54 protein-coding genes (2 of these 54 running past the window's edge) are annotated in these 54,572 nt (G+C 71.3%); 28 read left to right on the top strand and 26 right to left on the bottom strand.

Features of this window, described 5'->3' with window-relative positions:
- Positions 1-649, top strand: partial view of a 2-hydroxyacid dehydrogenase gene (locus ACIRB1_RS01005; RefSeq protein ID WP_403464058.1) — the 3' portion only. Its footprint begins 329 nt before the window's first position; 649 of the gene's 978 nt are visible here — the last part of the coding sequence; its start codon lies off the left edge, out of view; its stop codon occupies positions 647-649.
- Positions 650-663: 14 nt separating this feature from the next.
- On the opposite strand, the gene ACIRB1_RS01010 is transcribed toward ACIRB1_RS01005, so the two are convergent.
- Together ACIRB1_RS01010 and ACIRB1_RS01015 are read right to left on the bottom strand one after the other, a co-directional pair.
- Positions 664-2,289 carry an RICIN domain-containing protein gene (locus ACIRB1_RS01010; protein ID WP_403464059.1) on the bottom strand — a complete coding sequence of 542 codons (1,626 nt, stop codon included), beginning with the start codon at positions 2,287-2,289 and terminating at the stop codon, positions 664-666.
- Between the two features lie 378 nt (positions 2,290-2,667).
- A complete protein-coding gene (locus ACIRB1_RS01015) occupies positions 2,668-3,546 on the bottom strand; it encodes an oxidoreductase (RefSeq protein ID WP_403464061.1) in 879 nt (292 codons plus the stop codon).
- 163 nt (positions 3,547-3,709) lie between these two features.
- Between ACIRB1_RS01015 and ACIRB1_RS01020 the strand changes: the two genes are divergently transcribed.
- A complete protein-coding gene (locus tag ACIRB1_RS01020) occupies positions 3,710-4,594 on the top strand; it encodes a helix-turn-helix transcriptional regulator (RefSeq protein WP_403464062.1) in 885 nt (294 codons plus the stop codon).
- 34 nt (positions 4,595-4,628) lie between these two features.
- Here the strand turns inward: ACIRB1_RS01020 and ACIRB1_RS01025 are convergent, their stop codons facing one another.
- Positions 4,629-5,006 (bottom strand): toxin Doc, encoded by a 378-nt coding sequence (locus ACIRB1_RS01025; RefSeq protein ID WP_352184756.1) that lies wholly within the window; start codon positions 5,004-5,006, stop codon positions 4,629-4,631.
- Between the two features lie 3 nt (positions 5,007-5,009).
- The gene (locus ACIRB1_RS01030) at positions 5,010-5,255 is read right to left on the bottom strand and encodes a hypothetical protein (protein WP_352184755.1); all 246 of its coding nucleotides are present in this window, start codon (positions 5,253-5,255) and stop codon (positions 5,010-5,012) included.
- A gap of 137 nt (positions 5,256-5,392) precedes the next feature.
- Here ACIRB1_RS01030 and ACIRB1_RS01035 point away from each other — a divergent pair, with 137 nt between their 5' ends.
- Both ACIRB1_RS01035 and ACIRB1_RS01040 read left to right on the top strand, forming a co-directional pair.
- Positions 5,393-5,890 (top strand): methylated-DNA--[protein]-cysteine S-methyltransferase, encoded by a 498-nt coding sequence (locus ACIRB1_RS01035; protein ID WP_403464063.1) that lies wholly within the window; start codon positions 5,393-5,395, stop codon positions 5,888-5,890.
- Between the two features lie 29 nt (positions 5,891-5,919).
- Positions 5,920-6,609, top strand: coding sequence for a 2OG-Fe(II) oxygenase (locus tag ACIRB1_RS01040; RefSeq protein WP_403464064.1), 690 nt, complete (start codon positions 5,920-5,922; stop codon positions 6,607-6,609).
- 97 nt (positions 6,610-6,706) lie between these two features.
- Here the strand turns inward: ACIRB1_RS01040 and ACIRB1_RS01045 are convergent, their stop codons facing one another.
- Both ACIRB1_RS01045 and ACIRB1_RS01050 read right to left on the bottom strand, forming a co-directional pair.
- Positions 6,707-7,315 (bottom strand): hemerythrin domain-containing protein, encoded by a 609-nt coding sequence (locus ACIRB1_RS01045; protein ID WP_403464065.1) that lies wholly within the window; start codon positions 7,313-7,315, stop codon positions 6,707-6,709.
- Positions 7,312-8,925 (bottom strand): DHA2 family efflux MFS transporter permease subunit, encoded by a 1,614-nt coding sequence (locus ACIRB1_RS01050; protein ID WP_403464066.1) that lies wholly within the window; start codon positions 8,923-8,925, stop codon positions 7,312-7,314. The genes ACIRB1_RS01045 and ACIRB1_RS01050 overlap by 4 nt, the downstream gene beginning before the upstream one ends.
- A gap of 191 nt (positions 8,926-9,116) precedes the next feature.
- Here ACIRB1_RS01050 and sigJ point away from each other — a divergent pair, with 191 nt between their 5' ends.
- Positions 9,117-10,055, top strand: a complete 939-nt coding sequence (gene sigJ / locus ACIRB1_RS01055; protein ID WP_352184750.1) for an RNA polymerase sigma factor SigJ — start codon at positions 9,117-9,119, stop codon at positions 10,053-10,055.
- A 122-nt stretch (positions 10,056-10,177) separates the two neighbouring features.
- Positions 10,178-11,578 (top strand): cytochrome bc complex cytochrome b subunit, encoded by a 1,401-nt coding sequence (locus tag ACIRB1_RS01060; protein ID WP_403464874.1) that lies wholly within the window; start codon positions 10,178-10,180, stop codon positions 11,576-11,578.
- Between the two features lie 61 nt (positions 11,579-11,639).
- On the opposite strand, the gene ACIRB1_RS01065 is transcribed toward ACIRB1_RS01060, so the two are convergent.
- Positions 11,640-14,732, bottom strand: coding sequence for a glycoside hydrolase family 2 TIM barrel-domain containing protein (locus tag ACIRB1_RS01065; protein ID WP_403464067.1), 3,093 nt, complete (start codon positions 14,730-14,732; stop codon positions 11,640-11,642).
- A 256-nt stretch (positions 14,733-14,988) separates the two neighbouring features.
- Between ACIRB1_RS01065 and ACIRB1_RS01070 the strand changes: the two genes are divergently transcribed.
- Positions 14,989-17,364, top strand: coding sequence for a SpoIIE family protein phosphatase (locus ACIRB1_RS01070; protein WP_403464068.1), 2,376 nt, complete (start codon positions 14,989-14,991; stop codon positions 17,362-17,364).
- 21 nt (positions 17,365-17,385) lie between these two features.
- On the opposite strand, the gene ACIRB1_RS01075 is transcribed toward ACIRB1_RS01070, so the two are convergent.
- Positions 17,386-17,928 carry a sigma-70 family RNA polymerase sigma factor gene (locus ACIRB1_RS01075; RefSeq protein WP_352184748.1) on the bottom strand — a complete coding sequence of 181 codons (543 nt, stop codon included), beginning with the start codon at positions 17,926-17,928 and terminating at the stop codon, positions 17,386-17,388.
- A gap of 46 nt (positions 17,929-17,974) precedes the next feature.
- On the opposite strand from ACIRB1_RS01075, the gene ACIRB1_RS01080 reads away from it, so the two are divergent.
- The 4 genes from ACIRB1_RS01080 (at position 17,975) to ACIRB1_RS01095 (ending at position 22,018) form a co-directional block, all read left to right on the top strand.
- Positions 17,975-19,348 (top strand): serine/threonine-protein kinase, encoded by a 1,374-nt coding sequence (locus tag ACIRB1_RS01080; RefSeq protein WP_403464069.1) that lies wholly within the window; start codon positions 17,975-17,977, stop codon positions 19,346-19,348.
- A gap of 113 nt (positions 19,349-19,461) precedes the next feature.
- Complete coding sequence (locus ACIRB1_RS01085) at positions 19,462-20,190, top strand: DUF4232 domain-containing protein (RefSeq protein ID WP_403464071.1); 729 nt, start codon at positions 19,462-19,464, stop codon at positions 20,188-20,190.
- A gap of 69 nt (positions 20,191-20,259) precedes the next feature.
- A complete protein-coding gene (locus ACIRB1_RS01090; protein ID WP_352184802.1) occupies positions 20,260-21,510 on the top strand; it encodes an arsenic transporter in 1,251 nt (416 codons plus the stop codon).
- Positions 21,511-21,526: 16 nt separating this feature from the next.
- Entirely contained in the window at positions 21,527-22,018 is a 492-nt protein-coding gene (locus tag ACIRB1_RS01095) for a universal stress protein (RefSeq protein ID WP_352184745.1), read from the top strand.
- Between the two features lie 3 nt (positions 22,019-22,021).
- Here the strand turns inward: ACIRB1_RS01095 and ACIRB1_RS01100 are convergent, their stop codons facing one another.
- Entirely contained in the window at positions 22,022-23,848 is a 1,827-nt protein-coding gene (locus ACIRB1_RS01100) for a ricin-type beta-trefoil lectin domain protein (RefSeq protein ID WP_403464072.1), read from the bottom strand.
- A gap of 575 nt (positions 23,849-24,423) precedes the next feature.
- Between ACIRB1_RS01100 and ACIRB1_RS01105 the strand changes: the two genes are divergently transcribed.
- Positions 24,424-25,203 (top strand): phytanoyl-CoA dioxygenase family protein, encoded by a 780-nt coding sequence (locus ACIRB1_RS01105; protein ID WP_352184743.1) that lies wholly within the window; start codon positions 24,424-24,426, stop codon positions 25,201-25,203.
- 91 nt (positions 25,204-25,294) lie between these two features.
- Here ACIRB1_RS01105 and ACIRB1_RS01110 read toward each other — a convergent pair whose 3' ends face one another.
- Entirely contained in the window at positions 25,295-26,266 is a 972-nt protein-coding gene (locus tag ACIRB1_RS01110) for an aldo/keto reductase (RefSeq protein ID WP_352184742.1), read from the bottom strand.
- Positions 26,267-26,524: 258 nt separating this feature from the next.
- On the opposite strand from ACIRB1_RS01110, the gene ACIRB1_RS01115 reads away from it, so the two are divergent.
- The 5 genes from ACIRB1_RS01115 to ACIRB1_RS01135 are packed head-to-tail and all read left to right on the top strand — an operon-like array spanning position 26,525 to position 31,329.
- Positions 26,525-26,854 carry a hypothetical protein gene (locus ACIRB1_RS01115; protein ID WP_403464074.1) on the top strand — a complete coding sequence of 110 codons (330 nt, stop codon included), beginning with the start codon at positions 26,525-26,527 and terminating at the stop codon, positions 26,852-26,854.
- A gap of 10 nt (positions 26,855-26,864) precedes the next feature.
- The gene (locus tag ACIRB1_RS01120; RefSeq protein WP_403464075.1) at positions 26,865-28,160 is read left to right on the top strand and encodes an ABC transporter substrate-binding protein; all 1,296 of its coding nucleotides are present in this window, start codon (positions 26,865-26,867) and stop codon (positions 28,158-28,160) included.
- Between the two features lie 23 nt (positions 28,161-28,183).
- Positions 28,184-29,146, top strand: coding sequence for a carbohydrate ABC transporter permease (locus ACIRB1_RS01125; RefSeq protein ID WP_403464077.1), 963 nt, complete (start codon positions 28,184-28,186; stop codon positions 29,144-29,146).
- Positions 29,143-29,970: a carbohydrate ABC transporter permease gene (locus ACIRB1_RS01130; RefSeq protein ID WP_403464078.1), complete on the top strand. Its 828-nt coding sequence runs from the start codon at positions 29,143-29,145 to the stop codon at positions 29,968-29,970. Before ACIRB1_RS01125 ends, ACIRB1_RS01130 begins: the two co-directional genes overlap by 4 nt.
- A 39-nt stretch (positions 29,971-30,009) precedes the next feature.
- The gene (locus ACIRB1_RS01135) at positions 30,010-31,329 is read left to right on the top strand and encodes an alpha-glucosidase/alpha-galactosidase (protein ID WP_403464079.1); all 1,320 of its coding nucleotides are present in this window, start codon (positions 30,010-30,012) and stop codon (positions 31,327-31,329) included.
- A gap of 9 nt (positions 31,330-31,338) precedes the next feature.
- Here ACIRB1_RS01135 and ACIRB1_RS01140 read toward each other — a convergent pair whose 3' ends face one another.
- The gene (locus ACIRB1_RS01140; RefSeq protein WP_403464080.1) at positions 31,339-31,872 is read right to left on the bottom strand and encodes a flavoprotein; all 534 of its coding nucleotides are present in this window, start codon (positions 31,870-31,872) and stop codon (positions 31,339-31,341) included.
- A 9-nt stretch (positions 31,873-31,881) separates the two neighbouring features.
- Positions 31,882-32,340, bottom strand: coding sequence for a nuclear transport factor 2 family protein (locus ACIRB1_RS01145; protein ID WP_403464081.1), 459 nt, complete (start codon positions 32,338-32,340; stop codon positions 31,882-31,884).
- A 122-nt stretch (positions 32,341-32,462) separates the two neighbouring features.
- Between ACIRB1_RS01145 and ACIRB1_RS01150 the strand changes: the two genes are divergently transcribed.
- Positions 32,463-33,026, top strand: coding sequence for a TetR/AcrR family transcriptional regulator (locus tag ACIRB1_RS01150; RefSeq protein ID WP_403464082.1), 564 nt, complete (start codon positions 32,463-32,465; stop codon positions 33,024-33,026).
- Between the two features lie 211 nt (positions 33,027-33,237).
- On the opposite strand, the gene ACIRB1_RS01155 is transcribed toward ACIRB1_RS01150, so the two are convergent.
- The gene (locus tag ACIRB1_RS01155; RefSeq protein WP_352184734.1) at positions 33,238-33,423 is read right to left on the bottom strand and encodes a ferredoxin; all 186 of its coding nucleotides are present in this window, start codon (positions 33,421-33,423) and stop codon (positions 33,238-33,240) included.
- A 13-nt stretch (positions 33,424-33,436) separates the two neighbouring features.
- A complete protein-coding gene (locus tag ACIRB1_RS01160) occupies positions 33,437-34,660 on the bottom strand; it encodes a cytochrome P450 (RefSeq protein WP_403464083.1) in 1,224 nt (407 codons plus the stop codon).
- 502 nt (positions 34,661-35,162) lie between these two features.
- On the opposite strand from ACIRB1_RS01160, the gene ACIRB1_RS01165 reads away from it, so the two are divergent.
- The gene (locus tag ACIRB1_RS01165; RefSeq protein WP_352184732.1) at positions 35,163-35,612 is read left to right on the top strand and encodes a nitroreductase family deazaflavin-dependent oxidoreductase; all 450 of its coding nucleotides are present in this window, start codon (positions 35,163-35,165) and stop codon (positions 35,610-35,612) included.
- Positions 35,613-35,690: 78 nt separating this feature from the next.
- Here ACIRB1_RS01165 and ACIRB1_RS01170 read toward each other — a convergent pair whose 3' ends face one another.
- Positions 35,691-36,761, bottom strand: coding sequence for a cation diffusion facilitator family transporter (locus tag ACIRB1_RS01170; RefSeq protein ID WP_352184731.1), 1,071 nt, complete (start codon positions 36,759-36,761; stop codon positions 35,691-35,693).
- A 189-nt stretch (positions 36,762-36,950) separates the two neighbouring features.
- Here ACIRB1_RS01170 and ACIRB1_RS01175 point away from each other — a divergent pair, with 189 nt between their 5' ends.
- Positions 36,951-37,253: a DUF4235 domain-containing protein gene (locus tag ACIRB1_RS01175; protein ID WP_352184730.1), complete on the top strand. Its 303-nt coding sequence runs from the start codon at positions 36,951-36,953 to the stop codon at positions 37,251-37,253.
- 25 nt (positions 37,254-37,278) lie between these two features.
- On the opposite strand, the gene ACIRB1_RS01180 is transcribed toward ACIRB1_RS01175, so the two are convergent.
- From ACIRB1_RS01180 to ACIRB1_RS01190, 3 genes are all read right to left on the bottom strand, one after another.
- On the bottom strand, positions 37,279-37,671 hold the full coding sequence (locus tag ACIRB1_RS01180; protein ID WP_352184729.1) for a VOC family protein: 393 nt from the start codon (positions 37,669-37,671) through the stop codon (positions 37,279-37,281).
- 101 nt (positions 37,672-37,772) lie between these two features.
- Positions 37,773-38,246 carry a pyridoxamine 5'-phosphate oxidase family protein gene (locus ACIRB1_RS01185; protein WP_403464084.1) on the bottom strand — a complete coding sequence of 158 codons (474 nt, stop codon included), beginning with the start codon at positions 38,244-38,246 and terminating at the stop codon, positions 37,773-37,775.
- A 4-nt stretch (positions 38,247-38,250) separates the two neighbouring features.
- Entirely contained in the window at positions 38,251-38,982 is a 732-nt protein-coding gene (locus tag ACIRB1_RS01190) for a TetR/AcrR family transcriptional regulator (RefSeq protein WP_403464085.1), read from the bottom strand.
- 133 nt (positions 38,983-39,115) lie between these two features.
- Between ACIRB1_RS01190 and ACIRB1_RS01195 the strand changes: the two genes are divergently transcribed.
- From ACIRB1_RS01195 to ACIRB1_RS01205, 3 genes are all read left to right on the top strand, one after another.
- Positions 39,116-40,606 carry an APC family permease gene (locus tag ACIRB1_RS01195; RefSeq protein ID WP_403464086.1) on the top strand — a complete coding sequence of 497 codons (1,491 nt, stop codon included), beginning with the start codon at positions 39,116-39,118 and terminating at the stop codon, positions 40,604-40,606.
- Positions 40,607-40,625: 19 nt separating this feature from the next.
- A complete protein-coding gene (locus ACIRB1_RS01200) occupies positions 40,626-42,257 on the top strand; it encodes an amidohydrolase (RefSeq protein ID WP_403464087.1) in 1,632 nt (543 codons plus the stop codon).
- Positions 42,258-42,433: 176 nt separating this feature from the next.
- A complete protein-coding gene (locus tag ACIRB1_RS01205; protein WP_403464088.1) occupies positions 42,434-43,465 on the top strand; it encodes a 7-epi-alpha-eudesmol synthase in 1,032 nt (343 codons plus the stop codon).
- Positions 43,466-43,531: 66 nt separating this feature from the next.
- On the opposite strand, the gene ACIRB1_RS01210 is transcribed toward ACIRB1_RS01205, so the two are convergent.
- Genes ACIRB1_RS01210 through ACIRB1_RS01230 form a run of 5 tightly spaced genes read right to left on the bottom strand, consistent with a single transcriptional unit; the run spans position 43,532 to position 47,840 of the window.
- Entirely contained in the window at positions 43,532-44,785 is a 1,254-nt protein-coding gene (locus ACIRB1_RS01210) for a cytochrome P450 (protein WP_403464090.1), read from the bottom strand.
- A complete protein-coding gene (locus tag ACIRB1_RS01215) occupies positions 44,782-45,390 on the bottom strand; it encodes an ATP/GTP-binding protein (protein WP_352184722.1) in 609 nt (202 codons plus the stop codon). Before ACIRB1_RS01215 ends, ACIRB1_RS01210 begins: the two co-directional genes overlap by 4 nt.
- Positions 45,371-45,742 (bottom strand): DUF742 domain-containing protein, encoded by a 372-nt coding sequence (locus ACIRB1_RS01220; protein ID WP_403464091.1) that lies wholly within the window; start codon positions 45,740-45,742, stop codon positions 45,371-45,373. Before ACIRB1_RS01220 ends, ACIRB1_RS01215 begins: the two co-directional genes overlap by 20 nt.
- The gene (locus tag ACIRB1_RS01225; RefSeq protein ID WP_352184720.1) at positions 45,739-46,149 is read right to left on the bottom strand and encodes a roadblock/LC7 domain-containing protein; all 411 of its coding nucleotides are present in this window, start codon (positions 46,147-46,149) and stop codon (positions 45,739-45,741) included. The genes ACIRB1_RS01220 and ACIRB1_RS01225 overlap by 4 nt, the downstream gene beginning before the upstream one ends.
- On the bottom strand, positions 46,146-47,840 hold the full coding sequence (locus ACIRB1_RS01230; RefSeq protein WP_403464093.1) for an ATP-binding protein: 1,695 nt from the start codon (positions 47,838-47,840) through the stop codon (positions 46,146-46,148). The genes ACIRB1_RS01225 and ACIRB1_RS01230 overlap by 4 nt, the downstream gene beginning before the upstream one ends.
- A gap of 256 nt (positions 47,841-48,096) precedes the next feature.
- On the opposite strand from ACIRB1_RS01230, the gene ACIRB1_RS01235 reads away from it, so the two are divergent.
- Positions 48,097-48,459 carry a DUF1304 domain-containing protein gene (locus tag ACIRB1_RS01235; RefSeq protein ID WP_352184718.1) on the top strand — a complete coding sequence of 121 codons (363 nt, stop codon included), beginning with the start codon at positions 48,097-48,099 and terminating at the stop codon, positions 48,457-48,459.
- On the top strand, positions 48,456-49,019 hold the full coding sequence (locus ACIRB1_RS01240) for a TetR/AcrR family transcriptional regulator (protein WP_403464094.1): 564 nt from the start codon (positions 48,456-48,458) through the stop codon (positions 49,017-49,019). Before ACIRB1_RS01235 ends, ACIRB1_RS01240 begins: the two co-directional genes overlap by 4 nt.
- 14 nt (positions 49,020-49,033) lie before the next feature.
- Here ACIRB1_RS01240 and ACIRB1_RS01245 read toward each other — a convergent pair whose 3' ends face one another.
- Positions 49,034-49,981: a GlxA family transcriptional regulator gene (locus tag ACIRB1_RS01245; protein WP_403464095.1), complete on the bottom strand. Its 948-nt coding sequence runs from the start codon at positions 49,979-49,981 to the stop codon at positions 49,034-49,036.
- A gap of 71 nt (positions 49,982-50,052) precedes the next feature.
- Between ACIRB1_RS01245 and ACIRB1_RS01250 the strand changes: the two genes are divergently transcribed.
- Positions 50,053-51,003: an NADP-dependent oxidoreductase gene (locus ACIRB1_RS01250; RefSeq protein ID WP_352184715.1), complete on the top strand. Its 951-nt coding sequence runs from the start codon at positions 50,053-50,055 to the stop codon at positions 51,001-51,003.
- A gap of 27 nt (positions 51,004-51,030) precedes the next feature.
- Here the strand turns inward: ACIRB1_RS01250 and ACIRB1_RS01255 are convergent, their stop codons facing one another.
- Both ACIRB1_RS01255 and ACIRB1_RS01260 read right to left on the bottom strand, forming a co-directional pair.
- On the bottom strand, positions 51,031-52,137 hold the full coding sequence (locus tag ACIRB1_RS01255; RefSeq protein ID WP_403464097.1) for an NAD(P)-dependent alcohol dehydrogenase: 1,107 nt from the start codon (positions 52,135-52,137) through the stop codon (positions 51,031-51,033).
- A gap of 75 nt (positions 52,138-52,212) precedes the next feature.
- Complete coding sequence (locus ACIRB1_RS01260; RefSeq protein ID WP_403464098.1) at positions 52,213-53,667, bottom strand: aldehyde dehydrogenase family protein; 1,455 nt, start codon at positions 53,665-53,667, stop codon at positions 52,213-52,215.
- A 130-nt stretch (positions 53,668-53,797) separates the two neighbouring features.
- Between ACIRB1_RS01260 and ACIRB1_RS01265 the strand changes: the two genes are divergently transcribed.
- Positions 53,798-54,259, top strand: a complete 462-nt coding sequence (locus ACIRB1_RS01265; RefSeq protein ID WP_403464100.1) for a MarR family winged helix-turn-helix transcriptional regulator — start codon at positions 53,798-53,800, stop codon at positions 54,257-54,259.
- A 178-nt stretch (positions 54,260-54,437) separates the two neighbouring features.
- On the top strand, positions 54,438-54,572 hold the 5' end (the start) of the coding sequence (locus ACIRB1_RS01270; protein WP_403464101.1) for an anti-sigma factor antagonist. The gene runs 246 nt beyond the window's last position; 135 of the gene's 381 nt are visible here — the first part of the coding sequence; it begins with the start codon at positions 54,438-54,440; its stop codon lies off the right edge, out of view.

Genomic DNA, 54,572 nt, shown 5'->3' on the forward strand with positions numbered 1-54,572 from the left:
GGAGCAGACCTTCGCCTTGCTGCTGGCGCTGGCCAAGCAGATCGTCCCCGCGCACACGGCGCTCGTGCGGGGCGACTGGGCGCTCCCGCGACTCCAGCGCTCCCTGACCGAGCTGTCCGGCAAGACCGTAGGCATCGTGGGCCTGGGCGCGATCGGGCAGCAAGTCGCCCGCAGGGCAGCCGCGTTCGACATGACCGTCGTCTACGCCGGCCGACGCCCCGTCCCCGAGGAGACGACCGCGCGGCTGGGCGGCGCCCGCCATGTCCCCCTCGACGAACTGCTCCGCATGTCCGACTACGTCACCCTGCACACCCCGCTCACCGACGAGACCCGGCATCTTCTGGACGCCGAGCGGCTCGCGCTGCTCAAGCCGACCGCGTTCGTCGTCAACACCGCCCGGGGCGCCCTGATCGACCAGGACGCGCTCGCGGACGCCCTGGAAGCGGGCACCCTCGCGGGTGCGGGCCTGGACGTCTTCGACCCCGAACCGCCCACCCCCGCCCTGCGGTTGCTCAAGGCGCCGAACGTGGTCCTCTCGCCGCACGTCGGCGGCGTGACCCGGGAGACGGTGCTCCGGATCGCGCTCGCCGCCGTACGGAACGCCGCCGGCCATCTGACCGGCCAAGCCCCGGCCGACGTCGTCGGCTGAGCGGGTCACACTCGTCAGCCGAGCCGGTCCACGGCCCTCGCGGGGCGCGCCGACGGCCCTCCCGTCCCGGCGATCGACAGTGAACCGGGGCTGGCCGTCACCCCGCTGGTCAGCCAGCGCTGCGCCGTGGTGCGGTCGCGGACCTTGAGGACGATCACCGCCCCCGGGTCCTTGCTCGTGGAGGTGAGCGCCAGCGCCGGGTTCCAGCGGGGCAGCAACTCGCCCCGCGTGGTGAGGTCATAGCGGACGTCGTCGCCGCGCACGGCCTTCGCGTCGGCGCAGGTACCGAGGACGACGACACCGGCGTCGGCGTGCGAGTCCAGGCACAGCGCGGGGTTCGCCGCAGTGCGCAACAGCCCGTCGGTGTCGTAGGACCACTCCTGGGTCACGCCCGAGGAGCACACCGCGAGGCTGGTGCCGGCGCCGGCCTTCACGGTGCCCTGGATGTCGAGGCACAGGTCGGCGGCGGCGTTGCGCAGCCGCGTGCGCTGGGGTGCGGCGGGGAGGCGGGCGGTGCCGGGTGCGGAGGACGTCCCGTGTCCGGAGCCGCTGTTCGTGGTGCTGGAGGCGACGGGACCGGCGGTGCCGCCGCCGTGGCCGGGCCACAGGCCGACGGCGAGCACCAGGGTGACGACCCCGGCACCGACCAGGCCGACACCGGCGAACAGGGCCCGGGACGAGCGGACCGCGTCCACGATCCGGCGGCCGGGCGCAGGGAGGCGGGAGAGCAGCCGGTGGCGTCCGGTGCCGCCGCCGGTGTGCCCGCCGTGCCGGGGGGCGGTCTTGGCCTGGGGGTCGTGCCCGGCGCGGCCCGGCCGGGACGCGAGGTAGGGGCGGGCTCCCCAGCCGAGTACCGCCTCGGCGAGGAGGACGCCCAGTCCGCCTTCGAAATAGCCGAGTTGTTCGGCGGCGAAACGGCAGTAGCGGCACTGCGTCAGATGCTGCTGGACATCGGGCAGCAGGGTGCCGCCGCGGCGCATCGGGGCGTCGAGGAGGCGGTTGTAGTAACGGCAATCCTGGGTCGGCGCGAGTTCCTGGTGGGCGCGTACACAGCCCTGGCGGAATTTTTCGTGCGCCTCCTGGAGAGCGGCCGACGCGTTGTCGGTGTCCATGCCGAGCAGGGCCGCCGGCACGGTTATCGACTCGGCCTCGACCTCGGTGTGCCACAGCAGACACTGGGCGAGCGGCGGAAGTGTCTGGAAAGAGCGCTCCGCGAGCTTCCGATTTTCCGCCGTCATGGACTTCGCGGCCCGCATGGCGCGGCCCCCGGAGGGTTTCTCCAGATCGGGAAGAACACTCGATATTCGCTCTTCCGTGGACCAATCCCGGAGCGTGTCGCGCACGGTCAGCAGCAGTCGGGGCCGCAGCGCCACCCCGTGTTCACCGAACGTCAGCCGGTCGAACACCTGGTGGAAGGCCGCCGCCGCTGCCATCGCGGGAATGGCCCCCTCGGCGTCGAGGCAGATGCCCGCGTAATCCTGGACCGGCCGCCAGTGCCGTGTCATGAGCAGGGCGACGGAATGGGCGGCCTCCCCTTCCGGACGGCCCCGCAGCCGGGCGGCCAGGGTCTCGTCGGATTCCTCGGGGGCCCCGCCGTCCGGCGGCGGGTAAGGAGGACGAGGGGGGTGAGGGTTGGACACGGAGTGGATTCCTCGGATTCGGTTCATCAACACGTCAATGAGCCCCGGGCATTGCCCCCGCGCGGGTGTTTCACCCTTGCACAACCCACCGAACCCAACAAGGCACTTGGGTAACTTCCATACCATTGAAAGAAAGTCAGATGCGGTGCCAACTCGCTTCACCTGCACGGGCTTTCGACTTTCCAAGCGCCCCGTGTGAACCACGCGCACACACCGGTGCGGCACGCACGCTCCCGGCCCACCGCTCACCGCGGTCCACTGGGATCGGCCCTTCTCGGCCGGACGGCGGCTCTCCCGCGCCAAACGGCCGCCGACCCTGCTCCTCCCGCCCTCGGTCGGCGGCCCCGAGGGCGGGGGCGGCCCACCCCCGCCCTCCCGTCATGCCGCCACGGCCCGGCCGATGGCGTCGAGTTCGGCGATCGCGTCGTCGGGCAGCACCAGGTCCGCCGCGGCGATGTTGTCCCGCAGATGCGCGCGGGAGGAGGTCCCGGGGATCAGCACGGTGGTCGCCGACCGCTGCAACAGCCAGGCCAGCGCGACCTGTTGGGCCGAGGTCTCCAGCCGGGCGGCGACGTCGGAGAGGGCCTGCGACTGCAACGGGGTGAAGCCGCCGAGCGGGAAGTAGGCGGCGAACGCGATGTTATCCGCGGCGCACCGCTCGACGAGGGCGTCGTCCTGCCGGTTCGCCAGGTTGTACAGGTTCTGCACGGTGACGACCGGTGCGATGCCCTGGGCCTCGGTCAGCTGGGCGGAGGAGACCGTGCTCAGCCCGAGGTGCCGGATCAGCCCGGCCTCCCGCAGCTCGGCGAGGGCACCGAACTTCTCCGCGACCGACTCCTCGTCGGCGGTGTCCTGGGTGCCGAGCCGGAGATTCACCACGTCGAGGACGTCGAGCCCGAGGTTGCGGAGGTTGTCGTACACCTGCGCCTTGAGGTCCTCGGGGTGCCGGGACATGATCCAGCCGCCGTCGGCGCCGCGCCGGGCGCCGACCTTGGTCACGATGTGCAGGTCGTCCGGGTAGGGGTGGAGGGCCTCCCTGATGATCTCGTTGACGACGACGGGGCCGTAGAAGTCGCTGGTGTCGATGTGGGTGATGCCCCGCTCCACGGCCTCACGGAGGACGGCCACCGCTTCGGCGCGGTCCTTCGGCGGGCCGAAGACGTGGGGGCCGGCGAGTTGCATGGCGCCGTATCCCATGCGGGTGAGGGTGAGGCCCTCGGCGAGGGTGAGGGTGCCGCCGGAGACGGTGTCGGCCATGATCGTGCGCCTTTCGATGAGGAAGGGACTCGTGGGACCCGCGGTGTGCGGTCCGTGTCCTGCCCTCGACTCTGCGCCCGTCGCGGCCGGGCAGGCAGTACCCGGATGTTCCTGGTAGTGACAGGGACACGCACCGCCGAGGAATCGGACCTACGGTGGTGACGTGGACAGCAAGAACGCGCTCGGCGAGTTTCTGCGGGCCCGCCGTGAGCGGGTCCGGCCCGAGGACGTGGGCCTGAGCGGCGGCGGACTGCGTCGGGTGCCGGGGCTGCGCCGGGAGGAGGTCGCCCTGCTGGCCGGGATCAGCTCCGACTACTACCTGCGGCTGGAGCAGGGCCGGGACCGCAACCCGTCGGCGCAGGTGCTGGAGGCACTGGCCCGGGTGCTGCGCCTGGACGCCTCCGCGACCGCCCATCTGCTGAGCCTGGCCCAGCCGGAGCGGCCCGCCGCGTCCCGCAGACGGGCGAGACGGCCCGAGACGGTACCGGCGAGCGTCCGCGAGCTGCTGGACACCTGGTCCGGGCACCCGGCGTACGTGCAGAACCGGTTCACGGACTGCCTCGCCGCCAACGCGCTGTGCACGGCGCTGTCCCCGAACTACGCCCCGGGTGTGAACCTGCTGCGGGCGGTGTTCCTCGACCCGGCCGAACACGAACTCCGGCGCGACTGGGACGAGTTGACCGCCGAGGGCGTGGCGACCCTGCGCGGCCACATCGGGCCCGACGTCGACGATCCCCGGCTGGTGGAGCTGGTGGGCGAGCTGTCGGTACGCAGTGACCGCTTCCGGTACCTGTGGAGCCGCCACGAGGTACGGCCCATGCTCGGCCGGACCAGTCTGCTCAGCCACCCCCTGGTCGGCGACTTCGAGCTCCGGTCGAACAAGTTCGAGATCCCGGGCACGGACGCCCTCAGCATGGTGGTCTTCCACGCCGAGCCGGGCAGCCGCAGCGCGGAACTGCTGGGCCTGCTCGGCAGCCTCGCCGCACCCGACGGCGTACCGCGCGAGGCCCCGCACGAGGACACCGCCCGCCTCGACGACGAGCGGTGACGGACACCCCAGGACAGCCGCTCGGCGCGGCCGCTCAGATCTGCCAGGACCGCAGCCGGTCGGCCGCGCCATAGATGTCGGTCTTGCCGGAGATCAGATCGCGGGTCAGGTCGACGAGCGCGCCGTAGGGCGGATCGATGCCGACGCCGCTGACGAACATGTAGGCGACCGCCGTCGCGCAGGCGAAGCGGGCGTTGGCCGAGGGCAGGGGCTTGAGGAGGGCGAGGGTGTGCAGGAGGGCGGTGGCACGCCAGGCCGGGTCGGAGTCGACGCCGAGGCGGGGCGGGTCGACGCGGTGCCGGGCGACGGCCGCGACCAGCGCCGAGAAGTCGTTGATGGTGGGCTGGTCCGGCAGGACTTCCTCATGCCGCTGGAGCAGCCAGGGCACGTCGATATGGATGGCGTCCGGCATGCGTCAGGCAACCCGCCCCTCGCCCTTGGTCGCCGGTTCGTCGTCGGGGAACGCGGCGGCGAACTCCTCGGCGTGCGTGGCGAAGAACCGGCGGAAGGCCTCGGCGCCCTCCTGGAGCGCCCGGTGCCGGGCTATGTCGGCGGCGGCGGCCTCACGCACCAGAGCCTTCATCGACGTACCGCGCTCCTTGGCGATCTGCCGCAGGTCCTCTAGCTCGCGGTCGCTGAACTCCACGTTGAGAGCTGGCATGCCAACACGGTACCTCTCGGGTACTCAACCGTAAATACCACCAGGTCAAGAGGGTCACCCGGCGGTACCGAACCGACCCCAACACCATGTCCGAATCCCGCCGGTGAGCGCCGCCTCCGCGGAGCAGACTCGTCTCCATGAACACGGTCTGCACACTCATCGACAGCCCCGTGGGCGAGCTGCTCCTGACCGGCGAGAAGTCGGCCGACGGCACCACCCTCACCTCCCTGACCATGCCGGACCGGCCGGCCCTCCCGGCCGACCTGCGACGCGACGACGCGGCCTTCACCGAGGCCGCCCGTCAGCTGTCCGCGTACTTCGCCGGAGACCTCACCCGCTTCGAACTCCCGCTGGCCCCCGAGGGAACGGAGTTCCAGCAGCGGGTCTGGCGGGCCCTGGACGAGATCCCGTACGGCACCACGACGACCTACGGCGCCCTCGCCGAGAGCCTGGGCGTACCGCGCGCCGAGGTCCGGGCACTGGGCGCGGCACTCGGCGCCAACCCGCTGCTGCTGGTACGCGCGTGCCACCGGGTGATCGGCGCGGACGGCTCGATGCGGGGGTACGCGGCCGGGGTCGATCGCAAGGTCCAACTCCTCATCCACGAGGGCGCGTTGCAGCCGATGCTCGGCTGACGCGGACCCGCGACCCAGAAGGAGGAGCAATGGACCGCACCGACTGGTCGGCGCTGGCAGCCGAGTTGGACGTGCACGGCAGCGCGCCGACCGCCGAACTGCTGACCCCCGCGGAGTGCCGCGACCTGACAGCCCTGTACGAGAAGCCCGAACTGTTCCGCACCACCGTCGACATGGCCCGCCACCGCTTCGGCTCCGGCGAGTACCGCTACTTCACCCACGACCTGCCCGCACCGGTGGCCGCCCTGCGCGCCGCGCTCTACCCGCGCCTGTTGCCGATCGCCCGGGACTGGGCGGCCCGTCTCGACCGCCCGTCCCCCTGGCCGGACGACCTGGACGAGTGGCTCGCCCAGTGCCACGCGGCAGGCCAGGACCGTTCGGCACAGATCCTCCTCCGCTACGGCGAGGGCGACTGGAACGCCCTGCACCGCGATGTCTTCGGCGAGTTGGTCTTCCCGCTCCAGGTGGTGATCGGCCTGGACGAGTACGGCACCGATTACACCGGCGGCGAGTTCCTGATGGTCGAGCAACGCCCCCGCGCCCAGTCCCGAGCCACCGCGACCCCACTCCGTCAGGGCCACGGCCTGGTCTTCACCACCCGGGACCGCCCGGTACGGACACGGCGCGGCTGGTCGTCGGGCCCCATGCGCCACGGGGTGAGCACCGTACGCTCGGGCCGACGGCACGCATTGGGGCTGGTGTTCCACGACGCGACGTGAGGACAGCGCCCACCCCGAGAGCGGACGGGCGACGCCGGTCCGGCTGTCGCGGGGGCGCGGGGAACGGCGCGGCCGGCCCCCACGCACCCGCACCCGGCTACCCGCCCCACAGCTCCCGCCGCCGATAACTCCCCTCCCAGAACACCCGGTTGAGCACCCGCACCGGCGCCGGAAAAGCCCCGAGCACCTTCTTCCGCTCCTCCCCCGACACCCCGTCAAGCAGCCACGGCACAAACACCGCGGCCCCCCGCACCCCCTGTTCCTCGCGCATCCGCCCGGTGAACGCGGCCCAGTCCTGACCGGTCAGCGCCTCCTGCATCAAGGGCAGCGCACTGTCCTCCTCATGCTTCAGATGATCGTCAAGCGTGGCGAGCAACGCCCGTACGAGATCAGGCAGTTCGGGCGCCCGCTCGGCGAGAGCGGCGTCGACGGCGTCCAGCAACGGATCGATACGACCGTGCTCCGCCTCCATGTCGTCGAGCAGCGCGAGATCCCGTCCCCGCCCCGCCACCCGCCCCCGGACCCGGGGCCACAGGTCACTGTCCTCGGCGGTGTGATGGACGTGCAGCTGGTGCTTGAAGTTCTCCCACCCCGCACGGACCGGCACGGTGTGCGCCCGCCCCTCGGAGACCGCCGCGGCAAGCCGCTCCAGGTCGCGCCGGAACGCGTCGTGCGAGGCGTACATGGCCGTGAAGTCGATACTCATCGTGCCGCTTCCTCCAACTCGGGCTCGGACATGGGCAGGGCATGGGGGTTGGCGGACGGCCCGTTGTGCCGCCGTACGGCGAGACAGGCGAGCGCGCCGGTCAGCAGGACGGCGACGGCGACGTACACGGCGGGCCCCATCGCATGGACGAACCCGTGGCCGAACACCTGGCCCCCGAGGGCACGCATCCGCTCGGCGACACCCCCCGGGACCCCGGCCGGCGCACCGCCCTGCTGCCCCGCGCCGACGTCGGACTCGGCCTTCGAGAACGCGGCGACGAACGACTCCCGGTAGGCGGCCGGGAGTTGACCGGCGCGGGCTCGTGCCTGCTCGGTCAGGGACGAGGCCAGCTGCGCCTGGAGCACCGCCCCGATCACCGCGCCGGCGAGCACCGAACCGACCTGCCGGAGCGCGTTGGTGACACCGGACGCGGCGCCCGCGAGCCGGGGCGGGACATTGCGCATGACCTCCGTGGCCATGGGCGCGAAGGTGCAGCCGACGCCCAGCCCGGTGAGGAACAGCGGGAACGCGACGGTCAGCCAGCCCGTGCCGACGTCCGCGACCCCGATGAACCAGACCAGTCCGCCCGCCCAGGCGAGCAGCCCGCCCATCAGGATGAACTTGCCGCCGACCCGGTCCGCGAGCGCCCCGGCGGGCCCGGCCATGACGAACGAGCCGAGCGCGACGGGCAGCAGCACGAGCCCTGCCTTCTGCGCGCTGAAGCCGAGCACGGACTGAAGGTAGATCGTCAGCGGCAGGAACATTCCGACCACGCCGAACGACACGGTGACGCCGACGAAGTTGATGAGGCTGAAGTCGCGGTCCCTGAACAGCGAGAAGGGGACGAGGGGTTCGCCGTCCTGCTGGCCGCGCTCGTGCAGCAGGAACGCGGCGAAGAGGAGACCGGCCGCGCCCAACAGGCTCCAGATCCAGGCGTTCCAGTCGTAGCGCTGCCCCTCGGTCAGCCCAAAGGCCAGGCAGAACAGGGCGGTTGAGGCGAGGGTGACGCCGCGGGTGTCGAAGCGGCGCCGTACCGTGCGCCGGGAGCCGGGGATGACCGCCATGGTGAGGACGAGCACCAGCGCGCCGATCGGCAGGTTGACGAAGAAGATCCAGCGCCAGGACAGATGGGTGATCAGCACCCCGCCGAGGATCGGGCCGAGCGCGCCCGAGACGCCCGCCACGGCACCCCAGATGCCCATCGCGACACCGCGCCGGTCGGCCGGGAACACCTCGGCGATGATCGACAGGGTCTGCGGCATGAGCAGCGCCGCGCCCAGGCCCTGCACCGCGCGGAACCCGATGAGCTGGGCGGGGTCCTGCGCGAGCCCGCAGGCGAGGCTGGCCAGGGTGAAGACGGTGACTCCGGCGGCGAACAGGTTGCGTTTGCCGCGCAGGTCGCCGAGGCGTCCGCCGGTGATCAGCAGGACGGCCAGCGCCAGGGTGTAGGCGTTGACGACCCACAGGATCTCGTCCAGGGACGCGTCGAGGTCCTCGCCGAGCTGCGGGATCGCGATGTTCACGATCGTCAGGTCGAGGAGGGTCATGAAGAACCCGAGCGAGAGCGTGATGAGGATCGCCCAGGGGTTGCCGTGCCACTTCTTGAACACGAGGTCGACTCCTTACGTCCGACTGCGCGTCCGGCTGTGCACCGGACTCGCGTTCAAGAGGGCCGGGCCGTCGACGGGTGTGACACGGCCCCGTTTTCCCGAGACGTACGTCACATTCAGGCCGTGGCACGTCACATTCCGCGCCCCTCCACCCCTCGCATTGGTGAGCACGCCACTGGGGAGGCGCACACATGTCCGAGACTTCCGGGATCGCTGTCGACGATGAGGCGACCACTGTCTTCATGGGCCACCGCGAGCTGCTGTTCGGCCTCGTCTACAACATGCTGGGCAGCGTCGCCGACACCGACGACGTCCTCCAGGAGACCTGGCTGTCCTGGACGGCCCGCGCCCGGCGCGCCCCGCTGGGCACCATCACCAATCCGCGCGCCTATCTCGTCCGCATCGCCGTCAACCACGCGCTCCAGCGCCGTGCCACGATCAGCCGCCGCCGCGAGACGTACGTGGGCCCCTGGCTGCCGGAGCCGCTGGTCGACCAGGGTGCCGACGGCGACCCCGAGGACCCCGCCCTGCGCGCCGAGTCGGTGTCGATGGCCATGCTGGTCGTCCTGGAGTCACTGACCCCGCTGGAGCGCGCGGTCTTCGTCCTCAACGAGGTGTTCGGGTACGCCCACACCGAGATCGCGGACATCATCGACCGCACCCCGGCCGCCGTACGGCAGCTCGCGCACCGGGCGCGGGGCCATGTGCACGCGCGCCGGCCGCTGTACGAGGCGCATCCCCGGGTGCGCAGGGAGGCGACCGAGCGGTTCGTGCGGGCCGCCGTCGGCGGGGACATCGCCGCGCTGATGGAGATCCTCGCGCCGGACGTCACGGTGTGGACCGACAGCGGCGGCAACCGCAAACCGGCGGGGCTGCGCCCGGTGCACGGGCGGGACAAGGCCGTCCGTCTCATCAACTCGTTCGCGAACCGGCGGCGCGGTCCGCAGGAACTGGAGCTGACCTACCGGCGGGTCAACGGCGACGACGCCGCCGTGCTGTTCGAGGGCGACGCGCCGTACGCGGTGATGGTCATGGACCTCACGCCCGAGGGCGACCAGGTGTCCGGGGTCTACATCGTGACCAACCCCGAGAAGCTCACGCACGTGCACAAGGACGAGGAGGACCAGTGACCACGACGCCCGAGTCCTCCCTTCCCGAGTCCGCGACTTCCGGGTCCTCGACTTCCCGCTCCTCGACTTCCGGCTCCTCGCGGGGCGAACGCGTCGCCGACTGGTTCGACGGCCGCCTCGGCATCCACACCCTCGGCAAGCGGTATCTGCGGAAGGTGTTCCCGGACCACTGGTCGTTCCTGCTCGGCGAGATCTGCCTGTACAGCTTCGTGGTGCTGATCCTGACGGGCATCTACCTCACCCTGTTCTTCCATCCGTCGATGAACGAGGTGACGTACCACGGGAGTTATGTCCCCCTCAACGGCATCCGCATGTCCGACGCCTACGCCTCCACACTCCACCTCAGCTTCGACGTGCGGGGCGGCCTGTTGGTCCGGCAGCTGCACCACTGGGCGGCGCTGGTGTTCATCGCCGCGATGCTGACGCACATGATGCGGCACTTCTTCACGGGTTCGTTCCGCAAGCCGCGCGAGCTGAACTGGGTGTTCGGCTGGACCCTGTTGTTCCTGGGCCTGTTCGAAGGCCTCTTCGGCTACTCGCTCCCGGACGACCTGCTGTCGGGCACGGGGATGCGTTTCGTCGACGGCGCGCTTTTGTCGGTCCCGATCGTCGGGACGTACCTCTCGATGTTCCTGTTCGGCGGCGAGTACCCGGGCCACGACATCGTGTCCCGCTTCTACTCGCTCCACGTGCTGCTGATCCCGGGCATCATGGCGGCCCTGGTGGTCGTGCACATCCTTTTGGTCGTCTACCACAAGCACACCCAGTTCGCGGGCCCCGGCCGCACCGAACGCAATGTCGTGGGCGCCCCGTTCATGCCGGTCTACCTGGCCAAGGCGGGCGGCTTCTTCTTCCTGGTCTTCGGCGCCCTGACCGTCCTCGCCGCCGTGGCGTCGATCAACCCGGTCTGGTCCTACGGCCCCTACCGTGCCGACCAGGTCTCGACGGGCGCCCAGCCGGACTGGTACCTGGGCTTCGCGGAGGGTCTGGTCCGGGTGATGCCGGGCTGGGAAGTCACCTTCTGGGGCCACACGTTGGTGCTCGGCGTGCTCGTGCCCATCGTCGTCTTCCCGCTCCTGCTGGTCCTCATCGGCGGCTACCCGTTCCTGGAGTCCTGGCGGACCGGCGACACACGCGAACACCACCTCCTGGACCGCCCCCGCAACCGCCCCACGCGCACCGGCATCGGTGTGACCTGGATCAGCCTCTATCTGATCCTCCTGGCCGGCGGCGGCAACGACATCGTGGCGACGCGGCTGCACCTGTCGATCAACACGGTGACGTGGGCGGTGCGGGTGGCGGTGTTCGTCGTACCGGCGGCCGCCTTCGTCGTGACCCGCCGGGTCTGCCTGGGGCTGCAACTCAGGGACGCGGAACTGGTGTCGCACGGCCGCGAGACCGGCGTCATCAAGCGTCTGCCGCACGGCGAGTATGTGGAACTGCACCGGCCGCTCGACCAGGCCGAACTGCACACCCTGACGGCGCACAGACGCCCGAGGGAACTCGTGGACCGCGAACCGTAGTCGAGCGGCTTCCGACGACGGCCCGGACAGGCCACCTGCCCGTCCGGGCCCGACGAGTCGCCTACCCGGCCGGTGCCTCCAACTTGCTGATCCGCAGGGCCCCTTGAGCCGTCCCGGGACGGCTGCTCGTCAGTGTCAGCCGCAGCCGCGATCCGCGCACGGCGCGGAAGGTGACGACGGTCGGTGTGTCCGAAGCCGTGGCCCAGTCCACGGCGGCCCCCTCGACGGCCACCCACGCGCGCCCGTCCCACACCGCGACCGCCACCGCCGAGGGCAGGGCGTGCGTCGCGTCCACCGTGAACGACACCTCCACCCGGTCGAAGGACCGGCTCCTCCCCCAGTCCACCGACACCCAGTCCGCACCCCGGGCACCGCTGAAGGCGGGCAGCAGTGCCGTGGCCGACTTGGCGAAGGCGTTGGACCAGCCGGTGGCCGCGTCGCCGTCGAGCATGGCGGCCGGGAAGGTGTCGGGGCGGCCCGAGTAACTCGCGTCGGCGTAGGGGTAGTTGGGCGGAGCCGGCTGGTCGGCCTCGAAGCGCGGGGCCGGGGTGAGCGCCACGTCCCGGGCAGCTGTCGTTCGGACGGTCACCGTGCCGGTGCGCAGCCCCTCCGCGCGGGCCGTCACCTTCAGCGCGCCCGCCGCCGTACCGGACCGGACGATCGCAAGTGCCTTGCCGTGGAAGGCTGTTCGGGTGCTCGCCTGGTAGCGCTCCGCGCTCTCCTCGCGTCCGTTGTCGAGACCGGCGAGGGAGCCGCCGCGCACGTCGAAGGCGATCAGGTCCTCGGCGTCGGGTAGCACCACACCGTGGGCGTCGACGACCTCGGCGGTGACGAAGACCAGTGAACGGCCGTCTGCCGCGAGGGACGTACGGTCGGCGGTGAGGCGTACGGCGTGTGCGGGCCCGGCGGTACGCAGGACGTCCGTCGCCACCCTCTTGCCGGCCCGGCTCGCGACCGCCTTCAACTCGCCGGGCTCGTACGGGACTTTCCAGATCAGGTGGAGTCTGCCCGCGCTGCCGTTCGGGCTGGTGTAGCTGCCGGGGTAGGGGCCGGTGGTGACGGTCTTGTCGTCGCCGGTCGCCTCGGTGGTCTCCAGGTAGGTGCGGCCGTCGGTGGTCGTCTTGGTGTCGAACTCCCTTGTCCCGAGGGACTTTCCGTTGAGGAACAGCTCGACGGTGTCGACGTTGGCGTAGGCCCAGACCTCGACGGTGTCACCCGGCTCGTGGTTCCAGCTCATCGGCACCAGGTGGACCATGGGCTCGCTGGTCCACTGGCTGCGGAAGAGGTGGTACATGTCCTTCGGGAAGCCGGCCGTGTCGACGGCGCCGAAGAAGGACGCCTTGACCGGGAACACGTTGTAGGGCGTGGGTTCCCCGATGTAGTCGATGCCGGACCACAGGAACTGGCCGGCGAACCACTTCCGGTCCCGGTCCTTCTTGTGGCCGTACTCGCCGCTCATCGTCCAGGAGGAGAGGTTGTTGTCGTAGGACGAGGTCGCGCGTCGGCCCGGGGTGTGGTTCTCGCCGGTGTTGAGGTGCTCCGGCTCCTGGTAGGTGGACCGGGTCGAGGTCTCGGACGAGGACTCCGACTCGAAGAGGAACAGGTGGGGATAGGCGGCGTGCAGGCCGTCGACCGACTTGGCGGTGTTGTAGTTGAGGCCGAGCCCGTCCAGCTTGGCGAGCATGAGGTCGGCGGCGGAGCCCTTGGCCGGTACGGAGTGGTACTTGTCGGAGCCGATGACGAGGGGCCTGGTGTCGTCGGCCGCCCTGATCGCGCCGATGATGCGGTCGGCCATCGCGAGACCGGCGGTGGAGGTGGAGTCGGGGATCTCGTTGCCGATGGACCACAGCACCACGGCGGGCGAGTTGCGGGCGGCGAGGACCATCTCGGTGGCGTCCTTCTCGCACCAGTCGTCGAAGAACCGGTGGTAGTCGTAGGCCGTCTTGCCGGTGTGCCAGCAGTCGAAGGCCTCGACCATCATCACGATGCCCAGTTCCTCGCAGGCCTGGACGATCTGCGGCGAGGGCGGGTTGTGGGAGGTGCGGAAGGCGTTGACGCCCATCGACTTCATGATGGCCAGCTGGCGGCGCACGGCGTCGACGCTGATCGCGGAGCCGAGCGCGCCCTGGTCGTGGTGGAGGTCGACGCCCTTGATCTTGGTGTCGGTGCCGTTGAGGGAGAAGCCCTGGTCCGGGTCGAAGCGGTAGGTGCGGATGCCGAAGGGGGTGCTGTACGTGTCGACCGTCTTGCCGGCCACCCGTAGCTCGGTCTCCAGGGTGTAGCGGTGGTGCGGGGTCTCGATGTCCCACAACTTGGGCCTGGGGACGGTGAGTTCATGGGCTTCGGTGTCTCGGCCGGTGACGGTGGCCGTGGAGGCGGCGCGGGCCACCGTCCGGCCGCCGGGGTCGACGACCCGCGACCTGACCTCGACCTCGCTCGGGGTGCCCGACTCGTTCAGCACGGCGGTCCGCACCTGTACGACGGCCCGCTCGGCGGTGATGTCCGGGGTCGTGACATACGTGCCCCAGCGTTCGACGTGCACCGGGTCGGTGAGGACGAGGCGGGCCTCGCGGTAGATGCCGCTGCCCGAGTACCAGCGGCTGCTGGGGAGCTGGTTCTGCACCTTGACCGCGAGGACGTTCTCCGTGGTGCCGTCGGTGTGCACCAGGTCGGTCAGGTCGAGGGCGAAGCCGGTGTAGCCGTAGGGGTGGCGGCCCGCCTCGGTGCCGTTGCAGTAGACGTACGAGTCCATGTAGACGCCGTCGAACTCGACCGAGATCCGCCGGCCCGCGACGGCGGGCGGCAGGGTGAAGGCGATGCGGTACCAGCCGAGACCGCCGGGGAAGAAGCCGGTGCCGCTGGTGGTGCCGTTCGCCGTGGTGGGGGTCTGCTCGATGCTCCAGTCGTGCGGGACGGCGACCCGGCGCCAGGCCGAGTCGTCGTAGTCCGGTGCGGCGGCCTCGGCGTAGGCGCCGGTCGGGTCGGTGATCCCGCCGGGGTTGACCAGCGCGAAGCGCCAGCCGTCCCGCAGGGGGACCGTGCGGCGGCCGACGGCGCCCGTCGGGGCGGCGTGCGCGGCCGGGGAGGACAGGAGTGAAGCGGCCGTCGGCGCGGCCGTGGAAGCGATCAAAACCGATCTGCGAGTGACCGTCATGGCGGCTCTCCCTCATCAGGGCCCAGAAGTACTCACAACTGATCGTGACCGAACAGATTCTGACGGGCTGCCACTCCGGGCCGTCAAGGGTGCGGGGACGGACAGGTGCCTCGTCGGTCACTTCGGCCGGATTTCCCCCTTGCCGACCGCGCTCCCCGGCCCTGAGGGTTCTCGTCCGCGCGGCACCATGACGCACTAGGCTGGAACACAAGTGACGGGTCTGTTCACTGTGAGTGCGCGCGATGGAGTGGCGACGATGAGTCCGGTCTACCCGTTCGACGATGCCGCGACGGCGCGGGTTGTCATCGACGATGCCGGAACTCTGACGCAGTGGAACGAGGGAGCCAGGCGGCTCCTCGGCCACACCGCCGACGAGGTCGTGGGGCGCCCGGCCGCGCGGCTGCTGGCCGGTGGCGCCGAGGCGCTGCCCGCGATCACGGGCGCCCGCTGGGACGGCACGGTCACCTTGCGGCACCGCGACGGCCACACACTGCCCGTGTGGCTGCTGGCCCACCGCCGGCTCCCCCCGGACGGCGGCCCGGGCGACTGGCTGATCGTGACCCCGCTGGAGCGCGGCGGCCCCCGCACCGCCGAGGACCCGCTCGCGACGGCCGCACTGACCCAGTCGCCGTGCGCCATCGCGGTCTACGACGAGCGGCTGCGGCTGAGCCGGGTCAACGACGCGATGGCCGACGTGATCGGGCTGCCCGAGGAGCGCGTCCGGGGGCTGCGGATCACCGAGATCGGCGGGAAGACGCAGAGCGCGGAGCTGGAGCAGTACATGCTGCGCGTGCTCACCTCGGGCACCGCCCAGGACTTCCAGATCTTCATGCGCACCGGCGGCGAGGACGCGGCGCACGCCTGGCTGGCCCGGATGGCGCCGATCACCGACGCCGAGGGCCGGGTGCGGGGCGTCTGTCTGGCCGCGCACGACTTCACCGAGAACTACCTCGCGCGGGAGCGGCTGCAACTCGTCAACGAGGCGAGCGTCCGCATCGGCACCACCCTCGACGTCACCCGTACGGCCCAGGAGCTGGCGGATGTCTGCGCGCCGGCCCTCGCCGACTTCGTCAGCATCGACCTGCTGGACCCGCAGGAGCACGGCGGCGAGCCACCGGCGACGCTCGCCACACCCGTCAGACTCCGCCGGGCCGCCCACCGGTCGGTGCAGGAGGGCAGCCCCGAGGCCGTCGCGAAACCCGGCCAGTTCGACCTGTACCCGGAGCACTCCCCGCAGGCCGACGCCCTGCTCGCGGGCCGCACCCTCGTCGCCTCCGGCCCGGCCCTCGAAAGCTGGCTCGCCTGGGACAGGACCCGCGCGAAGCGCGTCCAGGAGTACGGCATCCACTCCTCGATGGCCGTACCGATCCAGGCCCGCGGCGTCACCCTCGGCGTCGCGGTCCTCACGCGGTACCGGCGCCTGGACCCCTTCACCGCCGACGACGTCCTGCTCGCCGAGGAGGTCACGGCCCGCGCCGCCGTCTGCATCGACAACGCCCGCCGCTTCTCCCGCGAACGTGAGACCGCGCTCGCCCTCCAGCGCAGTCTGCTCCCCCGCAAACTCCCGCCCACCGCCGCCCTGGAGGCCGCCTCGCGCTATCTGCCGGCGGCGCGCGCCGGGGTCGGCGGCGACTGGTTCGACGTGATCCCGCTGTCCGGGATGCGGGTCGCCATGGTCGTCGGGGACGTCGTGGGCCACGGCATCCAGGCCTCCGCGACGATGGGCCGGCTGCGCACGGCGGTCCGCACCCTCGCCGACATCGACCTCGCCCCGGACGAACTGCTGACCCACCTCGACGACCTCGTCGTACGGCTGTCCGCGGAGGCCGGCGGCGAGGGCAGTCCGGGCGAGGTCGGCGCGACCTGTCTGTACGCGGTGTACGACCCGGTCTCGCGCCGCTGCACCCTGGCCCGCGCCGGACATCCGCCGCCCATCATGATCCGGCCCGGCGGACCGCCCGAGCATGTGGACCTGCCCGCGGGGCCGCCGCTCGGCCTGGGCGGACTCCCCTTCGAGTCGGCCGAGGTGGAGCTGCCCGAGGGCACCGTCCTCGCGCTGTACACCGACGGCCTGATCGAGAACCGCGACCGGGACCTCGACGACAGTCAACGGCTGCTGTTCGACGCCCTGTACGCGCCCTCGGACTCCCTGGACGAGACCTGCGACCGCATCCTGCACGCCGTGCTCCCGCCGGGCGGTGCCGCCGACGACGTGGCGCTGCTGGTGGCCCGCACGCGGGGGCTGCCCGCCGAGCAGGTCGCGACCTGGGACATCCCGGCCGACCCCTCGCTCGTCGCCCCGATCCGCAAACAGGTCGTCGAGCAGCTCGACGCCTGGAACCTGAGCGAGGCCGGGTTCACGGCCGAACTGGTGGTGAGCGAGCTGGTCACCAACGCCATCCGCTACGGCGCGCACCCCATCCGGCTCCGGCTGATCCATGACGCGGCCACGCTGATCTGCGAGGTCTCCGACACCAACCACACGGCCCCGCACCTGCGCCGCGCCAAGACCTGGGACGAGGGCGGGCGCGGCCTGCTGCTGGTCGCCCAGCTCACCCAGCGCTGGGGCAGCCGGCACACCACCGAGGGAAAGACCATCTGGGCGGAGCTGTCCCTCATCGACGAGCTGTGAGCCGTATCAGGACAGGTCGGATCAGGTCAGCCAGGGCCTGACCTGGCGGCGGGCCTCGTGCAGCCGGGACTTGAGGGTGCCGAGCGGGATGCCGAGGCGCTCGGCGATGTCGGTGTACTCCAGGTTGCAGATGTCCCGGTACACCAGCGGCGCGACCAGGTTCGGCTGCTCGCGCTCCAGGCGCTCCAGCGCCTCCAGGAGATCGATCTTCGACCCGGCGATCACGCTCGTGGTGCGCGGGTCGACGTGCTGGCTCACGTCGATCACGGCGGGCTGCTCGGCGGCCCGGCGCTTCAGCTCGCGGTACTTCTGCCGGGCGCCGTTGGCGACCACCGTGTAGAGCCAGGTGCTGAAGAGGCTGCGGCCCTCGAACGTGCCGATCTTCCGGGCGACCTGGAGCAGTACGTCCTGGGCCGCCTCCTCGGCGTCCTCGCGGCACGGCAGGAAGCGCCCGCAGCGCCGTACGACCTCCGGCTGGATGGTGCGCAGCAGCTCGTCCAGTGCCACCGGGTCACCGGCCGCGGCACGCCTGGCCAGGTCTTCGGTCGGCGCCGTTTCGCGCACTGGATCCACTCCTCCGCCTCGATCTCCGAGCAGGCATGATAGTCCTATGCACTCCGTCGAACAGATCGGCCGCTACCGCCTTGAACGCCGCCTGGGCACCGGCGCGTTCGGCACGGTCTGGCTCGCGCACGACGACGTCCTGGAGGCCCCGGTCGCCGTGAAGGTGCTCGCGGACAACTGGGCGCACCGCCTCGACATCGTCGAACGCTTCCTCTCGGAGGCCCGGCTGCTGCGCAGGGCCGACTCGAACAGGGTCGTACAGGTCTACGACATCGGAGAGCTGCCCGACGGACGGCCGTACTTCGTGATGGAGTACGCCGACGCCGGCACCTTCGCCGATCTGCTCGCCGCGGGTCCGCTGCCCGTGGCCGAGGCGCTGCGGCTGACCGCGCTGGCCGCCCGGGGCGCCGCCGCGCTGCACAAGGCGGGGATCGTGCACCGGGACATCAAGCCGACCAACGTGCTGCTGCGCACCACCCCGGACGGCAGCGGCCGGGTCCTGCTCGCCGACCTGGGCCTGGCCAAGAGCCTGGCGCACGCGTCGGGCCTCACACTGGCCGCCGGTTCGGCGGGCTACCAGCCGCCGGAGCAGGCCCGGCCCGGCTCGGGCATCGACGAGCGCGCCGACGTGTACAGCCTGGGCGCGGTCGCCTACGAGTTGCTCACCGGCACGGTTCCGGGCGCGCCGGGTCAGGTCGTACGGCCGGACCGGCTGCGGCCCGATGTGTCCCCGGAGGTGCAGCGGGCGGTGCTGCGCGCGCTGGAGCCGGACCGGGAGCGGCGCTGGCCGACGGCGCGGGCGTTCGCGGAGGAGCTGGAGCGGCTGGCCGGGGAGATCCCGGCGTCCAGGCCGCGCGGCCGGCACCGGGGGGTCGCGCTGATGGCGGGGCTGTTCGTCGTGGTGGCGGCGGGCACGGGCGTCGCGGTGCTGAACCTGCCCTCGTCCTCGTCGGGGAGTTCGGCCCTGCGGGTCAAGGACACCACGGGCCGGGTCTCCGCCGAGGTGCCCGCCTCCTGGGGCCGTCAGCTGCGCGACTCGGGCTGGGATCCGCACGCTCTGGGTCTGCGCGCGGGGCACGAGCCGGGGCTGGCCGTCGCCGACGACCTGTCCCGGTGGCCGGACCTGTCGTCGGACGTGAACGGCGTGTTCATCGGCCTGAGCGAGCACGGCAGCGTGACGACGCAGGTGGACCGCCTCGCCCATTCCGGGTGCCGCTACGACGGCAGCCGCGCCTACTCGAGCGCGACCTGGCGCGGCACGATCCGCACCTGGAGCGACTGCTCGGGTTCCACGGGCACCCTCTCGGAGACGGCGCTGCGCGAGGTCGGCGGCGCGGCCCAGCCGCAGGTCTACGTGCAGATCCGGCAGCACAGCGGTGACGCGACCGCACGCATACTCCGCTCGCTCCGGGTCACCTGATCACCGTCGGAGAAGAATCACCGGTGGTCCCGCGAACTTTTCGGCGCGTGCCCGCATCGGACCCTATGACAGCGCGCGAGGCGCTGAGCGATGAACTTCCAGGAGCGTCGAAGATGGCTAACTCGTCCCCGTCCCTGCGCCGGGCGGCCCTGCTCGTGAGCGCCGTCGCCGTACTGGGCCTGACGACGGCCTGTGGCGACGGCAGCGGCACGGTGAGCAGTCCGCAGACCCAGTCGGGTACGGCGGCGCCCGCGGGCGGCGACACCACGGCCGACGGGTCCGGCACGCCGGCCGCCACGTCCAGCGGTGCCGGCACCGGCACCAGTGGCGGCACCGGTTCGGACTCGACCCCGTCGGGTTCCTCGGCCTCCGCGTCCTCCGGTTCCGGCGGTACGAGCACCGGCTCCGGCACGGCGAGCGGCAGCCGGTGCCACACCTCCGAGCTGAGCGCGAAGGTGGGCGGGAACGACCCGGGTGCCGGGCAGGAGAACTTCCCGATCGTCCTCACGAACGCGTCCGGCCGTACCTGCACGGTCCGCGGCTATCCCGGCGCCGCGTTCGCGAGCGCGGACGGCCGGCAGCTGGGCCCCGACCCGCAGCGCGAGACGGGCACGACCGTCACCACCATCACGCTGAAGCCGGGCCAGAGCGCCTGGGCCGGGCTGTCGTTCTCCAACCCGGAGATCAGCGGCGCGAAGACGGCGACGCCCGCCACGCTGGTGGTGACCCCGCCGGACGAGAAGGACCCGCTGAAGGTGAAGTGGACGAACGGCACGGTGCCCGTGTCGGGCAACGCGTCCTCGGTGCGCCTGTCGGTGTTCAGCGCGGGGACGGGCGCCTGACCCCGGAGTTCCTGGTGCGGCCTGGTTTCATGGACGTGCACCACTGATCGCGTCCTGGAGGACCGTCCCCTGAACACCCCCCTCGCGGAAACCCTCTCCGTCGTTCTGCTCGTCGCCGTCCTCGTGTGGGCCGTCGTCCGTCCCTTCGGATGGCCGGAGGCGGTGATGGCGGTCCCGGCCGCCGGGATCGCCGTGGCAACCGGCGCGATCTCGCTCGACCACGCGCGGGCCGAGGCCGAACAGCTCGGCCCGGTGGTCGGGTTCCTCGCCGCAGTCCTCGTGCTCGCCCACTTCTGCGATGTGGAGGGGCTCTTCCGGGCCTGCGGGGCGTGGATGGCGGAGTGGGCGAAGGGCAGCCCGAGCCGGCTGCTGACGGCGGTGTTCGCACTGGCCTCGCTGATCACGGCCGTGCTGAGCCTGGACGCCACCATCGTGCTCCTGACGCCGGTCGTGTTCGCGACGGCGTCCCGGATGGGCGTACGTCCCAAGCCGCACGTCTACGCGTGCACGCACCTGTCGAACACCGCCTCCCTGCTGCTGCCGGTCTCCAATCTCACCAACCTCCTCGCCTTCGCGGCGAGCGGCCTGAGCTTCACCCGCTTCGCGGGGCTGATGGTGCTGCCCTGGCTGGTGGCGATCGGCGCCGAGTACCTGGTGTTCCGGCGCTTCTTCGCCCGCGACCTCGCTGCGGCGGCCCCCTCACCGGTCTCCGGCGACAAGCCCGAACTGCCGGTCTTCGCGCTGGCGACCGTCGCCTGCACCCTCGCCGGGTTCGTCCTGACCTCGGCGATCGGCATCGACCCCGCGTGGGCCGCGCTGGCGGGCGCGCTCGTCCTCGCCGGGCGGGCGATGCTACGGCGGCAGGCGACCCCGCTGACGGTCGTGCGGGCGGCCGCGCCGTCGTTCCTGGCGTTCGTGCTGGCGCTCGGCATCGTGGTGCGGGCCGTGGTCGACAACGGCCTCTCGGACGCGCTCGGGCACCTCCTGCCCGGCGGCACCGGCATCGCGGCCCTGCTCGGGATCGCCGCCCTGGCCGCCGTCCTCGCGAACCTCATCAACAACCTGCCGGCCGTCCTGGTCCTGCTGCCGCTCACCGCGCAGGCCGGACCCGGCGCCGTGCTCGCCGTCCTCCTCGGGGTGAACATCGGGCCGAACCTGACCTACGCCGGTTCGCTCGCGACGCTGCTGTGGCGGCGGATCGTGCATCAGCACGAACACGACGTGGACATCAAGGAGTTCACGAAGCTGGGGCTGATCGCCGTGCCGTCGGCGCTCGTCCCGGCGGTGGTGGCACTGTGGGTGTCGCTCCAGGTTCTCTGACACCGAGGGAGGCCGAATGCGTGTGATCGCCTGGCTGGTCGAGGGCACATGGCCCGCCTGCGTGGACGCCGTACGGACGCATGCGCCGGAGGCGGACGAGGTGGTGCTGCTGCATGTCAGCGGGCCGGACGTGCCCGGTGTGGCGCACGGGGCGTTCGCCGGGCTGCTCGGCCGGGGCGGTCCGGCGCGTGATCCCGGGACCCGGCTGGAGGACCTGGGCAGCACGTCGGCGGCGGAGCTGCTGGACGCGGCGGCCGAGCGGCTGGGGCGGCCGTGCACCCGCATGGAGCGGGCCGGGCGGGTCGAGCGCGAGGTGGTGGCCGCCGCCGGGGACGCGGATCTGCTGGTGCTGGCGCGCGACGGCGACCGGGCCCGGCTCGGCCCGCGCAGTCTCGGGCCGGCCGTACGGTTCGCCGTCGACCACGCGCCCTGTCCGGTGCTGCTGGTGTGGCCGGAGGCGGCGCCGGGGATCTCGACCATGCCGCCGCCACCGCCGCACCACCACTGAGGGTCAGTGCCCGCGGTACCCGCCACCGCCGCCGTATCCACCGCCGTATCCGCCACCCCAGCCACCGCCGTATCCGCCACCGCCCCAGCCGCCGCCGTTCTGACCGGCCCCCTCGCAGTACGACGGGTAGGAGGCGCAGTAGTCCGGGGTCGGGGCCGCGGTGGTCTGCGGGGCCGACGCGGTCGGGGTCGGCGTGGGCGTGGCCGTCGGGGTCTTCGCGGGCACCGGGGCGGCCGACTTGGTGGTGGGGGTCGGCGTGCCGGTGCTGTCGGTGTCCCAGTTGACGACCTGCATCTGCGGGTCGGCCTTCGACGTGTCGAAGACCCAGCGCTGCGCGGAGCCGTCGGCCCGCGTCTTCAGGACGAGCGCGCCGCCGCCGTCGGTGGAGGCGGGGGTCAGGGCCAGGTCCTGGTTCCAGCGCGGGACGAGGATGCCCTGGAGCGTGAAGTCGTAGCGGATGTTCTTCGCGGTCGCCGAGGACGGGCCCGTGCAGGGGGCGAGTCGGACCTCGAAGGCGAGGTGCGAGTCGAGGCAGAGACCGGGGTCGGCGGTGCTGCGCAGCCGGCCGTCCGTCTCGTACGACCACTGCTGGCCGGCCACCGAGGAGCAGCTCTGCAGTTCGGCCTCGGCGTCCCGGAGGGGCTTGTTGCCGGCGACGCCGATGCACAGGCCGGACTCGACGTTGTGCAGCCGGCCGCTGAGCGTGCCCTGCGTGGTGTCGTTCTTGCCGACCCAGGACGGGTTGGCGGATTCCTTGCCGGTGCCGGCGGCGCCCGCCGACTTGCTTTCGGTGCCGCTCTTGCCGCCGCCGGAGCCGCCGATGGACCACAGCACGAGCGGGAGGACGACCAGGCCGCTCACGGTCAGCACGGCCACGGCGAGGTTGCGGCGGCGGACTCGGCGGGCCGCCTTGTGCGCCGATCTGAGTTCGCCGCGCCGCGGGCCCGGCCGCACCGCGAGGTCGGTGGCGGCGTCCGGCACCTCGGGGGGCAGCGGGCGGCTGCCGGCCCTGACCTCCAGGTAGGCGCGCGCGCCCCAGCCGAGGACCGCCTCGGCGAGCGCGATGCCGAGCCCGGCGTTGAACTGGTTCAACTGGTCGGCGGTGTACCGGCAGTGCTTGCAGACGCTGAGGTGCATCGCGAGGTCCGGGTCGACCTCCGCGCCGCCGCGCCGGAAGGTGACGTCCAGCAGCCGGATGTAGCGCTGGCACTCGTCGTCCTGGGCGAGTTCGCGGTGGACCTGCAGACACTCCTCGCGCAACCGGCCCCGGGCGCGGCCGAGTTCGACCTCGGCGCCTTCCTCGTCCAGGCCCAGCAGCCCGGCGGGTATCGCGAACGGCTCGGACTCGACGTCGATGTGCCAGAGCAGGGTGCGGGCCGACTGGGGCAGCCGCTGGAACGCCCTGGAGAGCAGCCGCCGTTCGGGCACCGGCAGCAGCCGGGCGGTGACCCGGTCGCCCTCTCCGGCCGCGGAACGCAGATCGGGGTGGAGCATGTCCTGCCGGCGGTCGGCGACCCATTCCGCGGCGATCCGGCGGACGGTGACGAGGACTTGGGGGCGCCAGGCGGCGGCCGGTCCCGACTGCCGCAGGGATTCTCCGAAGAGCCGGGTGAATGCGGCCGTGGTGAGCATTCCGGCGTGGTGTGGTCCGTCGGTGCACAGCCGCGCATAGGCGAAGGCCGCTTCCCAGTGCCGGTCCAGCAGTTCGCCGACGGGTTGCAGCGCGGGCGTCGTCCCCGTCCACTTCTTCAGTTCGGCGCTGAGCTGCTCGTCGGTCACTTCGAAGTGGTGAGCGGAACTCGGGGAATTCGAGGGACCTGCGTCCTTCACGGCTGCATTCCTCCAGGTGAAACGCGGAATTGGTCCATACCGGCGGGTATGCGACCCCGTCGACAGGTCGACAAAGTCCACCCGTCCGACAGAAGGCATCCCGGACGTCCGCCTGGGGCAGCTCTTTTGAAGCAAGGGGGGTGACGTACGGGAGCGGCCTCGAGCACGCGGAGGGGAATCATCTATGTGCCCGCGCGCCGACAGGCACACCTTTGCACAGGTCAGCGAGGCGTAACAAGGTCTGCCTCAGTTTTGCGCTTTGCGATCCGGGCCCCGCTATTTGACGTCTCGTCAATCAGGCCCGTAATGGGATTGCCGCCCTATCCACACGGGAAATCCCGAAACCATTGACCAGGGGCTGCCGGGACCACCCCGCACGACGGGCACCGGGACGCTCTTCTTCCGGTTTTCCCAGGTCATGTTCCGGCCGCCCGGTGCTTTGTCGGACGGGACGGTGTCGTCATGGCAGTTGCCGCCTTCTGCAACACCGCCGATGCGGGAGTTCATGCCGAACCAATAGGCAAGCGCCTCTCCTCCTGAGACCGTGGTGTGACAACTCACCGAGGAGGTCCCGTATGACGGCCACGGACATCGGCGCGTTCGAGGAGGACGGGTTCACGGTCGCGCGCGGATTGTTCAGGAAGGACGAAATCGACCGGCTCTGTGCGGAGTTCACGGCGCTGCACGCGGCCGGCCCGGTTCCCGGGCACTTCGCGCCGAGCGTTTCCGACGATCCCCTCCGCACCCACCCCCGGGTGATGCACCCGCACGAGATCAGCCGGCTCGCCCTGCGGTTCCTCCTGGACCAACGCCTGCGGACCGTCCTTGAGCGGCTGTTCGGCGAGGAGGTGCTCGCCGCGCAGAGCATGTTCTACTTCAAGCCGCCCGGGGCGCGCGGCCAGGCGCTGCACCAGGACAACTTCTATCTGCGGGCCGAGCCGGGCACCTGTGTGGCCGCGTGGATCGCCTGCGACGAGATCGACCGGGAGAACGGCGGCCTGGAGGTCGTGCCCGGCACCCATCGCATGGACCTGTTCTGTCCGGAGGAGGCGGATGCCGGGGTGTCCTTCGCGCGCGAGTACGTGCCACCGCCGCCGGGGCTCGCGGCGGTGCCGGTCGACATGTCGCCGGGGGACGTCCTGTTCTTCAACGGCAGCCTGGTGCACGGCTCACAGCCCAACCGCAGCGCGGACCGCTTCCGCCGTTCGTTCATCGGGCACTACGTGGGCCGCTCGGCGGACCGCATCGGGAGGTTCTACCGCACGCTCTCGATGAGCGGGGAGCGGGTGCCGCTCGCGGAAAGCGCCGGCGCGGGGCCGTGCGGCACGGAGTTCGCACCGCACGGACCGCACTGACGACCATCGCACTGACGTTCCGTCAAAAAACCTTAGAGAAAGCCCTGTTGACCGATGTCAGGAGACCTGGAGCACGCTCTGCCGGGCCTCGTCAGGAGTGCCCGCTGATCGCGTGCGGGGTGTAGGGCTGCTCCAGCTCCTCCAACTCCTTGTCGCTCAGCTCCAGTTCGACGGCGGCCACGGCGTCCTCGATGTGCTGCGGCTTGGCCGCGCCGACGATCGGTGCGGCCACCGTGCTCTGGTGCAGCAGCCAGGCGAGGGCCACTTGGGCGCGCGGGACGCCCCGGTCGCCGGCGATCCGGGTGACCGCCTCGACGATCGCGCGGTCGCCCTCCTGGTAGAGGCGGTTGCCGAAGTCGTCGTTGCTGCTGCGCTCGGTGGTGGTGCCCCAGTCCCGGGTGAGGCGACCGCGCGCCAGCGGGCTCCACGGCAGCACTCCCACGCCCTGGTCCGCGCAGAGCGGCAGCATCTCGCGCTCCTCCTCGCGGTAGAGGAGGTTGTAGTGGTTCTGCATCGAGACGAACTTCGTCCAGCCGTGCCGCTCGGCGACGTGCTGGTGCTTGGCGAACTGCCACGCGTACATCGAACTCGCCCCGATGTAGCGGACCTTGCCCGCCTTCACCAGGTCGTGCAGCGCCTCCATCGTCTCCTCGACGGGGGTGTGCGGGTCCGCGCGGTGGATCTGGTAGAGGTCGACGTAGTCGGTGCCGAGCCGCTCCAGACTGTGGTCGATCTCGGACATGATCGCCTTGCGGGAGAGTCCGGCGCCGTTGGGTCCGGGGCGGGTCCTGCCGTGCACCTTCGTGGCGAGCACGACCTCGTCACGGCGGGCGAAGTCCTTCAGCGCCCTGCCGGTGATCTCCTCGCTGGTGCCGTCGGAGTAGACGTTCGCCGTGTCGAGGAAGTTGATCCCGGCCTCCAGCGCCTGCCGGATCAGCGGGCGCGACGCCTCCTCGTCGAGGGTCCACTCGTGGGTGCCGCGATCCGGGAGGCCGTAGGTCATGCAGCCCAGCGAGATCCGCGAGACGTCCAGGCCGGTCGAACCGAGCTTCACGTACTGCATCGTTGCTGCTCCTGCCTTCGAGTTCGGTACCGCTTCGGAGCGTACGACTTCGCGGGTGCTCGAAGCGGCGCGTGTGCGCGCACCCTTGACGAGTGGCGCGGCCGGGCGCTTTGATCCTGGACGTGCCCGCGCGTGCGGCGCGGTACGCAGAGGTGCGCCCAGCCGGTAGCGGACAGGGTCCAAGCCCGGCCACAGTCGCCAGGACCGCGGCTCCATCCGGTCCGAGGCGGGGTCGTACCCGCGATTGATGGAGCGGACATGCCCGCCAAGGGTGTCTCCCGCGTCGGAGGTCTCGGGACGGCCACGGTCCTGAGCGGCGCCGTCGCGACCGCAGCGGTCCTGACCTCGTGCGGAACCTCGAACAGTGCCGCGCCGGAACAGCCGTCGCGTGCCGCACGGCCGCAGAGCCCGTCCCGCGTGGAACCGCCCGGAAGCGCCGCGCCGTCGAAGAGCCCCGCCCCGCCGGCGTACTCCAACTCCGGTCTGCGCAAGGCCCGTTCGGGTTTCGCCGGGAAGCCCGTCATCGTGCGCCGGGACGTGGACGTGTCGGCTCCGGGCAGCGCCGACCACGTCCGCACGGTGCGGTGAGGAGGCCGTGATGAGGAACGGGATGTCACGCCGTGGGCTGCTGCTCGGGGCCGCCGCGATCGGGGCCGCGAGCGGGTGCGCGGGCGGCGCCTCGGACGGGATCGGGGCGGACGGGCGGGTGACCGTGGAGCTGTGGCACGGGCAGGCCGACACGGGCCGCAAGGCGGTGGAGGCGCTGGTCGACGCGTTCAACCGGACCCATCCGAAGATCCGCGTGGACGCGGGCGGCGGCGGGGTGCTGGCGGACGCGATGCTCCAGAAGGTGACGGCCTCGCTGGCCGCCGGGTCCTACCCGGACATCGCCTACATCTTCGGCTCGGACCTCGCGAGCGTGGCGCGCAGCCCGCGCGTCGTCGACCTGACGTCCGCGATGCGCGAGGGGCCGACGCCGTGGAACTCCTTCTGGAAGCCGGTACGGGACGCGGTCACCGTCAACGGGCGGGTGCGGGCCGCGCCCGCGGTGCTCGACTCGCTGGCCGTCGTCTACAACAAGAAGCTGTTCCGGCAGGCCGGGCTCGACTACCCGCAGGCGGGCTGGAGTTGGGACCGGTTCACCGACACCGCGAGGAAGCTGACCGACCACGAGCGGGGGGTCTTCGGCACCGGCTGGCCGGCCGTCGGCGACGAGGACACGGTGTGGCGGCTGTGGCCGATGCTGTGGGATCTCGGCGGCGAGGTCGTCGCCCCGGACGGCAAACACATCGGCTTCGCCGACCAGGGTGTACAGGCGCTCAGGACGCTCGCGCAACTCGGCCGCGACAAGAGCGTGTACCTCGACACCAAGCCCGGCAGCGAGCAGCTCTACCAGGTGTTCCTGAACAGCAGGATGGCGATGGTCGCCACCGGGCCCTGGGAGTTGCCCGACATCATCGCCGCGAAGATCGACTACGGCGTCGTGCCGCTGCCGACGTACAGCGGGCACGCGGTCACCATCTCCGGGCCCGACACCTGGACGGTCTTCGACAACGGCTCGGCCCGGTCCCGGGCGGCCGTGGAGTTCGTGGGGTGGATGAACTCCCCTGCCCAGGACGTGCGGTGGGACATCTCGGCGGGCGGGCTGCCGCTGAGCACGGGGACCGCGGACCGGCCGGAATGGCGGGAGCACAGTGCCCGGACGGTCGGGCTCGACGTCTTCACCGAGACCCTGCGCTCGGCCCGGGTGCGGCCCGTGCACGCCGCGTATCCGCAGATCTCGCAGGCGTTGGGCGAGGCGATCGTCTCCGTGCTGCTGGGCCGGGACTCCCCCGAGAAGGCGCTCCGTTCGTGTGCCGACAAGGCCGACGCGGCCCTGCTGATCCCCAGGTGACTTTCCCCTTCCGGGAGACCCCGATGTCCACACTGCCCCGCGCTCTCACCCTTCCCGCGCAGCCCGCGGCGACCGCCGAGGCCGCGCGCCGCGCCGCACGCCGTCGAGCCCGCCAGGAGCGGTCCACCGCCTGGGCGTTCATCGCTCCGTCGGTCGTGGTGATCCTCGGGCTGAGCGTCGTGCCCGTCGTCTGGTCGCTGCTGCTGTCGTTCCGCGCCGACGACCTGGTCACCCCCGGCCGCTGGGTCGGCCTCGACAACTACCGGGCGCTGGCCCAGGACCCCACCTTCCGTACGGCGGTGGGCAACACGCTGCTGTACGCGGCGCTGTACGTGCCGCTGAGCCTGGTCGGCGGCCTCGCGCTGGCCCTGGCGCTGAACCGCCGTATCCGGCTCATCGGGCTGTACCGGACGCTGGTGTTCATTCCGTTCGTGGTGTCGGCGACCGCGCAGGGCGTGCTGTTCTCGTTCATCCTCGACCCGGAGTTCGGCGTCGCCAACGCGCTGCTGCACCATCTCGGCATCTCCGCCCAGGGGTTCCTGGCCGACCCGGACCAGGCGCTGTATCTGCTGGTGCTGATCTCGCTGTGGAGCGGGGTGGGCTTCTGCGTGGTCGTGTATCTGGCCGCGCTCCAGGACGTGCCGCCCGAACTCGTCGAGGCCGCCCGCATCGACGGCGCGGGCCGGGCGCAGGTGCTGCGCCATGTGATCCTGCCCGCGCTCACGCCGGTGACGGTGTTCCTGGTGCTGTGGCAGTTCATCACCTCGCTCCAGGTCTTCGACCTGATCTACGTGACGACCAAGGGCGGCCCTCTCGGTTCGACGACGGTGATCGTCTACTTCGTCTGGCAGCAGGCCTTCCAGATGTTCACCGCGGGCTACGGCGCCGCGTCGGCGTACGTCCTCGCGGTAGCGCTGCTGCTGGCGGGCGGCGCGCTGCGGGTCGTACGGCGGCGGCAGGGCCGTACGGAAGGAGGGGTCCGATGACGACGCGGAGCGCTCGGCGGATGAGTGCGTGGCATCTGGTGCTGGCGCCGCTGGCGTTGTGCTTCGCGTTGCCGTTCGTGTGGCTGCTGCTCAGCTCGGTGATGTCGAACGCGGAGATCAACCGCTTCCCGCCGGCCTTGTGGCCCAAGGGCATCGACCTGGGCGGCTACCGGTATGTGCTGGGCAACGCGATGTTCCCGCGCTGGTTCGCCAACTCGCTGATCGTGGCGTCGGTGGCGGTGGTGTCGAATCTGCTGTTCGGGTCGCTCGGCGGGTACGCGTTCGCGCGGATGCGGTTCGCCGGGTCGCGGCTGCTGCTGGGACTGATGCTGGCGACGATGGTCGTGCCGTTCCAGCTGACGATGATCCCCACGTTTCTGGTGATGAAGTGGTTCGGGCTGATCGACTCGCTGGGCGCGCTGATCCTGCCGTCGCTGGTGACGCCGTTCGCGGTGTTCCTGTTCCGGCAGTTCTTCCTCGCGCTGCCCCGGGAGATGGAGGAGGCGGCCTGGATCGACGGGTGTTCGCGGCTGCGGGTCCTGTTCTCTATCGTGATGCCGCTGGCCCGGCCCGCGCTCGCCACGGTCGCCGTCCTCACCTTCCTGTCCACCTGGAACGACCTGTCGTGGCCGCTGATCGCGATCAACCACGACACCCGGTACACGCTCCAGTTGGGCCTGACGACGTTCCAGGGGCAGCACCACACCCAGTGGTCGGCGGTGATGGCGGGCAACGTCATCACGGTGCTGCCGGTCCTGGTGGCGTTCCTGCTGGCGCAGAGGACGTTCATCCAGTCGCTGACGTCCAGCGGAATCAAGGGCTGAGGCGCGCCTCTTCAACTCCGCTTCTCCGAAAGGACCTTGATGACAGACGGCAGCGCTGTGAAGGTGGCCTTCATCGGCGCCGGCAGTGTGGTGTTCACGCAGGGCCTGCTGGCCGACCTGTTCGCCTTCCCCGAACTCGCCCGCGCCCGGATCGCGTTGCACGACATCGACCCGGAGCGGCTCGCGACGGCGGAGGGCGCGGCCCGGCACATCGCCCGGGTACGCGGCGCCGAGCCGGAGATCACCGCGCACCTCGACCGGGGGCCGGCGCTCGCGGACGCCGACTTCGTCGTCAACATCGTCCAGGTCGGCATGAACGAGGCCACCCGTACCGACTTCGCGGTCCCGGCCCGCTACGGCCTGCGCCAGACGATCGCCGACACCCTCGGCATCGGCGGCATCTTCCGCGCGCTGCGCACCTTCCCGCTGCTGCGGTCGCTGGCCGAGGACATGGCCGAACTCTGCCCGGACGCGCACCTGTTGAACTACACCAACCCGATGGCGATGAACCTGCTCTACCTGAGCCGCATCGCCCCCGCCCTCAAGGCGACGGGCCTGTGCCACTCGGTGTACTGGACGATGCACGACCTGTCCCGGCTGGTCGGCGTCCCCTTCGAGGAGGTCTCCTACCTGGCCGCGGGGGTCAACCACCAGGCGTGGGTGCTGCGTTTCGAGCAGGCCGGCCGGAACCTCTACCCGCTCCTCGACGAGAGGATCGCGGAGGACCCCGAACTCCCGCGCCGCGTCCGCGTGGACATGTACCGCAGGCTCGGCCACTACCCCACGGAGACGAGCGAACACTCCGCCGAGTACGTCCCCTGGTATCTGCACCACCCCGAGGAGATCGAGCGGCTGCGGCTCCCCGTCGGCGCCTACCTGGAGATCATCGAGGAGAACACCGCGAGCTACGAACGCACCCGCGACGCCCTCGCCTCCGGCATCCCGCTCCCCGTCGAGGGTACCCTGGAGTACGCCCCGCGGATCATCCACAGCATCACCACGGGCACCCCCCGCACGATCTACGGCAACGTCCCCAACCGCGGTCTCATCGACAACCTCCCCGCCGACTCGGTCGTCGAAGTCCCGTGCCTGGTCGACGCGTTGGGTGTCCAGCCGACCCGGATCGGCGCCCTGCCCCCGCAGTGCGCGGCCCTCAACAGCGCCTACGTCTCCGTCACCGACCTGGTGGTCCGCGCGGCCACGGACGGCGACCCGCGCCATATCCGGCACGCGGCGATGGCCGACCCGGCGACGGCGGCGGCACTGCCGGTCGAGCGGATCTGGGACCTGTGCGACGACCTCGTGAAGGCCCACGGGGAGCTGCTGCAACCGGAGTTGCGGGCCCTGCTCGGGCACTGACGCCGGCGGTCAGACCCGGTCGAGCAGGGCCAGTCCGGCCTCCCACCCGAACTCCGGCCGCGCGCCGTCCTCCTGGACCTCGCCGGAGTACGGCTCCCCGAACCGCACGCCCATCTCGCCGAGCCGTATCAGGCTCGCCCGGTAGGCGGGATGGGCCGCCAACGCCTCGCCCACACAAGGGAGTACGGCGGTCGGGACGCCGAGGCCGTACGCCTCGCACAGGGTGCCGAGCGCGAGGGTGTCCGCCGTACCGGCCGCCCATTTGTTGATCGTGTTGAAGGTGGCGGGCGCCACCAGCACGGCGTCCGGGGGCGGGAACGGGCGTGGATCACCGGGGGTGCGCCAGGCGGACCGGATGGGGCGGCCGGTCTGCGCCTCGACGGCGGAGACGTCGAAGAAGCCGGACGCGGCGACCGGGGTGGCGATCACTCCGACCTCCCAGCCCAACTCCTGTGCGGCGGCGATCAGTCGGCCGACGCCGACGGCGATCCCGGCGGCGCAGACGACGACGTAGAGAAAGGGCTTGGAGTTCTGTTCGGTCACCCGGGGAGCCTACTGAAGCGGGAAGGACCGGCCGTGCTCGTCCTCGGGCCGGGTCCCGAAGACGCGGCGGTCCTTCTCCTGGATGGCGAGGTCGTTGATGCTGGCCTCGCGGCGGGTCATCAGGCCGTGCGCGTCGAACTCCCAGAGTTCGTTGCCGTAGGAGCGCCACCACTGCCCGTCGGTGTCCAGGCACTCGTACTGGAAGCGGACGGCGATGCGGTTGCCGTCGAAGGCCCACAGGTCCTTGCGCAGCGCGTACTCGCGCTCGCGCGCCCACTTCGCGGTGAGGAAGGCGACGATCTCGGCGCGGCCGGTGACGAAGGTGTCACGGTTGCGCCAGACCGAGTCCTCCGAGTAGGCGAGCGCCACCCGCTGCGGGTCTCGGGTGTTCCAGGCGTCCTCGGCGGCCTGGACCTTCCGGGCGGCGGTCTCGCGGGTGAAGGGCGGGAGGGGCGGGCGGTCGGCCATGGTCGTCTCCGGGATGGGATCAGGCGGAACAAAGCGGAGAACGTGCGTTCTCCGGGGTGACTGCTAACGTAGAGAACGCACGTTCTCCAGTCAAGGAGCAGTCGGTCGAGGAGTGGTGTCGAGTGGGGCCGGTCACGGACAGCGCGGTAGCCCGGGAGCGGGCGCTGGACGCCGCCGAGGAGCTGTTCTACGGGCGGGGCGTCCAGGCCGTCGGCATGGACGCGGTCCGCGCCGCGTCCGGGCTCTCCCTCAAGCGGCTCTACCAACTCTTCCCCGCCAAGGAGGAGTTGGTGGAGGCCTACCTCGAACGGCGTGACCTGCGCTGGCGCGGACGCCTCGCCGAGCACGTCGAGCGGCACGCTGATCCGCGGGCGCGGATTCCGGCCGTCTTCGACTGGCTGGAGGAGTGGTTCGGCGAGGCCGACTTCCGCGGCTGCGCGTGGATCAACTCGTACGGCGAGCTGGGCGCGACCTCGGAGCGGGTGGTGGCCCAAGTACGGGGGCACAAGCGGGCGTTCCGCGGGTATCTCGCGGGTCTGGTGGCGGACGCGGGGCTGCCCGAGGCGCTCGCCGGGCAGCTGTTCCTGCTGGCCGAGGGCGCCATGGTCACGGCGGGCATCACCGGGACCACGGAGCCGGCGGCCGAGGCGCGCGAGGCGGCCCTCGCCCTGTCGCGCCTCACCTGACCTCGGGCGGCGGCGAGTTCCCGTGAGCGCGGTTGCGGCACCGGACGCGCTGTGCGGCCGTGGCCCTCGTCGACGGGGACGCGGGCATCGTGGTCGCGGGGCGGCAGGGGTTGCGAGGGGTCGAGGTGGGGGTGCTGGGGTGAGCGGCCCGGGTGGAAGGGGTGGCCGTGCCTGACGGACCGGCCACCCCCGCCGGGAGGGGCGAACCCGCTCAGGCCACGGTGATCGCGCTCACCGGGCAGGCCCGTGCCGCCTCCTTGAGCATGGGGTCGTCGGTGTGCTCCTTGCCCGGCAGCACCATGCTGTAGCCGTCGTCGTCCTGGGTGAAGACGCCCGGGGCGGCCAGCGCGCACTGGCCGGCGCCGATGCAGACGTCCTTGTCGATGTGGATTTCCATGGGACGCAGCCTCTTACCAGGTCACGGGGAGTTCCAGCATCCCCTGGATCGTGTCGCCGGGTTTGAAGGGGATCTCCTCCGCGGGAACGGCCAGCCGCAGCGTGGGCAGCCTGCCGAAAAGGCTGCGCAGGGCGATGTCCAGTTCGGCGCGGGCCAGGTTCTGGCCGAGGCACTGGTGGATGCCGAAGCCGAAGGAGAAGTGGTGCCGGGTGGGCCGGTGCCAGTCCAGGTCGTCCGGGGCTGTGTAGACGGACTCGTCACGGTTGATGACCGCGGTCGAGAAGAGCACGCCCTCGCCGGCGCGGATCGTCGTGCCGTCCAGCTCGATGTCCTCCAGGGCGACCCGCATCAGCCCGTCCACGATGGACAGCGACCGCATCAGCTCCTCGACGGCATCGGGCAACAGGTCCGGATCAGCGCGGAGTTCGGCCAGCCGTTCGGGGTGCCGCAGCAGCGTGAAGGTGCCCAGGGAGATCATGTTGGCGGTGGTCTCGTGGCCGGCGACGAGGAGGATGACCGCGAGGGAGATCAACTCCGTGCGGTTCAGGGCCCCTTCGCTCAGCTGCTCGCGCACCAGCTCGTCCAGCAGTCCGTCGCCGGGTTCCTGCTGCTTGCGGTCGATCAACGCGCCCAGATACGCGTCGAGTTGATCGCGGGCGTCCTGGCTGTCCTCGGCCCTCGGGCCGCGCAGCAGGCGGCGGGACTGGGCCTCGAAGAACTCGTGGTCGGCGTACGGGACGCCGAGCAGCGCGCAGATCACCATCGACGGCACGGGCAGCGCGAACGCGGAGACCAGGTCGGCGGTCGGGCCCTGCGCGATCATCGCGTCGAGCCGTTCGTCGACGATCCGCTGGATGTCGGGCCGCATCACCGTGGCGCGCTTGACGGTGAAGGCGGGGATCATCATCCGCCGCTGGGTGCGGTGCTTGGGGTCGTTCTCGCCGAGCAGGGCGACGCGCCGGTTCCGGACCGCCGCGAACCGTGGGTTGGTCGCGGGGAAGTCGGGGTGGGTGCGGTCGGAGGACAGCCGCTGGTCGGCCAGCAGCGCGCGGGCGGTGGCGTGGCCGGTGACCAGCCAGGTCTCGCGGCCGTCGTAGAGCGTGACGCGGGAGAGGGGGCGGTCGGCGCGGAGGGAGTCGTAGCCGGCGGGCGGGTGGTAGGGGCAGGTGCGGTCCTGGGGGAAGGCGACGGGTTCGGTCCGGTTCTTCGGTTCCGTCAGATCCGTCAGATCCGTCATGGAAGACCTCGCAGACGAAGAGTGCGTCATGCCGATCTTCATTAGATGCCCCAGGCACCTATGAGGCCACCGGAAGTTCGGCCAGATCGGTGGTACCTACAATCTGGCCGAACCTGAGGCTCCGGGCATGATCGACGTTCACCGTCGCGCCGCGGCCGGACCCCACCCGCCCGTGAGCGGAGTCCCGCCGTCCGCCCTTGCGGAGGCCAGGGACCCGGCGCGGTCCCCCTTGGCCACGCGATGACGGACGGTCAGCAAGTCCCGGACGGTGGGCCGAGGACACGAACCTGGCTCGATACGGCCGTCCGGCGGTCCCGGCGGCGAGCCGGATCTCGCCGAGCGCGGGCCTCTCCTCGCGGGTCCCGCGGTGCGATCGCCACGCAGGTCGTCACTCGGTGGAGGGGGCATGGCCGAAGAGATCCGAGGTATGGATGAATCACGCACCGACTGGTGTTGAATCTCGGTGCGAGACAGCCGTAGAACGCGAGATGGGACGAATGACATGCCTCTTGAGGGCGAGTACGAACCCAGCCCGTCGCAGTGGGTACGCGACCAGGTCGAGCTGTACGAGGGCTCCGGCGGCACCAAGGGGACGACGCTGGCGGACACGGGGCTGCCCGTCATTCTGCTGACGACTGTGGGCGCCAAGAGCGGGAAGATCCGCAAGACGCCGCTGATGCGGGTGGAGCATGACGGGACGTACGCCGTCGTCGCCTCGCAGGGCGGCGCGCCCAAGCACCCGGTGTGGTACTTCAACATCCAGGCCGACCCGCACGTGGAGTTGCAGGACGGTCCCCAGAAGGGGGACTACACGGCCCGCGAGGTCACCGGCGACGAGAAGGCCCTGTGGTGGGAGCGGGCGGTCGCCGCGTATCCCCCGTACGCCGAGTACCAGACGAAGACGGACCGGCAGATCCCCGTGTTCGTCCTCGAACCGGCCGACGGCAGCTGAGTCCCGCGGGCTGACCGGGCCCGGCGAATTTTTCTCGTTCCCGGGCGCATGAAGCCGTATCCGTCGGGCACCCGACGTTCAGGCCCCGCCGCGCTCCCCCGTCGCGGCGGGGCTTTCCCGTGCCTCCCTCTCCACCGGCCGGTCGGTGATGTCCAGGAAGATCTCGCCGGCCTCGGACACCGCCCGGCCGAGGGACCGCTTGATCCGCACGGAGACCTCCTCGACCCGCTCGCTGTCCATGCCGGGGACGAGGTCGATCCGGGCGGCGACCATCGTCGAGTCGAGGCCCATCCGCATCGTGAACAGCGCTTCCACGCTGTCGATCTCGGGCTCGGCGGCCAGCAACTTCCTGATCTTGTCGCTCAGTTCGGGGTCGACGGCCTCGCCGATGAGCTGGTCGCGGGCGTCGCGGCCCAGACGGTAGGCGACGTAGCCGAGGAGCACGCCGATCGCGATCGACGCGGACGCCTCCCACACCACCTGGCCGGTGATCATGTGCAGCGCCATGCCGACGATGGCGAGGGTCACGCCGAGCACGGCGGTGCCGTCCTCGGCGATGACGGTCCGCAGCGCGGGGTCGCGCAGCGCCTCCATGCCGCCGCCCTGGGCGCGCACCTGGTGCAGGGCCCGCAGCAGGGAGACGCCCTCCACGACCAGGGCCACGCCGAGCACGACCAGGCCCACGATGTACCCCGTGGACGTCTCCTCGGCGCCGTTGCGCAGGGCCTCGACGCCCTGGAAGACGGAGAAGCAGGCGCCCATCACGAAGATTCCCACGGCCGCGAGCAGCGACCAGAAGAACCGCTCCTTGCCGTAGCCGAAGGGGTGCCGGTCGTCGGCGGGGCGGCGGCTGCGGCGCAGGGCCGCGAGGAGAAAGACCTCGTTGAGGCTGTCGGCCACGGAGTGCGCGGCCTCCGAGAGCAGCGCGGGTGATCCGGCGATCAGACCGCCGACGGCCTTGGCGGCAGCGATCACCAGGTTGGCGGCGAGCGCGACGAGGACGGTGATCCGGGTCTTGCGGTCCTCCGCACCGTCGGACCCCTGGTCCGCCGCGCCATCGGACTCCCGGTCCGCCGCGCTATCGGACTCCCGGTCCGCCACGTCGTCGGACTTGTGGTCCGCCACACGGTCGGATTCCCGGTCCGCCATTCCGTGGGATTCCCGGTCCGCCAATTCGTCGGTTTCGTGATCCTTTTTGCGGTCAGACTCATGGTCGGCAGGTGCGTCGCTCATCTTCGCCGACTGCCCCTGAAGGTGCTGCTCACACCCTCTACCGGACGCCCGGTTTCGGTGACACCGTCGGGGTGCCGGTCCGCTCGTCCGCAGAAGGAGATCCACGTGGCCAAGACCAAGAAGAAGAAGCTCCCCCTCCTCTACCAGCCCGTCGGTCTCGTCCTGGGCCTGGTGAGCGGCGCCCTCGCGGGGCGTGCCTTCCGGACCGCGTGGAAGGCGATACGGCACGAGGACAACGCCCCCGACCCGCTGGACCGGGACCGTGGCTGGGCCGAGATCCTGCTCGCCTCCGCGCTCCAGGGCGCCCTGTTCGCGGTGGCGCGCAGCGCGGCGGACCGCACCGGCGCGAAGGCGATCGAGCGCTCGACGGGGATCTGGCCGGCGAAGGACAAGAGCGGCCGGGAGTGAGCCGCCCGCCCGGGAGTGAGCCCGCTCAGCGCTGATCGGCGGCCGTGGACGGCACCGGGCGGAGGGTGAAGGTGTGACCGGCCGGGTCCGCGTAGACGCGCTCCTCGTGCGGGCCCGGCATGTCCTTGGTCTCCAGCGGGCGTCCGCCGAGGCCGACGATCCTGCGTTCGGCCTCGTCCAGGTCCTCCACCAGGAAGTCCAGGTGGACCTGCTGGTTGTTCTCGGAGCGCGGCCACAGCGGCGGGGTGGCGCTCAGGTCCCGGCGGAACGCCAGCCGGGTCCCGTCGGCGCCCTGTATCTCCACCTGGTCAAGACTGATGTCGGTCTGCTCGCCGTCCAGCAACTCCGTGTAGAACACGGCGAGTTTCTCCGGATCGACCGCGTCGAGCACCAAGAAGCTCGCATTCACCAGTGCCATTGTCTTCCTCCGAGGATGGGGGCGCGCAAGCGACGAGTCCGGTTGCGACGCACCCAACGGATATCCCGCTTGGGCCAGTTGATGCCGGGAACCGGAGTCGATCAGCCCGCGGGGGCCGTCGGCAGCCACTCCCCGTCGCGCATCAGGTCCCGTCCCTTCAGCTCGTTCGCCTCCCGCCAGGCCTGGATCCGCTGCGGCCGGACCCTGAAGTACAGGTAGGGCGTGGTGAGTTGGCGCGGATCGAAGCCGGTCTTCGCGGCGAAGATCTCGGCGTCCTCCTCGGGCAGATCGGCCGCCGTCAGCGTCACGACGGTGCCCTCGATGAGCACGACGTCCCGGGTGGGTCCGACGGCGAGCCGGGCGACGCCGGTCGAGACGAGGTTGCGGCCGGTGGGGCTCGCGGCCGGGGTCGCGAACAGCAGGGTCGTGCCGTCCCACACGAACGACAGCGGTACGAGATAGGGCGCTCCTCCGTCCTCGCCCGCGGTGGCGACCCAGGCGTCCTCGTCGTCCTCCAGCCGACGGAGCGTGTCCTGCTTGCGCTGCTTCGCGGTGCGTGCGGGCTGTGGTGTCATGGCCTCAGTCTGCCGCCCGGTCCCCCGCCGCCGCACGGATCTCGGCGAGGCGTGCCGCCGCCGCGTTGAGCAGCAGATCGAGGGCCGCCGGGTAGGAGCTGTGCCGCATGGTGGCCACGAGATGCCGGGATGTCGCCGCGATGTGCGGGTGCGTGTCGGCGGGCAGCCGCGCGTACGTCGCCTGCCATACGGCCGCCTCCGCCTCGCGGGCCGGTTTCGGCAGCGCCGTGTTCGCGGAGTCCAGGGCGCCGAAGGCCAGGGCCTGGTCGACGTAGGCGTGGTAGATCCGCACCGCCTCGGCGTCGGGGAACCCGGCTCCGCGCAGCACCCCGAGGATCGTCTCCACGGCCTGGATCTCGTACACCCGCCCGGTCACCCGGCAGGAGCTGAGCACCGCGGCACGGGGGTGCGCGAGCGCCCCCGCGTGCACACGCAGGCCCAGTTCCCGCAGGTCGGCGCGCCAGTCGCCGGTGGGCCGCCAGGTGCGCAGCGTCCGGCCGATCAGTTCGTCGGCGACGGCGAGCATCAGCTCGTCGGTGTGCCGGAAGTAGCGGTACAGGGAGCTGGGATCGGCGCCGAGGGCGCGACCGAGCCGTCGTACGGACAGTGCCTCGGTCCCATGCTCCTCGATGAGCCTGAGGGCGGTCTCGACGATCAGTTCCTCGGACAGGACGACGCCCTGCTTGGTGGGGCGCCTGCGCTGCCGGGCGGCGGCCGGGACGACTCGCTCGCTCATTCGGCACCTCCTCGATGGTCCGTCCGGGTGTCCGCACCTTACGACAACACCGTTGACCTGTTAAGTGCGCGGGCAGTTTCATGTGCGTTCACCGGGGCCGTCCGGGCCCCCCGGTGCGAGCGGAGAGCACGCCATGAACGACACGCCACCCCCGTCGGGGCCCGCACTGCGCAAGTCCCTCGGTCTGCTGGACGGCGTCGCCATCGCCGCGTCCAGCACGGCCGCGACCACCAGCATCGGCATCGGTCTGGGCGTGACCGCCGGGGTGGTCGGGCTGCATCTGCCGGCCATCATGCTGCTCGCGTTCCTGCCGATCCTGGGTATCGCGGGCGCCTACTCCCGGCTCAACCGCGTCGAGCCGAACGCGGGCAACGGCTATGTGTGGGTGGGCCGTTCACTCACCCCGTGGCTGGGCTTCCTGGTCGGCTGGGTGAACATCGTCGCCACGATCGCCTTCCTCGCCTACACCACGGCGGTCACCGGCTCGGCGATGATCCAGCTGGCCGGCGAGGCCGGAGTGCACCGGGTCGCCGGCCTCGCCCTCGACCCGGGCTCGACGGCCCAGACGACAGCCGTGGGCATCCTGGTGCTGATCGCCGTCACCCTCACCGCGGTCACCGGCGTCCGCACGGCCGCCCGCCTCCAGACCGGCCTGCTGATCTTCGAGTACGCCGTCCTCCTCGGCTTCTGCTGCTACGGCATCGTCACCGGCCCGCACGCCTTCAGCCTCAGCTGGTTCGACCCGTTCGCGATCCCCTCGGCGTCGGCGCTCGCGCAGGGTCTGCTGCTGTCGGTGTTCTGCTACTGGGGATTCGAGGCCGCGTTCACCGTGAACGAGGAGGTACGCGACCCCCGCGACGCGTCCCGGGCCGGCCTCATCACCCTGGTGACGATGCTGGGCCTGTTCCTGCTCGGCTCGATCGCCTTTCAACGCGTGCTGTCCGAGGACGAGTTGGCGGGCCACGGCGCCCAGGGCCTGGCCTACTTCGGCGACCGCCTCGCCTCCCAGCCACTGGCCGCGCTCCCCCTGGTCGCCCTGATGTTCTCGGCGGTCGCCTCCCTCCAGGCCGGTGTCATCCCCACCGCCCGAGGCATGTTCGCGATGAGCCGCGACCGCACCCTCGGCCCGGTCTGGGGCAAGGTCAGCGCCCGCTACGGCACTCCCGCCCTCGGCACGCTCCTGATCGGCGCGCTGGCCACGGCGGTCGCGGCCCTGGCTCTGGTGATCCCCCGCCTCGCCGACATGATCATGGCCACGGTGAACGCCGTGGGAATCGTCGTGGCCCTGTCCTACGCCCTCACCGCGCTGGCCGCCGCCGTCCGCTTCCGCTCGCTGCTGAAGGAGGACTGGCGGCAGGGCATACGCGCGGTCGTGCTGCCCGCGCTGAGCGCCCTCTCCCTCCTGGCGCTGGGCGGTTACCTCGGCTGGTCCTTCTACACCTCCACCGACCACCTCGAAGTCAGCGCGGACAACGGCTGGTTCCTGCTGCTCACTCCGCTGGCGATGATCGCGTCCGGCTTCCTGGCCGCCGCGTGGGCGAAGTGGGTGCGCCGATCCCCGTACTTCCACTCCGGCCGAGGCACCGACGCCGACGCACCGCAGCTCCTCGCCACCTCCCGCTGACCCCGCAAGGACACGAACCATGCACGCAGACCTCCTCTTCACCAACGGCCCCGTCCTCACCCCCGAGGGCCGCACCGCCACCGCAGTGGCCGTCACCGGCGATCGGATCACCGCCGTGGGCCATGCCGAGGTGCACGACCTCGCCGGGCCGGGCACCCAAGTCGTCGATCTGGCGGGGCGGTTGCTGCTGCCCGGGTTCCAGGACGCGCATGTGCACCCGGTGCCGGCGGGGCTGGAGCTGACCCAGTGCGATCTGACCCGGGCCAGGACGGCCGAGGACACGATCGCCGCCGTACGGGCCTACGCCGACGCGCATCCCGAGCGGGAGTGGATCACCGGGGGCGGGTGGTCGATGGAGGCGTTCGAAGGGGGCACGCCCACCAAGGAGTTGCTGGACTCGGTCGTACCGGACCGCCCGGTGTATCTGCCCAACCGGGACCATCACGGCGCGTGGGTCAACAGCCGGGCCCTGCAACTCGCGGGCATCACACGGGACATGCCCGACCCGGCGGACGGGCGCATCGAGCGGGACGCCTCGGGTGAACCGACCGGGACGCTCCAGGAAGGGGCGATGCAGCTGGTCGGACGTCTGACCCCACCGGCCACGCAGGCCGACCGGCTCGCCGCGCTGCTGCACGCCCAGCGGCATCTGCACGCGCTCGGCATCACGGCCTGGCAGGACGCGCTGGTCGGGGAGTTCCTGGGGATGGACGATCCCTCCGACGCGTATCTCGCCGCAGCCCGGGACGGTTCGCTCACCGCGCGGGTCGTCGGCGCGCTGTGGTGGGACCGGGAGCGCGGCGCCGAGCAGATCCCCGAACTGGTCGAGCGGCGGGCCCGGTTGAGCCATGGCCGGTTCAGCGCGAGCAGCGTGAAGCTGATGCTGGACGGGGTCGCGGAGACCGGTACGGCCGCCCTGCTCGACCCGTACCTCGACACGTGCGGCTGCGCCACGGCCAATCGGGGCACCAGCTTCATCGACCCGAAGCAACTCCCCGCCTACGTCACCGAGTTGGACGCACTCGGCTTCCAGTGCCACTTCCACGCGCTGGGCGACCGGGCCGTGCGGGACGCGCTGGACGCCGTGGAAGCGGCGCGGGCCGCGAACGGGCCGAGCGACACCCGACCGCATCTCGCGCATCTTCAGGTGGTGCACCCGGACGACGTGGCGCGCTTCGCGCGACTCGGCGCGGTGGCGAACATCCAGCCGCTGTGGGCCGCGCACGAACCGCAGATGGACGAGCTGACGATTCCGTTCCTCGGGCCCGAACGGGCCCTGTGGCAGTACCCGTTCGCGTCGCTGCTGCGCTCCGGGGCGAGGCTCGCGGCGGGCAGCGACTGGCCGGTGAGCAGCCCCGACCCGCTCCAGGGCATCCATGTCGCGGTCAACCGGGTCGAACCCGGGGGCAGGGGACCGGTGTTCCTGCCGGGCGAGCGACTCGACCTCGCGGCGGCGGTCACGGCGTACACGGCGGGTTCGGCATACGCGAACCACCTGGACGACACCGGGCGCGTCACGGTGGGCGCGCTGGCGGATCTGGTGGTCCTGGACCGCGACCCGTTCGCCGCTCCGCCGGAGGAGATCGGCGAGACGCGGGTAGCGCTTACCCATGTGGGCGGCAAGGAAGTGTACGCAGCTCAGAATGGCTGAGCAGTAACGGGGATCACGATCGGGACGCGGCGTAGATCATCTAGGCTCTGGGCAGCCTCGTACCGCTTTTTGGGCCAACTCACGCGCCAGGAAGCGTAGTTCGAGGGCGCGGGCGGTCGAACGGACCGCCCGCACGCAGGGGGGACTCAGTGTTCCGTCTCCCGAAAGGAAAGCGCATGCCCCAGGACGTCACCTTCGACCTCCCCTTCGACACCCCCGTCAGCGATCACCTGGAGTACGCCCGGGCCCGCCATCTGCGCTGGGTCTGGGACATGGGCCTGGTGCGCAGCCAGGCCGGCTTCGAGGAGTACCGGTCCTGGGATCTCCCGCAGGCCGCGGCCCGCACCTACCCGCACGCGTCGCCCGCCGACATGGTCGTCCTGATGAACTGGTTCTCCCTGGCGTTCCTCTTCGACGACCAGTTCGACGCGAGCCGGCCGGACCGCGCCGACCGCGTACTCGAGGTGGCGCGGGAGTTGATCGTCACGCCGTTGCGTCCGACGGGCAGCAGGCCCCGGGTGGTCTGTCCGATCACCGTGGCCTGGGCGCAGGTGTGGGACCACCTCTCCGAAGGCATGTCCCTGACCTGGCGGACCCGGTTCGCCGCGTCCTGGGGCCGGTTCCTGGTGGCGCACTGCGAGGAGGTCGACCTCGCGGCCCGGGGCATCGCGGGCACGCTGGACCTCGCGGAGTACACGGAGTTCCGGCGCCGCACGGTGGGCATCCACCACAGCATCGACGCCGGCGAACGCAGCCGGGGCTTCGAGGTCCCGGCCCAGGTGCAGGCCCACCCGCTGATGGAACGCATGCGTGACCTGGCCGCCGACACCATCGGGTTCATGAACGACATCCACTCCTTCGAGCGTGAACGGCGCCGGGGAGACGGCCACAACCTGATAGCCGTGCTCCACCGGGAGCGCGGCCTGTCCTGGGAGGCGGCGGCCGACGAGGCCTACCGCATGACGAACGCCCGCCTCACCGAGTACCTGGATTTGGAGGCCCAAGTCCCGCAGATGTGCGACGAGTTGAGCCTCACCGAGGACGAGCGCGCCCGGGTCCGCCAGGGCGTGGAGGCCATCCAGCACTGGATCAACGGCAACTACGAGTGGGCACTGGTCTCGGGCAGGTACACGGCGGGGAAAGAGGGCCCGGCGGCAACGGCGGAACTGGCGGGAAGGGGCTCGGTGGACGACTTGCTGGCCGTCTGATCCGAGGGCGCGCTGCCCGGCCAGGCGCCGGGCAGCCGCTTTCCCCGGGTGCGGTGAACCACCGACTCACCCCGCGAACTCGACCGGCAGGCAGTCCAGTCGGGACTCCCAGGTGGATGCCGTGGAGGTCAGCTCCTCGACCGCCACCGCCAACCGCAGCCCCGGCAGCCGATGCAGCAGCACATCCACCCCGGCCTCGAGAATCGCCTGCCCGATGCTCTGCCCGGGGCATTCGTGCGGCCCCGAACTGAACGCGAGATGCGACTGGTTGCCCTGCACCGACACCCCCGCGTCGGGCCGGATCTCCGGATCGGCATTCCCCGCGGTGAGTCCGAGGACGAGCAGGTCGCCCTCCTCGATCCGATGCCCCCCGAGGTCGAGATCCGCCGTGGCGAACCGCCCCGGAAGAACGGCCAACGGCGGTGTGTCCCACATGACTTCCTCCACCACGGCCGAGACGGTCAACTGCCCACTGACCAGGCCGGAAAGCCGTGAGGTGTCGGTGAGAACGCGCTCCAACACCCGGGCCAACAGATTGCTCGTGGTGGTGTGCGCGGCGATCAGCACCAGCCGCAGATGCATCACGACCTCCTCCGCGTCGAGCCCCGCGGGATGCTGGAGCAGCGCGGTGGTGAAGTCGGAACCCGGCTCCGCCCGCTTGCGCTCGGCGAGTTCACCGAGGATCTCGATGATGCGGTCGTTGTGCCGCAGGGCGTCCTCCCCACCCCTGAGAACCTGCGCGCTGGACTCGACGAGCCGATTCCCGTCCCCCGCGGGAAGTCCCAGAATCCGGGTCAGCACCAGCATCGGCAGATACTCGGCGTAGTCCGCGACCAGGTCGGCACGACCGGCGTCCACGAACGCGTCGATCTGCTTGTTGGCGAAGTAGGCCGCGTGCCGCCGCACCCCGCGTCCGGACGCCGCCAGTAATCCGTCGGTCACCGCACCGCGCAGCCGACGGTGCGGTTCCCCGTCCTGGGAGACGCAGTCGGGACGCCATCCGACCATGGGCATGATCGGCGAGGTGTCCGCGACCCGCCCCTCCCGCCAGTCCCGCCAGATCCGCGCGTCCCGGGTGAACTGCCGGGGCGTGTCCAGCACCCGCCGGTTGTCGCGGTACCCGAGGACCAGCCAGGCCGGGACGTCGCCTTCGAGCAACACCGGTGCCACGGAGCCGTGTTCCTCGCGCAGCCGCTCGTAGATCGCGCGCGGATCGGTCGCCGCGTCGGGCCCGTAGAGCCGGGTGAGCCCATCGCCCGTGCCGTGCGCGACGGGGCAGCCACGCGGGGCATCCGGGCCGTTCCCGGTCTGCTCGGTCATCGGGACTCCCCTGCGCCGACGGCCGAGCGGTCCCTCAGGTGCCGGATCAGCGCGACGAGTACGTCACGGCTGGAGGAACGGACACGGGCGTCGAAGGCCACGACCGGGATGCCCGGGGAGATGTCGAGGGCGTCCCGGATCTCGTCGACCGGGAACTCCGGGGAGTCGGGGAAGATGTTCAGCGCGATGACGAACGGCACGTCCTGCCGCTCCATCTCCTCGATCGCCCGGAAACTGGACGCGAGCCGGCGGGTGTCGACGAGGACGACCGCGCCGAGCGCGCCCTTGAACAGGCCGTTCCACAGGAACCAGAACCGCTCCTGGCCCGGCGTGCCGAACAGGTAGAGGACGAGTTCGTCGTTGATGCCGATCTTGCCGAAGTCGAGGCTGACGGTGGTCTCCGTCTTGTCGGCCACCCCGATGAGACGGTCGTCGCCCGCGCTCGCCTCGGTGAGGGTCTCCTCGGTGGTGAGCGGCTTGATGTCACTGACCGAGCGGACCATCGTGGTCTTCCCGGTGCCGAACCCGCCGGCGATCATCACCTTCACCGAGCGGGTGCCGCCACCGGCCGGGAAGCCGGGCCGGTCAAAGCCTTTGAAGTCCACTGAGTACCTCCTCAAGGAGCGCGAGGTCGGGCCCGCGGCCGGCGTTCCGCGCCGGGATGGGGTGGCGGGCCTCGACGCGGTCTGCCTCCAGCAGGTCCGCCAGCAGCACCGCGAGAATGTTGAAGGGCAGTCCGAGGTGGGCACCGAGTTCGGCCACCGACAGCGGTTGGCGGCAGCGCCGGAGGATCTCCTCGTGCTCGTGCTGCATGCCCGGGACGGGCGCCGAGCGGGAGACGATGAGGGTCGCCACGTCAAGGCTCGACGCCGAGCCGACCGGTCCGCTGCGTCCCCCGGTGAGGACGTAGTAACGCTCCAGACCGGACGGATCGGTCGGCCGGCGGGGAGCGCTCATCCAGAGTGCTCCTCCAGGCGCGCGCTGGTGCCGAGGAGTTCACCCATCCTGCGGGCCAGGTCCCGCATCTGGTGTCCGAGGAGGCCCTGGTCGAGCCCCTCGCGCGCCAGTACGCCGAGATACGTCTCCACACCGGCGCGGACGACGAAGAGGTGGCCGCCGTCGACCTCGATCATCGCCAGCCGCAACTGCCCCGCGTACTTGGGGAATTGCTCGGCGACCGGCTGGGCCAGCGCTTGCAGTCCGGCCACCACGGCCGCGAAGCGGTCGACGTCGTCGGGGTCCTCCGCGCCGAACGAGGTGATCGCCTTGCCGTCGCTGGAGGCCACGAGGGCGAAGCGGATCTCCGGGATGCTCTCCACCAGATCGCGGAGTGCCCAGCTCACGTCGGTTCCCTGTTGCGTCATGTGGACTCGTCGCTCTCTTCCGTGCTGTGCTCGGTGAACTCGCGGCCCGCGGACGCCGGTTCCTCCCCCGGCGTCTCCCGGCCGGCCGTGGCGAAGGCCGCCAGACCGGCGAAGGAGGCGTCCGGCGGCACGGCGGAGACGTCCGACTCCGCGCTCCTCGCGGCCTGTTGGGCTCGCGCCGGCTCTCCGCGCCTGCTGCGGCGCCTGGGCAGCCCGCCGGGGGTGGTGTCCGCCGCCTCGACCCCGGCCGGGGCCCCGTCGTCCGCGGCACGGGTCATCGCGGCGGCCCGCAACGAGGGGGCTCCGGCCGGGGCGGACGCGGGCAACTGGCTGAAGAACTTGTGCGGTACGACGACGACCACCGAGGTGCCGAGCCAGGGCGAGTCCGCGAAGGTGACGCGGATGCCGTAGCGGCGGGCGAGGGTGCCGACGACGCGCAGGCCGATGCTGGCGTCCTCCGAGACACCGCCGAGTCCGGGTCCCGCGCCGGTGCCCGCGAGGGCCTGCTCCGCCTCACGCTTGGCCTCCTCGCTGAGGCCCTTGCCGGAGTCCTGGATCTCGATGCCGACGCCGTTCGGGACCTCCTTGCCGGAGACGATGACCGGTTCGGTGGGCGGCGAGTAGCGGGCCGCGTTGTCCAGGAGGTGGGCGAAGATCAGCGTGAGGTGGTCCACCAGGCCGCCGTCGACGCCGAGTTCGGGCAGATGGCGTACGTCGACGCGGTGGAAGTCCTTGATGCGGCCGATGCCGCCGCGCACCACGCTGAGCAGTCGCTGCGGTTCCTGCCACTGCCGGCCGGGCCGGTCCGAGCCGCCGAGCACCCCGATGCTGGCGGCGAGACAGTCGGCGGGGCCGATCTCCTGGTCCAGCTCCATCAGACCGCCGGCGACGGCGGGTAACCGCCCGTGCTCGCCCTGGAGTTCGTGCAATCGGCCGCGCAGCTTGCTGGTCAGTACGTGGATGCGGTTGCCGATGCTGATGACGGCCTGCTCGGCGGAGGTGGAGCGGTTGAACTCCTCCTCGACGCCGATGAGCGAGGTCCGCAGCACCTTGCGCAGTTCGGCCTGGAGCTCGGCGCTGACCTTCGCGCACTGGTTCGCGGCCGGCAGCAGATCGTCGATGGCGTCGCCGGCACGTAACTGCTCCAGCGCCTGCGGGAGTTGCTCGTCGGCGAGCCGGGCCACGGCGGCGAGCTGGTGGGCCAGCTGCTCCTGCCACACCTCGGCCTGATCGGCGAGCTGCGCCTCGTAGGACGCGGCCTGGTCGGTCAGCCTCTCCTCGAACGCCCGTGCCTGGTCTGCGAGTTGGGCCTCGTACGCGCCGGTCAGGTCGGCGAGCCGCACCTCGTACACGTCGGAGTGCTCGGTCAGCTGCGCCTCCAGCGCGTCGCGCTCGGCGCTGAACTTGCGCTCCAGGAGCGTCACATGCTGCTGCCACTGCCGGGAGTGCTCGGCCTGCGCGGTGCGGAAATCGCTTTCGGATCGGCGCAGCCGGGCCTGGCTCCGGACGAGCAGCCGTACGCACACGGCACTGGCCGCGGTCGCCGCCGCTCCGGCCGCCGCCGCGGTGATGCGCTCCGAGCTCATGAACGTGGCGGCGACCGTCCCACCCCCCAAGGCCAGCGGCATCAGCCACCAGCCGTACCAGGCGACAGGGGCCCGCGCCGCCGGTGGCGGAGTGGCGAGTTCCATCTGCATCCTTCGAAGCGACACGAACGTACGGGGGTGCGAGGACAGACCGCACTCAGGAGGACGCACCACGAGCCGACCGGTCACGGTCACGCCAACTCGCTGCGCCGCACGGGAGCTTATCGGGTTTGAACCGTAAAAGATCAACCTCACGGCTGTGCGGAAGTGAGGATTCCGTCACGCTCCGAGAAGGTCCGAAGATGGACAGGTGTCCAGCTATAGTGGACACCTGTCCACGACAACGAGGAGTCGATCGATCATGGAAACGCTCGCGAACGTGCTGGTCGGACTGGTGGCCGCGCTGCACGTCTACATCCTGGTGCTGGAGATGTTCCTGTGGACGAAGAAGCCCGGCCGCGGACTGCACGGCTTCGACCCCGACATGGCGAGAGCCACCGCCCCGCTGGCGGCGAACCAGGGCCTGTACAACGGATTCCTCGCCGCGGGTCTCGTCTGGGGCCTGATCGCCGCCGACCCGACGGGCTTCCGCGCCCAGGTGTTCTTCCTCGGCTGCGTCGTCGTCGCGGGCCTCTACGGCGCGGCGACGGCGAACCGGCGCATCCTCTTCGCCCAGGCACTGCCCGGCGCGGTCGCCCTGGCCGCCGTCCTGATCGCCCGGTGAGCCGCGCCGAGCCCGAGGACCGGCGGGCCGCCCGCACCCGGGCACGGCTGCGCCAGGCCCTCCTCGACGAGTGCGCGGAACGCCCCCTGGCAGAGGTCGGCGTCGCCGCCCTGGTGCGCCGGGCGGGGGTCGGCCGGGCCACGTTCTACGTCCACTACGACGGCCTGGAAGCGCTTGCGGTCGATGCCTGCGCGGATGTCGTACGGGAGGCGGTGGAGGCGTTGCACGCGTGGCGCGGCCGGCCCGATCCGGTGCACGCGCCGCCCGCGCTGCCGGAGTTCTTCGCCGGGCTCCTGCCCCACGCGGCCCTGTACCGCGCCCTGTTGAGCCCCGGCGGCGGAGGCCCGCTCGGCCGGGTGCTGCACAGGGACCTGCGCGCCTACAGCCTGCGCGAGCGGGAACTCGCGGGCGCGGCGGACGCCCCGCTGGTCGCCTCGGCCGTCGCCGGCACGTTCGGCGGGGTCCTCGCCGACTGGCTGCACGGGCTGTTGGAGGGCACGCCGGAGGAAATCGCCGACCAGGTATGGCAGTTGCTGGTCACGCTGCACCGGAGCCGGTGACGGAGACCCGTGGGTCAGCGGGCTTCCTGGAACGTGCGGCGGTACGCCTGCGGGGACACTCCGATCGCCGCGTGCAGGTGCTGCCGCAGGGAGGCGCCCGTCGCGAAGCCGACGCGGCCCGCGATCTGGTCGACGGACAGGTCGCTCGCCTCCAGGAGGTCGCGGGCGCGGGCGACCCGCTGCTGGATGAGCCAGCGGCCGGGGCTGAGGCCCACCTCGTCGTTGAACCGGCGGGCGAAGGTGCGCAGGCTCATCCCGGCGTGCCGGGCCAGGTCGGACAGGGCGAGCGGTTCGTCGAGGCGGGTGAGGGCCCAGTCGCGGGTGGCGGCCGTGCTGGTGACCCCGGCGTCGGGCACCGGCTGTTGGATGTACTGGGCCTGGCCGCCGTCGCGGAACGGCGGGACGACACAGCTGCGGGCGACCGCGTTGGCGAGTTCGCTGCCGTGGTCCGTGCGGACGATGTGCAGGCAGATGTCGACGCCGGAGGCCGCGCCCGCCGAGGTGAGGATGCGGCCGTCCTGCACGAACAGCACGTCCGGGTCGAGGTCGACCTGCGGGTACATCTTCCGGAAGTGGTCGACGACCTGCCAGTGGGTGGTCGCCCGGCGGCCGTCGAGGAGACCGGCGGCGGCGAGCACGAACGCGGCCGTGCAGATCGAGACGATCCGCGCGTCCGGGCGGATCCGGGCCAGGGCGGCGGCGACGTCGGCGGGCAGCCCGGCCGGGATGTCCGGGGTGGCCATCGAGGCGACCACGACCGTGTCGGCCGTCTCCAGGATCTCCGGTCCGTGCTCCACCGCGACCGAGAAATCGGCGTTGGTGCGCACCGGACGGCCGTCGACCGTGCAGGTCAGCACCTCGTACCGGCCGCCGGCCGCGCCGAAGATACGGCTGGGGATGCCCAGCTCGAAGGGGTAGACGCCGTCGAGCGCCAGGACCACGATCCGTTCCACACGCTGCATGGCACGATCGTATCGAATGTTGGCCATCGTGCCATTTCCTCGTCGTGCGGGACCCGGCAGGCTGACTGACCATGAGCACTGTGAACACCATGCGCGTCATCACTCAGAACGTCCTTGGCGGTCCCGAGGTCCTGGAGGAAGTACAGGTCGAGCGGCCCGAGCCGCGCGTCAACGAGATCCTGATCCGGGTCCGCGCCGCCGGAGTCAACCCCACCGACTGGAAGCACCGGGCCAACGGCGGCTTCCTCGGCGAGCCCCCCTTCGTCCTCGGCTGGGACGTCTCCGGCGTCGTCGAGGCCGTCGGTATCGGGGTGGCCCGGTTCCAGCCCGGCGACGAGGTCTTCGGCATGCTGTCGTACCCGTGGGGCCACGGCTCCCACGCCGAGTACGTCGCCGCCCCGGCCCGCGCCTTCGTCCACAAGCCGGCCGGAATCGACCACGTCCAGGCGGGCGCGCTGCCCCTGGTCTCGCTGACCGCCTGGCAGGCACTCGTCGAGAACGCCGGACTCCAGCCTGGGCAGCGGGTGCTGATCCACGCGGCGGCCGGCGGGGTCGGGCATGTGGCCGTGCAGATCGCGAAGGCGCGCGGCGCCTACGTGATCGGCACGGCGAGCGCGGGCAAGCACGACTTCCTGCGCGAACTCGGCGTCGACGAGGCGATCGACTACCGGGAGACCGACTTCGCCGAGGCCGTGAAGGACGTCGATGTCGTCCTGGACACCCTCGGCGGCGAGACCGCGGTCAAGTCGCTGGGCGTGCTGCGGCCGGGCGGGGTCGTCGTGTCGATCATCCCGGTCGGCTCGGCGGAGTTCCCCGACGAGGCCGAGCGGCTCGGTGTGCGGGCGGTCAGGATGCTCGTCGACGCCGACCGCGGCGACATGGAGTCGATCGTGGAACTCGTCGAGGCGGGCAAGCTGCGCGCGACGGTCGCCCGGACGTTCCCGCTGGCCGATGCCGCCGAGGCACACGCGCTCGGCGAAACCGGCCGCACCGCGGGCAAGCTGGTGCTGACGGTCGACTGAGCCCGAGGGGCGACGCGGGCCGGGAGGTCAGAAGGTCAGCACCGGCTTGATCGCCTTGCCCGCGCCCATGTCCCGCACCGCCTGGTCGATGTCCGCGAACGGATAGGGGGTGATCAGGCGGTGCAGCGGCAGCCGTCCCGCCTTGACCAGTCCCACCAGCGCGGGGATGAAGCTCTGCGTCTCGCCGTCGCCGAGGGTCAGGCCGACGATCCGCTTCCCGGGGAGCAACCCGTTGACGTCCAGGGCGACTTCGCTGCCGAACGGCGGCGCCCCTACGACGACCAGCGTGCCCCGGGCCGCGAGTGCGTCGGCGCCCTGGCGGAGGACGCCGACGTTGCCGGTCGTCTCGACGATGCCGTCGGCTCCCCCGTTCCCCGTGAGCCGGTGCAGCACCTCCGGAAGGCTCTCCTCGGTGGGGTTGACCGTGTGGGTGGCGCCCAACTCCCGTGCCAGTTCCAGCCGTTCGGCGATCCGGTCGACGGCGATGATCGTGGTGGCCGGGGTGAGCGCGGCGGCCATCACCGCCGAGAGGCCGACGGCTCCGGCGCCGAGCACCACGATCGCGTCGCCGAGCCGGGGCTTGAGGACGTTCCAGACGGCGCCGACTCCGGTCTGAACTCCGCACCCCAGCGGGGCGATCGACTCCAGCGGCACGTCCGGGTCGACCTTCACCAGGCTGCGTTCGTCGACCAACGCCCTCTCCGCGAAGGAGGATTGGCCGAAGAAGTGGCCGCCGAGCGGCTCGCCGTCGCGGCTGAGGGTGCTGCTGCCGTCGGCTCGACGACCGCCGATGAGGTTCAGCGGGAGCCAGGTCGCGCAGTACGCGGGGTGCCCGCCCCGGCAGTTGCGGCAGTCTCCGCACGAGGTGAAGGACAGGACGACGTGGTCGCCGGGCGCGACCCCGGTGACGGCCGCACCGACCTCCTCGACGACCCCGGCGCCCTCGTGACCGAGAACTCCCGGCAGCGGAAAGGGCAGTCCGCCGCTCGCCACCCCGAGGTCCGTGTGGCACAGGCCTGTTGCGACGATCCGGACGAGTGCCTCGTGCGGTCCCGGCTCGGCCAGTTCGACGGCGGCGAGGGTGAAGGGCGCACCGCCCGACTCGACGACGGCCGCGCGCGTTGTGGTGGACATCGTACGAACTCCTATGTGTGCGGGGCGAGTTGAGGCGACCCACTGAACCGGGGCCGGTCGAGCCGATGGGCGCGGTCAGTCGAGGGAGACGACGACGGACTTGGTGCGGGTGTACGCGGCGAGGCCCTCGGGGCCGTACTCGCGGCCGAAGCCGGAGGCCTTGACGCCGCCGAAGGGGACGTTGGGGTCGAGCATCGCCCAGTCGTTGATCCAGACGATGCCCGCCTGGAGCCGGTCGGCGATGCGGTGGGCGCGGGCGAGGTTGCCGGTCTGGATGCCCGAAGCCAGGCCGTAGGGCGTGGAGTTGGCGAGGTGGACGGCCTCGTCCTCGGTGTCGAAGGGCTGGACGGTGAGGACCGGGCCGAAGATCTCCTCCTGGATCACCCGGGAGTCGTCGGCGAGATCGGCGATGACGGTGGGCTTGTAGTAGTAGCCGCCGTCGAGGTCGAGCCGTTCGCCGCCGCAGACGATGCGGGCACCCTCCTTGCGAGCGAGGTCGACGTACTCCTCGACCTTCCGCAGGTGCCGCTCCCCCGCCATCGGCCCGACGACGGTCTCGGGCAGCCGGGGGTCGCCGACCGGGACGCCGGGGACGGCGTCGGCGAGGATGCCGAGGAGGGTGCTGTAGACGGGGCGCGCGACCAGCAGGCGGGGGCCGCCCATGCAGAACTGGCCGGTGTTGAAGACGAATCCCTTGATGACCGCGCCGACCGCCTTCTCCAGGTCGGCGTCCTCGAAGACGAGGTGGGCCGCGTTGCCGCCGAGTTCCATGGTGACGGGCTTGAGGTTCTCCCCGGCGACGCTCGCGGCGTGCCGGCCGACGGCGGTGGAGCCGGTGAAGGCGATCTTGTCGATGCCGGTGTGCCGCAGCAGGGCTTCGCCGGCGACCGGGCCCGCGCCGGTGACGACGTTGACGACCCCGTCCGGGACTCCGGCCCGCTGGAGCAGTCCGGCCATGTACAGGGCGCTGAGCGGGGTCTCGTCGGCGGGCTTGTGGACCACGGTGTTGCCGGCCGCGAGGGCGGGGGCGAGTTTCGAACCGGCCAGAATCAGCGGGAAGTTGAAGGGTGTGATCGCGGCCACGACGCCGAGCGGCTCGCGCTTGGTGTAGGCGAGCGCGTTGAGGGGGGTGTCCCGGGTCGAGCCGTCCAGGGAGAAGGCGAGGGCGGCGTAGTGCTCGTAGTCGTTGGCCGCGTTCGTGACGTCGACGGCGTGGCACAGGGTGATGGGTTTGCCCACGTCGAGGCTCTCCAGCTCGGCCAGTTCACCGGCGTTCTCGCGGATCAGCTCGGCGACGCGGTGCAGGATGCGGCCGCGTTCACGGCCGCTGAGCCCGGACCAGTGTCCGCTGTCGAAGGCCTCGCGGGCGGCGCGGACGGCCGCGTCCACGTCGGCGGGGCCGGCCTCGGCGACCGTGGTGACGACCCGGCCCCGGGACGGGTCGACGACCTCGGTGCGCGCTCCGTCGGCGGCCTCGCGCCACCGCCCTCCGATGAACAGACGGCCGGGTTCGGTCTCGAAGGCGGTCATCGCCACTCCTCAGCATCGTTGCCAGGACTATCGTCGCCAAGATTTCAACAAACAGGATTCCTGTTGGTTTCTCGTCTGTTCCGCAGTGTCATTACGGACAGGTTTCCTGTCAATGCTCTAGGGTGAATCCATGGCTGAACCCCAGGCTGGATCTCTCATCGGCGTCCACACGACGAAGGCTGCCCCCTCCCTGCTGTACATGGTCAAGCAGGTGGAGCTGGTCGTCCGCTCCCGTCTCGACGAACTGGTCAGGCCGCACGGGATCACCGCACTCCAGTACACCGCGCTCACGGTGCTGGAGCGACACGACGGCCTGTCCGCGGCGCAGCTGGCACGGGACTCCTTCGTCACCGCGCAGTCCATCGCCGATCTGGTGCGCTCCCTGGAGGGGCGCGGGCTGATCCGCCGGGAGCGCAATCCGCGCAACCGCCGCGAGCTGCTGATCCTGCTCACCGAGGAGGGGCGCGCGCTGCTGACGGCTTGCGCCGGGCCGGTGCGGGAGCTGGAGGAACGGATGGTCGCGCAGCTCACGGCGCATCAGAGCGAGCAGTTCCGGCAGGCTCTGACCAAGGCGTGGCAGGCCCTGTCGTAAGCCCGGGCGTGCGCCGGTCCGTGACTGCCGCGCACATCACAGAAAGCTCTGGCTAGATTCGAAGACATATGTCAATCGAACATGCTCAAATTCACTCCATCGAGGGTAACTTGCAGGGCGGGGAGCGCTTCTACGCTCAACCCCGCTTCACCGAGGGCCGGTTGGAGGCGATGTGGTCGTGCAGCAGGAACCCGCGCCGCTGACCAGGCATCTGCGGATCCACGCGGATCGCGGGTTCACGGTCCTGGAGTTCCGCGGGGAGATCGACATCGCCGCGGCGACGGAGATCCTGCCGTATCTGGACCGGGTGACG

It is taken from the genome of Streptomyces sp. NPDC096013 (genome assembly GCF_044763565.1).
GTDB lineage: Bacteria > Actinomycetota > Actinomycetes > Streptomycetales > Streptomycetaceae > Streptomyces.

Bases quoted from the DNA above. Each gene is read 5' to 3' on its own strand.
- ACIRB1_RS01015 (WP_403464061.1), bottom strand. From the start codon at position 3,546: ATGGCCGACACCGTCTCCGGCGGCACCCTCACCCTCGCCGAGGGCCTC.
- ACIRB1_RS01025 (WP_352184756.1), bottom strand. From the start codon at position 5,006: ATGCCGGACGCCATCCATATCGACGTGCCCTGGCTGCTCCAGCGGCAT.
- ACIRB1_RS01030 (WP_352184755.1), bottom strand. From the start codon at position 5,255: ATGCCAGCTCTCAACGTGGAGTTCAGCGACCGCGAGCTAGAGGACCTG.
- ACIRB1_RS01035 (WP_403464063.1), top strand. From the start codon at position 5,393: ATGAACACGGTCTGCACACTCATCGACAGCCCCGTGGGCGAGCTGCTC.
- ACIRB1_RS01040 (WP_403464064.1), top strand. From the start codon at position 5,920: ATGGACCGCACCGACTGGTCGGCGCTGGCAGCCGAGTTGGACGTGCAC.
- ACIRB1_RS01045 (WP_403464065.1), bottom strand. From the start codon at position 7,315: ATGAGTATCGACTTCACGGCCATGTACGCCTCGCACGACGCGTTCCGG.
- sigJ (WP_352184750.1), top strand. From the start codon at position 9,117: ATGTCCGAGACTTCCGGGATCGCTGTCGACGATGAGGCGACCACTGTC.
- ACIRB1_RS01065 (WP_403464067.1), bottom strand. From the start codon at position 14,732: ATGACGGTCACTCGCAGATCGGTTTTGATCGCTTCCACGGCCGCGCCG.
- ACIRB1_RS01070 (WP_403464068.1), top strand. From the start codon at position 14,989: ATGAGTCCGGTCTACCCGTTCGACGATGCCGCGACGGCGCGGGTTGTC.
- ACIRB1_RS01080 (WP_403464069.1), top strand. From the start codon at position 17,975: ATGCACTCCGTCGAACAGATCGGCCGCTACCGCCTTGAACGCCGCCTG.
- ACIRB1_RS01085 (WP_403464071.1), top strand. From the start codon at position 19,462: ATGGCTAACTCGTCCCCGTCCCTGCGCCGGGCGGCCCTGCTCGTGAGC.
- ACIRB1_RS01095 (WP_352184745.1), top strand. From the start codon at position 21,527: ATGCGTGTGATCGCCTGGCTGGTCGAGGGCACATGGCCCGCCTGCGTG.
- ACIRB1_RS01105 (WP_352184743.1), top strand. From the start codon at position 24,424: ATGACGGCCACGGACATCGGCGCGTTCGAGGAGGACGGGTTCACGGTC.
- ACIRB1_RS01110 (WP_352184742.1), bottom strand. From the start codon at position 26,266: ATGCAGTACGTGAAGCTCGGTTCGACCGGCCTGGACGTCTCGCGGATC.
- ACIRB1_RS01115 (WP_403464074.1), top strand. From the start codon at position 26,525: ATGCCCGCCAAGGGTGTCTCCCGCGTCGGAGGTCTCGGGACGGCCACG.
- ACIRB1_RS01120 (WP_403464075.1), top strand. From the start codon at position 26,865: ATGAGGAACGGGATGTCACGCCGTGGGCTGCTGCTCGGGGCCGCCGCG.
- ACIRB1_RS01125 (WP_403464077.1), top strand. From the start codon at position 28,184: ATGTCCACACTGCCCCGCGCTCTCACCCTTCCCGCGCAGCCCGCGGCG.
- ACIRB1_RS01130 (WP_403464078.1), top strand. From the start codon at position 29,143: ATGACGACGCGGAGCGCTCGGCGGATGAGTGCGTGGCATCTGGTGCTG.
- ACIRB1_RS01135 (WP_403464079.1), top strand. From the start codon at position 30,010: ATGACAGACGGCAGCGCTGTGAAGGTGGCCTTCATCGGCGCCGGCAGT.
- ACIRB1_RS01145 (WP_403464081.1), bottom strand. From the start codon at position 32,340: ATGGCCGACCGCCCGCCCCTCCCGCCCTTCACCCGCGAGACCGCCGCC.
- ACIRB1_RS01155 (WP_352184734.1), bottom strand. From the start codon at position 33,423: ATGGAAATCCACATCGACAAGGACGTCTGCATCGGCGCCGGCCAGTGC.
- ACIRB1_RS01160 (WP_403464083.1), bottom strand. From the start codon at position 34,660: ATGACGGATCTGACGGATCTGACGGAACCGAAGAACCGGACCGAACCC.
- ACIRB1_RS01165 (WP_352184732.1), top strand. From the start codon at position 35,163: ATGCCTCTTGAGGGCGAGTACGAACCCAGCCCGTCGCAGTGGGTACGC.
- ACIRB1_RS01170 (WP_352184731.1), bottom strand. From the start codon at position 36,761: ATGGCGGACCGGGAATCCGACCGTGTGGCGGACCACAAGTCCGACGAC.
- ACIRB1_RS01180 (WP_352184729.1), bottom strand. From the start codon at position 37,671: ATGGCACTGGTGAATGCGAGCTTCTTGGTGCTCGACGCGGTCGATCCG.
- ACIRB1_RS01185 (WP_403464084.1), bottom strand. From the start codon at position 38,246: ATGACACCACAGCCCGCACGCACCGCGAAGCAGCGCAAGCAGGACACG.
- ACIRB1_RS01190 (WP_403464085.1), bottom strand. From the start codon at position 38,982: ATGAGCGAGCGAGTCGTCCCGGCCGCCGCCCGGCAGCGCAGGCGCCCC.
- ACIRB1_RS01195 (WP_403464086.1), top strand. From the start codon at position 39,116: ATGAACGACACGCCACCCCCGTCGGGGCCCGCACTGCGCAAGTCCCTC.
- ACIRB1_RS01200 (WP_403464087.1), top strand. From the start codon at position 40,626: ATGCACGCAGACCTCCTCTTCACCAACGGCCCCGTCCTCACCCCCGAG.
- ACIRB1_RS01205 (WP_403464088.1), top strand. From the start codon at position 42,434: ATGCCCCAGGACGTCACCTTCGACCTCCCCTTCGACACCCCCGTCAGC.
- ACIRB1_RS01210 (WP_403464090.1), bottom strand. From the start codon at position 44,785: ATGACCGAGCAGACCGGGAACGGCCCGGATGCCCCGCGTGGCTGCCCC.
- ACIRB1_RS01220 (WP_403464091.1), bottom strand. From the start codon at position 45,742: ATGAGCGCTCCCCGCCGGCCGACCGATCCGTCCGGTCTGGAGCGTTAC.
- ACIRB1_RS01225 (WP_352184720.1), bottom strand. From the start codon at position 46,149: ATGACGCAACAGGGAACCGACGTGAGCTGGGCACTCCGCGATCTGGTG.
- ACIRB1_RS01230 (WP_403464093.1), bottom strand. From the start codon at position 47,840: ATGGAACTCGCCACTCCGCCACCGGCGGCGCGGGCCCCTGTCGCCTGG.
- ACIRB1_RS01235 (WP_352184718.1), top strand. From the start codon at position 48,097: ATGGAAACGCTCGCGAACGTGCTGGTCGGACTGGTGGCCGCGCTGCAC.
- ACIRB1_RS01245 (WP_403464095.1), bottom strand. From the start codon at position 49,981: ATGCAGCGTGTGGAACGGATCGTGGTCCTGGCGCTCGACGGCGTCTAC.
- ACIRB1_RS01250 (WP_352184715.1), top strand. From the start codon at position 50,053: ATGAGCACTGTGAACACCATGCGCGTCATCACTCAGAACGTCCTTGGC.
- ACIRB1_RS01255 (WP_403464097.1), bottom strand. From the start codon at position 52,137: ATGTCCACCACAACGCGCGCGGCCGTCGTCGAGTCGGGCGGTGCGCCC.
- ACIRB1_RS01260 (WP_403464098.1), bottom strand. From the start codon at position 53,667: ATGACCGCCTTCGAGACCGAACCCGGCCGTCTGTTCATCGGAGGGCGG.
- ACIRB1_RS01265 (WP_403464100.1), top strand. From the start codon at position 53,798: ATGGCTGAACCCCAGGCTGGATCTCTCATCGGCGTCCACACGACGAAG.